Annotated in this window: 55 protein-coding genes; 31 read left to right on the top strand and 24 right to left on the bottom strand. The window is 68.2% G+C overall.

All coding sequences use genetic code 11. The features are described 5' to 3' along the window. Positions 1-113 precede the first annotated feature (113 nt). From MSZK_RS02795 to MSZK_RS02780, 4 genes are all read right to left on the bottom strand, one after another. On the bottom strand, positions 114-1,424 hold the full coding sequence (locus MSZK_RS02795) for an EAL domain-containing protein (RefSeq protein WP_158230537.1): 1,311 nt from the start codon (positions 1,422-1,424) through the stop codon (positions 114-116). Positions 1,425-1,520: 96 nt separating this feature from the next. Next, positions 1,521-2,174, bottom strand: coding sequence for a hypothetical protein (locus tag MSZK_RS02790; protein WP_099244611.1), 654 nt, complete (start codon positions 2,172-2,174; stop codon positions 1,521-1,523). Between the two features lie 20 nt (positions 2,175-2,194). Continuing rightward, positions 2,195-3,085 (bottom strand): oxidoreductase, encoded by an 891-nt coding sequence (locus MSZK_RS02785; RefSeq protein WP_099244609.1) that lies wholly within the window; start codon positions 3,083-3,085, stop codon positions 2,195-2,197. A 32-nt stretch (positions 3,086-3,117) separates the two neighbouring features. Next, entirely contained in the window at positions 3,118-3,555 is a 438-nt protein-coding gene (locus MSZK_RS02780; RefSeq protein ID WP_371411280.1) for a hypothetical protein, read from the bottom strand. A gap of 203 nt (positions 3,556-3,758) precedes the next feature. Between MSZK_RS02780 and urtA the strand changes: the two genes are divergently transcribed. The 8 genes from urtA to MSZK_RS02740 all read left to right on the top strand — a co-directional run bounded on the left by urtA (position 3,759) and on the right by MSZK_RS02740 (position 11,333). Continuing rightward, on the top strand, positions 3,759-5,021 hold the full coding sequence (gene urtA / locus MSZK_RS02775) for an urea ABC transporter substrate-binding protein (RefSeq protein ID WP_099244605.1): 1,263 nt from the start codon (positions 3,759-3,761) through the stop codon (positions 5,019-5,021). A 34-nt stretch (positions 5,022-5,055) separates the two neighbouring features. After that, positions 5,056-5,940, top strand: a complete 885-nt coding sequence (urtB, locus tag MSZK_RS02770; protein WP_099244603.1) for an urea ABC transporter permease subunit UrtB — start codon at positions 5,056-5,058, stop codon at positions 5,938-5,940. Further along, positions 5,937-7,049 carry an urea ABC transporter permease subunit UrtC gene (gene urtC / locus MSZK_RS02765; RefSeq protein WP_099244601.1) on the top strand — a complete coding sequence of 371 codons (1,113 nt, stop codon included), beginning with the start codon at positions 5,937-5,939 and terminating at the stop codon, positions 7,047-7,049. The genes urtB and urtC overlap by 4 nt, the downstream gene beginning before the upstream one ends. Next, positions 7,046-7,852: an urea ABC transporter ATP-binding protein UrtD gene (urtD, locus tag MSZK_RS02760; protein WP_099244599.1), complete on the top strand. Its 807-nt coding sequence runs from the start codon at positions 7,046-7,048 to the stop codon at positions 7,850-7,852. Before urtC ends, urtD begins: the two co-directional genes overlap by 4 nt. Then, positions 7,852-8,544 carry an urea ABC transporter ATP-binding subunit UrtE gene (gene urtE, locus MSZK_RS02755; protein ID WP_099244597.1) on the top strand — a complete coding sequence of 231 codons (693 nt, stop codon included), beginning with the start codon at positions 7,852-7,854 and terminating at the stop codon, positions 8,542-8,544. Before urtD ends, urtE begins: the two co-directional genes overlap by 1 nt. A gap of 64 nt (positions 8,545-8,608) precedes the next feature. Further along, complete coding sequence (locus tag MSZK_RS02750; protein WP_371411277.1) at positions 8,609-9,709, top strand: catalase family peroxidase; 1,101 nt, start codon at positions 8,609-8,611, stop codon at positions 9,707-9,709. Next, the gene (locus tag MSZK_RS02745; RefSeq protein WP_099244595.1) at positions 9,706-10,275 is read left to right on the top strand and encodes a cytochrome b; all 570 of its coding nucleotides are present in this window, start codon (positions 9,706-9,708) and stop codon (positions 10,273-10,275) included. The genes MSZK_RS02750 and MSZK_RS02745 overlap by 4 nt, the downstream gene beginning before the upstream one ends. Positions 10,276-10,310: 35 nt before the next feature. Then, on the top strand, positions 10,311-11,333 hold the full coding sequence (locus MSZK_RS02740; protein ID WP_099244593.1) for a DUF2330 domain-containing protein: 1,023 nt from the start codon (positions 10,311-10,313) through the stop codon (positions 11,331-11,333). A 3-nt stretch (positions 11,334-11,336) separates the two neighbouring features. Here the strand turns inward: MSZK_RS02740 and MSZK_RS02735 are convergent, their stop codons facing one another. After that, on the bottom strand, positions 11,337-11,783 hold the full coding sequence (locus MSZK_RS02735; protein ID WP_099244591.1) for a hypothetical protein: 447 nt from the start codon (positions 11,781-11,783) through the stop codon (positions 11,337-11,339). Positions 11,784-12,022: 239 nt separating this feature from the next. Between MSZK_RS02735 and MSZK_RS02730 the strand changes: the two genes are divergently transcribed. Then, entirely contained in the window at positions 12,023-12,325 is a 303-nt protein-coding gene (locus MSZK_RS02730; RefSeq protein WP_099244589.1) for a DUF732 domain-containing protein, read from the top strand. 40 nt (positions 12,326-12,365) lie between these two features. On the opposite strand, the gene hisS is transcribed toward MSZK_RS02730, so the two are convergent. Both hisS and MSZK_RS02720 read right to left on the bottom strand, forming a co-directional pair. Then, positions 12,366-13,625 carry a histidine--tRNA ligase gene (hisS, locus tag MSZK_RS02725; protein WP_099244587.1) on the bottom strand — a complete coding sequence of 420 codons (1,260 nt, stop codon included), beginning with the start codon at positions 13,623-13,625 and terminating at the stop codon, positions 12,366-12,368. Further along, positions 13,622-14,287 (bottom strand): MBL fold metallo-hydrolase, encoded by a 666-nt coding sequence (locus MSZK_RS02720; protein ID WP_099244585.1) that lies wholly within the window; start codon positions 14,285-14,287, stop codon positions 13,622-13,624. The genes hisS and MSZK_RS02720 overlap by 4 nt, the downstream gene beginning before the upstream one ends. A 113-nt stretch (positions 14,288-14,400) precedes the next feature. Here MSZK_RS02720 and MSZK_RS02715 point away from each other — a divergent pair, with 113 nt between their 5' ends. Together MSZK_RS02715 and MSZK_RS02710 are read left to right on the top strand one after the other, a co-directional pair. Beyond that, positions 14,401-15,291: a peptidylprolyl isomerase gene (locus MSZK_RS02715; RefSeq protein WP_099244583.1), complete on the top strand. Its 891-nt coding sequence runs from the start codon at positions 14,401-14,403 to the stop codon at positions 15,289-15,291. A 70-nt stretch (positions 15,292-15,361) separates the two neighbouring features. Continuing rightward, on the top strand, positions 15,362-16,360 hold the full coding sequence (locus MSZK_RS02710) for a peptidylprolyl isomerase (RefSeq protein WP_099244581.1): 999 nt from the start codon (positions 15,362-15,364) through the stop codon (positions 16,358-16,360). Positions 16,361-16,368: 8 nt separating this feature from the next. On the opposite strand, the gene MSZK_RS02705 is transcribed toward MSZK_RS02710, so the two are convergent. Next, positions 16,369-16,611, bottom strand: a complete 243-nt coding sequence (locus MSZK_RS02705; protein WP_142389842.1) for a hypothetical protein — start codon at positions 16,609-16,611, stop codon at positions 16,369-16,371. A 117-nt stretch (positions 16,612-16,728) separates the two neighbouring features. On the opposite strand from MSZK_RS02705, the gene MSZK_RS02700 reads away from it, so the two are divergent. Next, positions 16,729-17,007: a hypothetical protein gene (locus tag MSZK_RS02700; RefSeq protein WP_233211087.1), complete on the top strand. Its 279-nt coding sequence runs from the start codon at positions 16,729-16,731 to the stop codon at positions 17,005-17,007. A gap of 13 nt (positions 17,008-17,020) precedes the next feature. Here MSZK_RS02700 and MSZK_RS02695 read toward each other — a convergent pair whose 3' ends face one another. From MSZK_RS02695 to yajC, 6 genes are all read right to left on the bottom strand, one after another. After that, positions 17,021-19,360 (bottom strand): bifunctional (p)ppGpp synthetase/guanosine-3',5'-bis(diphosphate) 3'-pyrophosphohydrolase, encoded by a 2,340-nt coding sequence (locus MSZK_RS02695; RefSeq protein ID WP_099244577.1) that lies wholly within the window; start codon positions 19,358-19,360, stop codon positions 17,021-17,023. An 84-nt stretch (positions 19,361-19,444) separates the two neighbouring features. Beyond that, a complete protein-coding gene (locus MSZK_RS02690) occupies positions 19,445-19,990 on the bottom strand; it encodes an adenine phosphoribosyltransferase (RefSeq protein ID WP_099244575.1) in 546 nt (181 codons plus the stop codon). Beyond that, positions 19,972-21,624, bottom strand: coding sequence for an ABC transporter substrate-binding protein (locus MSZK_RS02685; protein ID WP_099244573.1), 1,653 nt, complete (start codon positions 21,622-21,624; stop codon positions 19,972-19,974). Before MSZK_RS02685 ends, MSZK_RS02690 begins: the two co-directional genes overlap by 19 nt. Positions 21,625-21,630: 6 nt before the next feature. Beyond that, positions 21,631-22,884 (bottom strand): protein translocase subunit SecF, encoded by a 1,254-nt coding sequence (secF, locus tag MSZK_RS02680; RefSeq protein ID WP_099244571.1) that lies wholly within the window; start codon positions 22,882-22,884, stop codon positions 21,631-21,633. A 4-nt stretch (positions 22,885-22,888) separates the two neighbouring features. Continuing rightward, positions 22,889-24,715, bottom strand: a complete 1,827-nt coding sequence (secD, locus tag MSZK_RS02675) for a protein translocase subunit SecD (protein WP_099244569.1) — start codon at positions 24,713-24,715, stop codon at positions 22,889-22,891. Between the two features lie 87 nt (positions 24,716-24,802). Continuing rightward, positions 24,803-25,138 carry a preprotein translocase subunit YajC gene (gene yajC, locus MSZK_RS02670; protein WP_099244567.1) on the bottom strand — a complete coding sequence of 112 codons (336 nt, stop codon included), beginning with the start codon at positions 25,136-25,138 and terminating at the stop codon, positions 24,803-24,805. A 127-nt stretch (positions 25,139-25,265) separates the two neighbouring features. On the opposite strand from yajC, the gene MSZK_RS02665 reads away from it, so the two are divergent. The 3 genes from MSZK_RS02665 (at position 25,266) to MSZK_RS02655 (ending at position 28,878) form a co-directional block, all read left to right on the top strand. Continuing rightward, positions 25,266-25,946 carry a nitroreductase family protein gene (locus tag MSZK_RS02665; protein WP_099244565.1) on the top strand — a complete coding sequence of 227 codons (681 nt, stop codon included), beginning with the start codon at positions 25,266-25,268 and terminating at the stop codon, positions 25,944-25,946. Positions 25,947-26,099: 153 nt separating this feature from the next. Further along, positions 26,100-27,440 (top strand): 4-aminobutyrate--2-oxoglutarate transaminase, encoded by a 1,341-nt coding sequence (gabT, locus tag MSZK_RS02660; RefSeq protein WP_099244563.1) that lies wholly within the window; start codon positions 26,100-26,102, stop codon positions 27,438-27,440. Between the two features lie 4 nt (positions 27,441-27,444). Beyond that, positions 27,445-28,878 carry a gamma-aminobutyraldehyde dehydrogenase gene (locus MSZK_RS02655; RefSeq protein ID WP_099244561.1) on the top strand — a complete coding sequence of 478 codons (1,434 nt, stop codon included), beginning with the start codon at positions 27,445-27,447 and terminating at the stop codon, positions 28,876-28,878. Between the two features lie 12 nt (positions 28,879-28,890). Here the strand turns inward: MSZK_RS02655 and MSZK_RS02650 are convergent, their stop codons facing one another. Then, the gene (locus MSZK_RS02650; protein WP_099244559.1) at positions 28,891-29,571 is read right to left on the bottom strand and encodes a hypothetical protein; all 681 of its coding nucleotides are present in this window, start codon (positions 29,569-29,571) and stop codon (positions 28,891-28,893) included. A gap of 229 nt (positions 29,572-29,800) precedes the next feature. Here MSZK_RS02650 and car point away from each other — a divergent pair, with 229 nt between their 5' ends. After that, on the top strand, positions 29,801-33,307 hold the full coding sequence (gene car / locus MSZK_RS33475) for a carboxylic acid reductase (RefSeq protein WP_099244557.1): 3,507 nt from the start codon (positions 29,801-29,803) through the stop codon (positions 33,305-33,307). 71 nt (positions 33,308-33,378) lie between these two features. Here the strand turns inward: car and MSZK_RS02640 are convergent, their stop codons facing one another. Next, the gene (locus MSZK_RS02640) at positions 33,379-34,296 is read right to left on the bottom strand and encodes an alpha/beta fold hydrolase (RefSeq protein ID WP_099244555.1); all 918 of its coding nucleotides are present in this window, start codon (positions 34,294-34,296) and stop codon (positions 33,379-33,381) included. A gap of 99 nt (positions 34,297-34,395) precedes the next feature. On the opposite strand from MSZK_RS02640, the gene MSZK_RS02635 reads away from it, so the two are divergent. Next, positions 34,396-35,496, top strand: coding sequence for a diguanylate cyclase (locus MSZK_RS02635; RefSeq protein WP_099244553.1), 1,101 nt, complete (start codon positions 34,396-34,398; stop codon positions 35,494-35,496). On the opposite strand, the gene MSZK_RS02630 is transcribed toward MSZK_RS02635, so the two are convergent. The 4 genes from MSZK_RS02630 to ruvC are packed head-to-tail and all read right to left on the bottom strand — an operon-like array spanning position 35,489 to position 38,092. Then, positions 35,489-35,872, bottom strand: a complete 384-nt coding sequence (locus tag MSZK_RS02630) for a DUF1304 domain-containing protein (protein ID WP_099244676.1) — start codon at positions 35,870-35,872, stop codon at positions 35,489-35,491. The genes MSZK_RS02635 and MSZK_RS02630 overlap by 8 nt on opposite strands. Positions 35,873-35,883: 11 nt before the next feature. Next, positions 35,884-36,951 (bottom strand): Holliday junction branch migration DNA helicase RuvB, encoded by a 1,068-nt coding sequence (ruvB, locus tag MSZK_RS02625; RefSeq protein WP_099244550.1) that lies wholly within the window; start codon positions 36,949-36,951, stop codon positions 35,884-35,886. Further along, a complete protein-coding gene (ruvA, locus tag MSZK_RS02620; RefSeq protein ID WP_099244548.1) occupies positions 36,948-37,538 on the bottom strand; it encodes a Holliday junction branch migration protein RuvA in 591 nt (196 codons plus the stop codon). The genes ruvB and ruvA overlap by 4 nt, the downstream gene beginning before the upstream one ends. Next, on the bottom strand, positions 37,535-38,092 hold the full coding sequence (gene ruvC, locus MSZK_RS02615) for a crossover junction endodeoxyribonuclease RuvC (RefSeq protein ID WP_099244545.1): 558 nt from the start codon (positions 38,090-38,092) through the stop codon (positions 37,535-37,537). Before ruvC ends, ruvA begins: the two co-directional genes overlap by 4 nt. 104 nt (positions 38,093-38,196) lie before the next feature. Between ruvC and MSZK_RS02610 the strand changes: the two genes are divergently transcribed. The 3 genes from MSZK_RS02610 (at position 38,197) to MSZK_RS02600 (ending at position 39,587) form a co-directional block, all read left to right on the top strand. Further along, on the top strand, positions 38,197-38,646 hold the full coding sequence (locus MSZK_RS02610) for a cupin domain-containing protein (RefSeq protein WP_099244543.1): 450 nt from the start codon (positions 38,197-38,199) through the stop codon (positions 38,644-38,646). Further along, a complete protein-coding gene (locus tag MSZK_RS02605; protein WP_099244541.1) occupies positions 38,643-39,236 on the top strand; it encodes a TetR/AcrR family transcriptional regulator in 594 nt (197 codons plus the stop codon). The genes MSZK_RS02610 and MSZK_RS02605 overlap by 4 nt, the downstream gene beginning before the upstream one ends. 90 nt (positions 39,237-39,326) lie before the next feature. Beyond that, positions 39,327-39,587: a hypothetical protein gene (locus tag MSZK_RS02600; RefSeq protein WP_099244539.1), complete on the top strand. Its 261-nt coding sequence runs from the start codon at positions 39,327-39,329 to the stop codon at positions 39,585-39,587. Here the strand turns inward: MSZK_RS02600 and MSZK_RS02595 are convergent, their stop codons facing one another. Next, positions 39,588-39,905 (bottom strand): hypothetical protein, encoded by a 318-nt coding sequence (locus MSZK_RS02595; protein ID WP_099244537.1) that lies wholly within the window; start codon positions 39,903-39,905, stop codon positions 39,588-39,590. A 23-nt stretch (positions 39,906-39,928) separates the two neighbouring features. On the opposite strand from MSZK_RS02595, the gene MSZK_RS02590 reads away from it, so the two are divergent. Then, positions 39,929-41,917, top strand: a complete 1,989-nt coding sequence (locus MSZK_RS02590) for a molybdopterin-dependent oxidoreductase (RefSeq protein WP_099244535.1) — start codon at positions 39,929-39,931, stop codon at positions 41,915-41,917. A 2-nt stretch (positions 41,918-41,919) separates the two neighbouring features. Here MSZK_RS02590 and MSZK_RS02585 read toward each other — a convergent pair whose 3' ends face one another. Then, entirely contained in the window at positions 41,920-42,672 is a 753-nt protein-coding gene (locus tag MSZK_RS02585) for a YebC/PmpR family DNA-binding transcriptional regulator (protein WP_099244533.1), read from the bottom strand. A gap of 83 nt (positions 42,673-42,755) precedes the next feature. Beyond that, positions 42,756-43,484 (bottom strand): IclR family transcriptional regulator, encoded by a 729-nt coding sequence (locus tag MSZK_RS02580; protein ID WP_158230536.1) that lies wholly within the window; start codon positions 43,482-43,484, stop codon positions 42,756-42,758. A gap of 221 nt (positions 43,485-43,705) precedes the next feature. Between MSZK_RS02580 and MSZK_RS02575 the strand changes: the two genes are divergently transcribed. The 9 genes from MSZK_RS02575 to MSZK_RS02535 all read left to right on the top strand — a co-directional run bounded on the left by MSZK_RS02575 (position 43,706) and on the right by MSZK_RS02535 (position 54,272). Next, complete coding sequence (locus tag MSZK_RS02575; protein WP_099244529.1) at positions 43,706-44,665, top strand: hypothetical protein; 960 nt, start codon at positions 43,706-43,708, stop codon at positions 44,663-44,665. Positions 44,666-44,674: 9 nt separating this feature from the next. Further along, positions 44,675-45,631, top strand: coding sequence for an acetaldehyde dehydrogenase (acetylating) (locus MSZK_RS02570; RefSeq protein ID WP_099244527.1), 957 nt, complete (start codon positions 44,675-44,677; stop codon positions 45,629-45,631). A gap of 2 nt (positions 45,632-45,633) precedes the next feature. Continuing rightward, entirely contained in the window at positions 45,634-46,632 is a 999-nt protein-coding gene (gene dmpG, locus MSZK_RS02565) for a 4-hydroxy-2-oxovalerate aldolase (RefSeq protein ID WP_371411279.1), read from the top strand. A gap of 107 nt (positions 46,633-46,739) precedes the next feature. Next, positions 46,740-48,287: an APC family permease gene (locus tag MSZK_RS02560; protein WP_099244523.1), complete on the top strand. Its 1,548-nt coding sequence runs from the start codon at positions 46,740-46,742 to the stop codon at positions 48,285-48,287. A gap of 79 nt (positions 48,288-48,366) precedes the next feature. Continuing rightward, complete coding sequence (locus MSZK_RS02555; RefSeq protein ID WP_099244521.1) at positions 48,367-49,023, top strand: TetR/AcrR family transcriptional regulator; 657 nt, start codon at positions 48,367-48,369, stop codon at positions 49,021-49,023. Then, on the top strand, positions 49,020-50,456 hold the full coding sequence (locus MSZK_RS02550; RefSeq protein ID WP_099244519.1) for an aminobutyraldehyde dehydrogenase: 1,437 nt from the start codon (positions 49,020-49,022) through the stop codon (positions 50,454-50,456). The genes MSZK_RS02555 and MSZK_RS02550 overlap by 4 nt, the downstream gene beginning before the upstream one ends. A gap of 1 nt (position 50,457) precedes the next feature. Further along, on the top strand, positions 50,458-50,787 hold the full coding sequence (locus tag MSZK_RS02545; RefSeq protein WP_099244517.1) for a hypothetical protein: 330 nt from the start codon (positions 50,458-50,460) through the stop codon (positions 50,785-50,787). A gap of 1 nt (position 50,788) precedes the next feature. Further along, complete coding sequence (locus tag MSZK_RS02540) at positions 50,789-52,510, top strand: NAD(P)/FAD-dependent oxidoreductase (protein WP_099244515.1); 1,722 nt, start codon at positions 50,789-50,791, stop codon at positions 52,508-52,510. A 10-nt stretch (positions 52,511-52,520) separates the two neighbouring features. Further along, entirely contained in the window at positions 52,521-54,272 is a 1,752-nt protein-coding gene (locus MSZK_RS02535; RefSeq protein WP_233211086.1) for a dihydroxy-acid dehydratase, read from the top strand. Positions 54,273-54,275: 3 nt separating this feature from the next. Here MSZK_RS02535 and MSZK_RS02530 read toward each other — a convergent pair whose 3' ends face one another. After that, positions 54,276-54,875 (bottom strand): TetR/AcrR family transcriptional regulator, encoded by a 600-nt coding sequence (locus tag MSZK_RS02530; protein WP_099244511.1) that lies wholly within the window; start codon positions 54,873-54,875, stop codon positions 54,276-54,278. Positions 54,876-54,968: 93 nt separating this feature from the next. Here MSZK_RS02530 and MSZK_RS02525 point away from each other — a divergent pair, with 93 nt between their 5' ends. Further along, positions 54,969-56,714, top strand: coding sequence for a CocE/NonD family hydrolase (locus MSZK_RS02525; RefSeq protein ID WP_233211085.1), 1,746 nt, complete (start codon positions 54,969-54,971; stop codon positions 56,712-56,714). The last annotated feature ends 188 nt before the right edge of the window (positions 56,715-56,902 follow it).

Below are 56,902 nucleotides of genomic sequence, written 5' to 3'. Positions count from 1 at the left end.
CAAGACCATGCCGCCGACGAGTTGACCATACGGATATTGAAAAGAGTATGGTCTAATTCTGGGCACGTCAATGCCCGAACGCGGCGGTGTATTGGGTGGTCGCAGAGTGCCGGTCAGCGCGGAAAGGCCGGAGCCTGGGCCCGGGACGCAGGGGCTCGGCCGGCCGAGCGCCCACCCCGGTACGGCCGCGCGGTGCGGTGCGGGCGTCCGAGATGGAAGCCCTGGCCGTATTCGACGCCGAGGCCGACCAGCGTCTGGAGCTGGCGGGGAGTCTCCACCGCCTCGGCCACCGCTGTCGCATTCAGCTCGGATGCCAGGGTGTGCAGCGCTGTCGTCAACGCACGCTTGGCGGGGTCGTCGTCGACGCCGGTGATCAACTCGCCGTCGATCTTGATGATGTCGGGGTGCAGCCGCAACAGCTGGGTGAAACTCGCATACCCGCCGCCGGCGTCGTCGACAGCCAAGAAGATCCCCCACGCGCGCAGACGGGCCAGATTGTCGGCGAGGTCGTCCGGAAACGGTTCGTGTTCCGTGATCTCCACGATCAGCGTGCGGTCCTGCGCGGCCAGCATCTCTTGAATTTCCGGCTCACCCACCGCACGCGGGCTCAGGTTGACCGCGACCGGACAATCGGCGGGAATCCGGCGAGCGGCGGCCAGGACCGCCGAGAGCGCGGCATGTTCGAGGTCGGTACCTCGGCCCACCCGCCGGGCGGCGCCGAACCACTGCAGCGGGGTGAACTCCGGTGACGCCGGAAACCGAGTCAGCCCTTCGTAAGCCACCGTCGCGCCGCTTGCCAGATGGACGATGGGCTGGAACACCGCGCTCAGTGCGTTGCGCTGCATCAGCAGGGCATCCAGTCGGTCCTGTAGCCCTTGGGCTTCGACGGCTTCCGGCAGCATCACCGAGGCGACGAATCTCGCTGTGATGGCGCGCTTTCCGGGCTCGTTGCGGTCTGCCATCGCATAGGTCAACGCCGACACGAACTCGCTGATCTCGAGCATCAGGGCGAGGTCGGTCTCGTCGAACGCTCCAGGGGCCCGCGCCACCAGCAGCAACGACCCGATGGCATCGTCACCGTGCAGCAGCGGAATCACCGCCCACGACCGGGTGCCCCACTGCTTGTTCATCGTCCGCACCCGTGGCGACAGCCGGAGGTCGGCGTTGGCGTCCGCCACCAGCATCGGCCGCTTCTCCCGCGCTGCCAGACCCTGGAAACTGCTGGACTTGGGGACGGCGAAGCCCGTCGTGGCAGCAATGACGCCGTAGCCGGACACGGTGACATAGGCGTCGTCGGAGGCGCGTAGCAGGGTGACGGCAGCTCCATCGGCCTTCGGCATCAGGACACACGCCTGCTCGGCAATGCGCCCCATGACCGACACCGGGTCCATCAATGTGGCCAGCGCCGGAGCCAACCTCTCCACGTCACCCCCTCGCCAAGGGCCACCTCGGGTGGACTTATCGCCGGCACCTGACGATACCGACGCCCAATGCATCGCGGGCGACGTTGCGCTACCTGCCTAGTCGTCCAACTCCCCCGCGATTCCCTGCTCAAGGGCGCCGCGGGTGCGGTCGGGCAACACGACAAGCCCGTCGAGCTCGCCGCGGGCCAGGTCGTAGGCGCGCTCCCGTTCCTGCGGAGTGGCACCGCGGTCGGCAGCCACCCGCAGCAGACTCTGGGCGCGGGCCAGTCGCTGCTGGTCCTCGCGACTGAACCCGCTGCGCCGGCGGCGCACCGCCTCGGTCTCGGCGGTGTCGAACGCGGTGACGTACGCCTCGACGGCGTCGAGATAAGCGCGCGCGGCCACCGGATCGTCGAGCAGGTCCTCGGCCTTGGCCGGGCGCAGCAACTCCGCACGCAACTTGGCCCGGTGAAACGCCACCGTCAGCGGCTCGCGCATATCGGTCATCACCGGAAAATCCAGCAGTTTGGCGGCGTCGAGTTCGTAGTCCAGCCAGCGCGCATCGGTGCGGCTGTGCTGATCGAGCACTCGGGTGATCGTGCGCCATTGGGCTGCTTGGCTTTTCGGCTCCTCACGGGGCACGGCGGGCGGCGACTCCCCCGGCTCGTTCTGCCTTCTGATCGCGGCGACGCCGCGCACGGCGGCGTAGATGGCACCGGCGACCGGCACGATCACGATCAGCAGCTCGAGCAGCCGGAAAATCAACCCCACCAGGCCAGGATGCCACCCGGCTAGCCCGGGCCGTCGCTGGCCGCGGCGAGCAACGCGACCACCACGTCACTGATCGGTGTGGTCAGCCCGTGCGCGGCGGCCTTGCGAACGATCACGCCGTTGCGGATATCCCACTCCAGCCTGCGGTGCGCCTCGGCGTCCGACAGCATCGACGTGGTGAGATCCTCGGGGGCCGCGGCGAACATCTCGACGATCTCGGCGATGACGGTGTCCGGCAACTCGGCACCCTCCGCGCGCGCCACCGCCAGGCATTCGGTGAGGTAGCGGCGCGCCAACGCGGCGATATCGGCGCGGCGGAACATCCCGGATCGCCGGCGCGCCAGCACCATGAACCCGGCCAGGGCGTTGAACAGCAGTTTGCGCCAGGCCGCGGTGTGAAAGTCGGGGTCCTGTTCGACAGCCAATCCGGCCCGGCGCAACACCGCCGCGAGGGCCTGCGCGTCTTCGCCCTCGGGCAGGACCAGCCGCACGTCCGTGCGCAGCCGCACCCAGCCGGCCGGCTGAGTCTCCGCCGAGAACCACACCACCGCCGGCACGACGTGGGACGACGGACTGATCCGACCGACCCGCTCGACCTGTTCCACCCCGTTCTGCAGCACGCACACCACGGTGCGTTCGTCGCACAGCTTCCGCAGCCAACCGGCCGCCCCGTCGTTGTGGGTGTCCTTGACCGCCAGCAGCACCACATCGACGGGACCGTCGACCTCATCGGGGTCGGTCGCCACCGGGCCGGGCACCACGATCGGGTCCCCGGCGTGATCAGGGCGCACCTCGATGCGCTCTCGCGGTGTGTGCCCACACAGGGTCACGCGATGACCGGCCGCGTAGAGCAGTGCGGCGACGGTGGAACCGATGGCCCCAGGTCCCACCAGCGCGATCGAGCTACTCACCGTTCCCAACAGGTGTTTTGTTCACCAAAGAGCTAGGACGTCCACTGCGCCAGGTAGCACTGCGGGCTGTACGGGGCGTCCTGGGCGACAGCCACCGCACCGTCGATGGTGACCTCACAGTGCGCGTTGGGGGCGGCCTGCCCGCCATGCGTGGTGCTGGCCACCTGCAGGAATGCCCACTGCGGATCGTCGAGGGTGGTCTGGAAAACCCACGGCGCATCCGGCGACACCGTGATGGTCTCGCGCTTCATGAATGCGTCGGAGTTGGCGTTGAACGCGTCCTTGCTCGGCGGCTGCGCGGTCAGGTAGGTGATGGTGAAGTCATAGGTCCCACCCGTGGCGAGCGTGTAGGTCACCTGATGTCCGGGCGCCGGTTCGGCACTGGACACCGCGTGCGTGGCGGCGACACCGGCGGACGCCATCACCAGCGCCGCTCCGACCCTTGCTGTCACTTTTCGCATACCGCGCATATCGGCCACGCTACCGATCGTGTTACCACCTCGGCGAAGGGGCGGTCTCAGCGAATGAATAGCAGGTTAACGAGTTCGTCACACACAGATATGTCACAGAAACTTATTCGCTCTAACGTCCGGGTCGACATAAACCGTGGGTGCGGGGGCCAGTCGATCTGTCGCGGCCCAATGCTTGTCGTTCCCAACATGAAAGGGCCTCTATGCAACTCCGGCGTTCCGCTCTGAATCGATCGGCATTGGCTGCGACAAGCGTGATGGTGACAGCCGGCCTGGTGCTGTCCGGCTGCGGCAGCAAGGCAAGCGAAACCGACACAGCAAAATCCGATTCATGCGTCGACACGTCCGGACCCACGATCAAGGTGGGTTCGCTGAACTCGCTGTCGGGCACCATGGCGATCTCCGAGGTCACCGTCCGTGACTCCATCAAGCTGGCTGTCGACGAGATCAACGGCAAGGGCGGCGTGCTGGGCAAGCAGATCCAGATCGTCGGCGAGGACGGCGCTTCCGATCCCGCGGTCTTCGCCCAGAAGGCCGAGAAGCTGATCAAGGACGACTGCGTGGCCGCGGTGTTCGGCGGCTGGACCAGCTCGAGCCGCAAGGCGATGCTGCCGGTCTTCGAGAGCAACAACTCGCTGCTCTACTACCCCGTGCAGTACGAGGGCCTCGAGTCGAGCAAGAACATCTTCTACACCGGCGCCACCACCAACCAGCAGATCGTGCCGGCCCTGGACTTCCTCAAGGAGAAGGGCATCACCTCGCTGTACCTGGTCGGCAGCGACTACGTGTTCCCGCAGACCGCCAACCGCATCATCAAGGCCTACGCCGCGGCCAACGGCATCGAGATCAAGGGCGAGGACTACACCCCGCTGGGATCGACCGACTTCTCCACGATCGTCAACAAGGTGCGCGCGTCCAACGCCGGCGCGGTGTTCAACACCCTCAACGGCGACTCGAACGTCGCATTCTTCAAGGAGTACACCAACGCCGGACTCACCCCGCAGAAGATGCCGGTGGTCTCGGTGTCGATCGCCGAGGAAGAGGTCCAGGGCATCGGCGCGCAGAACATCGCCGGCCAGCTGACCGCGTGGAACTACTACCAGACGCTGGACAATCCGGTGAACAAGGCGTTCGTGAAGGCGTTCAAGGACGCGTACGGGCAGAACCGGGTGACCTCGGATCCGATGGAAGCCGCCTACGTCTCGGTCTACCTGTGGAAGAACACCGTCGAGAAGGGGAAGTCCTTCGACGTCAAGGCGATCCAGGACAACGCGGGCGGCGTCACCTTCGACGCACCCGAAGGCCTGGTCACCATCGACGGCGAGAACCACCACATCACCAAGACCGCACGCATCGGTGAGATCCATCCCGACGGCCTGATCTACACGATCTGGGAGTCGCCCGGCCCGATCACGCCGGATCCCTACCTGAAGTCCTACCCCTGGGCCAAGGGCCTCTCGGGCTGACTGGGAGCGAGCGGAGCGACGGGGAACTAACACCGTGGATGTCCTTGTCGGACAGCTGGCAACAGGGTTGAGCCTCGGCTCAATCCTGTTGCTGGCGGCATTGGGGCTGGCCCTGACATTCGGCCAGATGGGCGTCATCAACATGGCGCACGGTGAATTCATCATGGTCGGCTGCTACACCGCGTTCGTGGTGCAAAAGCTGATCTCGAATGCCGGTGCATCGCTTCTGGTTTCGCTCGTCGTGGGGTTCGTGGTCGGTGGCCTGCTCGGGGTATTGCTGGAAGTCACGCTGATTCAACGGATGTACGACCGCCCGCTGGACACCCTGCTGGTGACGTTCGGCGTCGGGCTGATCCTGCAGCAGGCCGCCCGCAGCATCTTCGGCGCACCCGCGGTGAACGTCACCGCGCCCACCTGGCTGTCGGGTGGGGTGGAGATCCTCGGCGCGGTGGTGCCCAAGACCCGCATCTTCATCCTCGTCCTGGCACTGGTGTGCGTGATCGTGCTGGCGGCGGTGCTCAAGCTCAGCCCGATGGGCCGCCGGATCCGGGCGGTGGTCCAGAACCGCGACCTTGCTGAGACCAGCGGCATTTCGAGCCGGCGAACCGACATCACCACATTCTTCATCGGTTCGGGCCTGGCCAGCGTGGCCGGTGTGGCGCTGACCCTGATCGGATCCACCAGTTCGACCATCGGTCAGAGCTATCTCATCGACGCATTCCTGGTGGTCGTGGTGGGCGGCCTGGGGCAGATCAAGGGCACCGTCATCGCCGCGTTTGCACTCGGGCTGATGAACTCGTTCATCGAGTACAGCACGACGGCCTCGCTGGCCAAGGTGATCGTGTTCGTGGTCATCGTGATCTTCCTTCAAGTACGTCCACAAGGGTTGTTCACCGTGCGGACAAGGAGTTTGGTATGAGAGGCCTGATCGGACGCTGGCAGACGTGGGCCGGTTTCACGGTCGCGGCCATCGTGCTGTTCGGGGTGGCACCCGCGGTGCTGTCGAGCTTCCGGCTCGGCCTGCTCGGCCAATATCTGTGCTACGCGATCGTGGCCGCCGGAATCGGGCTGGCCTGGGGCCGCGGCGGCATGCTCACCCTGGGCCAGGGCGTGTTCTTCGGCCTGGGCGCCTACATGATGGGCATGCACCTCAAGATCGCCGACGCCGAGGTCCGCAAGCAGGCGGTGCCCGACTTCATGCAGATCGCCGGAATCCCTGCCCTGCCGTCCTATTGGGAACCATTCTCGTCGGCGGCGTTCACCCTGGCGGCGATCGTTGTTGTCCCGACCGGCATCGCAGCACTCCTCGGGCTCGGGGTGTTCAAGCGCCGCGTCAAGGGTGCCTATTTCGCCATCCTGTCGCAGGCGCTGGCGGCCGCGCTGGCCATCCTGCTGGTCGGCCAGTCGACGTTGGGTGGCAGCAACGGGCTCAACGGCTTTCGAACCTTCTTCGGCTTCAAGCTGTCCGACCCGGTGAATCGGCAGATGCTGTACTTCATCGCTGCGGGCACCTTGCTGGTCGTGGTCGCGGTGGTCCGCCAGCTCATGCAGAGCCGCTACGGCGAACTGCTGGTCGCGGTGCGAGACGGCGAGGAGCGGGTGAGATTCCTGGGTTACGACCCGGCCACCATCAAGGTGGTCGCGTACACCGCCGCCGCGCTGTTCGCCAGCGTCGCCGGGGCGCTGTTCGCCCCGATCATCGGATTCATCACTCCCGCCCAGGTGGGCGTCGTACCGTCGATCGCGTTCCTGATCGGCGTCGCGATCGGTGGCCGCACCACCCTGCTCGGCCCGATCCTGGGTGCGATCGGGGTGGCATGGGCGCAAACTGCGTTCTCCGAACGCTTCCCGTCGGGCTGGATCTACGCCCAGGGCCTGTTGTTCATCGTCGTCGTCGGCTTCTTCCCGGCCGGCCTCGCCGGCCTCGGCGCGCTGCTGCGGCGGCGCCGGCGCGGCAAGCCCGCCGCCGCGCCCAGCGGTGCACCCGATCCACAACCCGAGTCCGAACCCGTGGCGGCCGGCTCATGACCGAACTCGCCGAACCGGTCGCCGGCGGCAATGCCGGCATGGGCACCGAGTACCTCGAAGTCCAGGGCCTGACCGTCGACTTCGACGGATTCAAAGCCGTGAACGGCGTCGATCTGACGCTGTTCCAAGGCGACCTGCGGTTTCTGATCGGCCCCAACGGAGCCGGCAAGACCACTGTCATCGACGCGATCACCGGCCTGGTGCCGGCCACCGGCTCGGTCGACAAGTCCGGCGTCAACCTGCTGGGCAAGAAGGTCCACCAGATCGCCCGCCTCGGCGTCGGCCGAACCTTCCAGACCGCCAGTGTGTTCGAGCAGCTGTCCGTGCTGCAGAACCTCGACATCGCCGCCGGAGCGGGCCGGTCCTGGCTGACCCTGCTGCGCCGGCGCAAGGCCGTGCTGCCCGCCATCGAGGAGGCACTGGAGACGATCGGACTCACCGAGCTGGCGGACCGTCCGGCAGGGGTGCTGGCGCACGGCCAGAAGCAGTGGCTGGAGATCGGCATGCTGCTGGTACAGAACGCCGACGTGCTGCTGCTGGACGAACCGGTCGCCGGCATGAGCGGCGAGGAACGCGAGGAGACCGGAAACCTGTTGCGCCGCATCGGTGCGTCGCGCACCGTGGTGGTCGTCGAGCACGACATGGATTTCATGCGGGCGTTCGCCACGTCGGTGACCGTGCTCGCCCGCGGCCAGGTGATCGCCGAGGGGTCGGTAGCCGAAGTCCAGGCCAACCCCAAGGTGCAGGAGGTCTACCTGGGCACCGCCGCGGCGGGCACGTCCGACTTGGAGGCCGGCGAATAATGTTGCAGCTCATTGACGTCCGCACCGGGTACGGGCGATCCCAGGTCATCCACGGGGTCAGCATCGACGTCCCCGCCGACGGAGTCGCCGCAGTGATGGGGCACAACGGCGCCGGCAAGACCACCCTGCTGCGGGCCGCGGTGGGCCTGTTGAAGTGCACCGCGGGCACGGTGCTGCTGCACGGCGAGGACGTCACCCGGCTGCGGCCCAGCGCCCGGGTGGCGCGCGGGCTGGCCTACGTCCCGCAGGGCCAGCAGTCGTTCGGGCAGCTGACCACCGCCGAGAACCTCCAGGTCGTCGCCGACGGCCGCAAGGGCGGCAAGCAGCTGATCGACGAGCAACTCGACCTGTTCCCCGCGCTCAAAGAGCTGCTCACCCGGCGGGCCGGCCTGCTCTCCGGCGGACAGCGGCAACAGCTCGCGATCGCGCGGGCGCTGATCACCCGCCCGAAGATCCTCATCCTCGACGAACCCACCGAAGGCATCCAGCCGTCGGTGGTCGCCGAGATCGAGGCGGCGATCACCGCGCTGACCCGCCGCGGCGACCTCGGCGTGCTGCTGGTCGAACAACACATCGGGTTCGCGCTGGAATCGGCGCAGCAGTACTACATCCTGGAAGCCGGCCGAGTGACCTCGAGCGGAACGGGCGGCTCGGCCTCGGAGGCCGATGTGCGCGCGGCGATGGCCATCTAGACTCGATGCGGTGACCTGTGTCACGGCAGTGAACGAATTCCTCGTCCAGCGCGTCCTGGGTTAAGTGACCAACCGGCCGCGGCGCGAACGCGCCCAACGACACTGGGGAGTGCACACCGCCGTGAGCCGGCGGTCGATCCTGATGGGGCTCGGTGCGGTCGGCGCGTTCCTCGCCGTCGACCTCGGCACTGTGGCCTACGCCAACAAGTGGATCGGCTCCCCCGGCGCCCGCGCGACGTTCCTGGACGGATTCCTCGCCGTCTACGGCCGCCAGCTCGGCTTCCGCAAGAACCACGCCAAGGGTGTGGCCGTCAGCGGCTACTTCGACAGCAACGGCAACGGCCGCGAACTCAGCAGCGCCGCGGTCTTCCAGCCCGGCCGGATCCCGGTCGTCGGCCGGTTTTCCCTGGCCGGCGGCGACGCGCACGTGGCCGACGCCCCCGGCACGGCCAGGGGGCTCGGGCTGGCGTTCGGGTTCCCCGACGGCTGGCAATGGCGCACGGCGATGCTCAACCTTCCGGTCTTCCCCGACAATTCAGCTCGCGGGTTCTACGACCGGCTGCTGGCGTCCAAACCCGTCGCCGCTACCAAAGCGCCCGACCCGGCCGCGATGAAGGCTTTTCTGACCGCCCACCCCGAGACGGCCGCCGCGATGGCCATCATCAAGAAGCATCCACCGACCGCCGGCTTCGGTGACAGCACCTTCCGTGGCCTGAACACCTTCTACTTCGTGAACGACGATGGAGCCCGCACACCGGTGCGATGGTCGTTCGTACCGCAGCAGTCGGCACCGGCGCCGCCGTCCGGAGATGCGAACGGATTGTTCGACGCCCTGATCGGACAACTGCGGACCGGACCGCTGCGGTGGCGGATGCTGGTCACCATCGCCGAGCCCGGCGACCCGCTGACCGACCCCACCCTGGAGTGGCCCGAGGACCGGCGCAGTGTCGAGGTCGGGATGCTCACGCTGACCTCCGCGGCGACCGAGGCCGCGGGCAATGCTCGCGACATCAACTTCGACCCCCTGACGCTGCCCGACGGCATCGAAGCGTCCGACGACCCGCTGTTGTCCGCACGCTCGGATATCTACGCGGCGTCGTATCGACAGCGCACCGGCGAACCCAAAGCCGCACCGGCCGTGCAGGTGCCGGAGGCCCGGGCATGACACCGGTCGAGCGCTACCCGGTGCGCACCCGGATCCTGCACTGGCTGACCGCGGCCTTGGTGTTCACCGCGTTGTTCGTCGGGTTCGTGATGGTCAACTCGCTGGGCGGCTACGGCACTCTGGTCGGGTTGCACATGACCCTCGGGGTGATCATCCTGCTGGTCGTGGTCATTCGGGCGGCCAACCGATTCACCCACCGAACCCCGCCATTGCCGGAGACGGTCGGCTCGATCGAGCACGGGTTGGTGATCGGCTCCGAAATCGGGTTGTACGCGCTGATGCTGGCCCAGCCGTTGGTCGGGTGGGCGATGGTGTCGGCGGGCGGGCGGCCGGTGGTGGTGTTCGGATCCTTGGCACTCCCCCGGATCGCGCCGTTCGACGCCGATCTGTATTTCGTTCTGCGCCAAGCGCACTCCGTGCTCGCCTACCTGCTCGTGGCGGCGATCGCCGCGCACGTGTCGGCGGTGCTGCTCCATACCCTCACGCTGCGCGATCGGATGCTGAGCCGGATGCTGTTCGGGCGCCGCTCGGCGGCTGAGCCCAATACGGCGCGAGGCAAGGGCTGAGCCGGGCATCATGGCTGTGGATCGAAGGAGCCCCGATGCGCCAACTGCGGATGATGGGTGCGGTCGTCTTGGCCGCCGGCATGCTCGTGGTGGCTCCCGGAGGACCCGCGGGCGCCTGCGCCTGCGGGGGAATCGTGAGTCCCGACCTCGATGCCCGGGTGGCCGGTGAGCAGAGCCTGGTCGCGATCGACGGCAACCGCGAGACCATCGTCATGCGCCTGGATGTGCAGTCGATGGCCGACAACGCGGCACTGATCGTGCCCACCCCGACGCCCGCCACCGCCACTGCCGCCGACCCCGGACTGTTCTCGGAACTCGAGCGGTTGACCGCGCCGCGGATCGAGCGACAGGGAACCGGGCACAGCGGTCTCGACGAGGCCGGCGCCGTACCCGGTGCGGGCCCGACCGTCGTCGCGCAGGTGCAGCTCGGACCGCTGGAGGCGACCACCCTGACCGGCGGTGATCTCGCCGGCGTGCGGCAGTGGCTGGACACCCACGGGTACACGATGCGGCCGGACGTCACCGCGCAACTCGAGTCCTATCTCACTCGAGGCTGGTCGTTCGTCGCGATGCGGCTGACCGGCGAGCAGCCGCTGCGGGGTCAACTCGACCCCATCCGGCTGGACTTCATCTCCGACGACCTGGTGTACCCGATGCGGATGTCGGCCGCCGCGAAGGATCCTCAACGAGTGGTGGTCTACACCTTGGCGCAGCATCGGATGCAACGCGTCGACGCTGACGCGGCCCGACAGGACATCGATGTCGACTACGCCGGCTCAATCCAGGGACGCACCCGCAACGAGTCCTTGGCCAAACTGAGCTCCCGAAACCCCTACCTCACCAGGATTTCGACGACGATCGACGACCCATCCTCGATCACAGCAGATTTCGTCTTCGGGCCGGCACCCAGCGATGACCCATACCAGCGAGTGATCCGGCACGGCGGCGACAGCCGAAACCTCAGCGCGCTTCTCCTGGCGGTGGGCGCCTCGGCGGTCGTGGCCGTCGCGGCGGCGGCGGTCGGCATCATCTGGTTCCGCCGCCACCGGCGATCGTGAGCCTCAACCGGCGTCGAGCAGTCGCGCGTCGTCGGACGGCCATGCCGCGACCGTCCGCAACCGGCCGAACAGATCGATCGCGGACTGGACGGCCTGATCGACGAACGGGCCGAAGTCGGTGTCCGTGCCGGGATACCGACGCTCGGCCCGCACCCCGATCAGGCCCGGATCGCAGGACTCGACCACGGTCGCGGTGACCTGACCGTCGGTGGCGTTCCACTGTTGCACCAACGCCGCCACCCGGTCGCGCTGTTGCGCCGGATAGTAGCGCTGCGCGTTGATGCTGACGCGCACCGCCGCATCAGCGGGCCCGCACGGCTGCAGGTGCACGTGCACGCTGCCGTGGTATGCACCGACGACGAAGAAGAACTCGTCGTCGTGATGGCCGCGGAAATACCGCACCTGCCGAGTGCGCAGATAACTCTCGATGAGCTCGGCTCCGGTGTTCATACCGATAGAACGGCCCAGGCAAACGACACGGTTCCCAATCGAGCCAAGGTTGCGCCAAGAATCTCGTGAGAATTGATTAAATGGGACAGGCAATTTTCACAACTTCACAATGAGTCCCCCAGCCGATTGAGAAGCGCCCATTTGGTGCGCAGAAATTCTTTCGGCTTTTTCTGTATATCTGCTGAGAGCGTAGTAACTTCTGCCGCAGCAGTAACTCCAATGGACACAGGGGACGAACAATGATCAAAGGTTTGTTGACGGCGGCCGCTGCCGCCGGCGCCATCGCACTCGTCGGCGCGCCCGCCGCCTGGGCGATCACGAACGCCGAGGCGGACTACATCCAGGACCTCACCAGCGCCGGTATCGCCGGTGACCAGGCGGCTTTGATCGCCGACGGACACACCATCTGCGAAGCCCTGGCCCAGGGCGCGGACCCGAACGAGTTGTCGCAGACCTACTTCAACAACTCCGGTTCGATCAGCCATGCGCAGGCCGACGCGGCGATCAATTTCGCCAAGACCGATCTTTGCCCGGCCGGCTGATAACCAAAACTCTCCGCACCGATAACCCGGCGGCCGCGATTCAGGCCAGCCGGGCGATCACGTCGGCAACAACCGCGTCGGCCGGGATGTCGACCTGCGCACCGGTGGTCAGATCTTTGACGCCCACGGTGCCGGCCTCGATGTCCCGGTCGCCTGCGACCAGGGCGACGCGGGCGCCCGAACGATCGGCCGCGCGCATCGCGCCCTTCATTCCGCGGTCGCCGTAGGCCAGGTCGACCCGCACCCCCGCCGCCCGCAGGTCCGCCGCGAGCCTGGCGAGCACCAGCTTGGCCTCATCACCCAGCGGCACCCCGAAAACATCGCAGCGGGTTGGGTTTCCCGCGGTCTTGCCTTCGGCCCGCAGTGCCAGCACGGTGCGGTCCACCCCCAGCCCGAAGCCGATGCCGGACAGGTCCTGACCGCCGAGCTGGCGCATCAACCCGTCGTAACGCCCGCCGCCGCCGATACCGGACTGCGCACCGAGCCCGTCGTGGACGAACTCGAAGGTGGTCTTGGTGTAGTAATCCAGCCCGCGCACCATCCGCGGGTTGATCACATACGGCACGCCCAGCGCGTCGAGGTGCGCGAGCACGGTCTCGAAGTGCTGCTTGGCGACGTCGGAGAGGTGATCGAGCATCACCGGCGCGTCGGCGGTCATCTCCCGGATGTGCGGGCGCTTGTCGTCGAGCACCCGCAGCGGGTTGATCTCGGCCCGCCTGCGGGTGTCCTCGTCGAGGTCGAGCGCGAACAGGAAGTTCTGCAGGAGTTCCCGGTACTGCGGGCGGCAGGTGTCGTCGCCCAGCGAGGTGATCTCCAGGCGGAAACCATCGAGCCCCAGCGAGCGGTAGCCGGCGTCGGCGACGGCGATCACCTCGGCGTCCAGCGCCGGGTCGTCGATCCCGATGGCCTCCACCCCGACCTGCTGCAGCTGCCGGTACCGGCCGGCCTGCGGACGCTCATAGCGGAAGAACGGTCCGGCGTAGCAGAGCTTGACCGGCAGCGCACCGCGATCCAGTCCGTGCTCGATCACCGCGCGCATCACCCCGGCGGTGCCCTCGGGCCGCAGCGTCACCGAGCGGTCGCCGCGGTCGGCGAAGGTGTACATCTCCTTGGAGACCACATCGGTCGACTCCCCGACCCCACGGGCGAACAGCCCGGTGTCTTCGAAGATCGGTAGCTCGACATCGCCGTAGCCGGCCAGCCGGGCCGTCCGCAGCAGACCGTCGCGCACGGCGACGAACTCGGCGGACTCGGGCGGCAGGTAATCGGGGACGCCCTTGGGCGCCTGAAATTCAGTCACGTGGTCAGACCTTCGAGAAAGGGGTTGGTACGGCGTTCGAGACCGATGGTGGTGGACTCGCCGTGCCCCGGTAATACCAGGGTGTCGTCGTCGAGCACCAATAGTTTGTCGACGATCGACGACAAGAGGGCGTTGCCGCTGCCGCCCGGCAGGTCGGTGCGACCCACCGATTGTTTGAACAAGGTGTCGCCGGTGAAGGCGACCTGGTTCAGCCCGTCCGGCACCCGAAACACCACCGACCCGCGCGTGTGGCCCGGGGTGTGGTCGACGGTCACGCTGATCCCGCCGAGTTCGAGCTTGTCGCCGTCGCGGTCGAGTTCGACGACCTGCTTGGGCTCGCGGAACAGCGCACCGAACGCGATCTGGCCCAGGCGGGGTCCGAACCCGCGGATCGGGTCGGCGAGCAGGTAGCGGTCCTCGGGGTGGATGAACACCGGGCAGCCGAAGGTGTCGCCCACCTTCTGCGCCGACCAGATGTGGTCGATGTGGCCGTGGGTGAGCAGGACGGCGGCCGGGGTCAGCCGGTTCTCGTCGAGGATGCGCCGCAGGGTGCCGAAGGCACGCTGGCCCGGGTCGACGACGACAGCGTCGGCCCCGGCGTGTGGGGCCAGCACGTAGCAGTTGCATGCCAACATGCCGGCCGGGAACCCGGTGAGCAGCACGTCGTCCAGTTTCCCATCCCCAGTTGGCGAGGGTCGTGCCCCCTGGCCTCAGCTAGAACTGGCACACTCGGTGCCGACTCACCCGAACCGACACTGCACGGAGGACCACCACGGTGCCCACCAACGACCAGCGACGTGCGACGGCCAAGCGCAAACTCGAGCGGCAGCTGGAACGTCGCGCCCAACAGGAGAAGCGTCGCCGCCTGTTCGTGGTGATCGGCGGTGTCGTGGCGATCGTCGTGGCCGCCGCCCTGGTTGCGGTGTTCGTGCTGACCAACAAGGACACCGACAACAACAAGACCGCCTCGCCGGCCACCAGCACCGCGCCGGTGGACGCCGGTGATCCGTCGGCCGCTCCCCCGGCCGCCGGCGGCCTTCCGCCGTTCAAGGCCAGCGCGAACCTGGGCGCCAACTGCCAGTACCCGGCCTCGCCCGAGCCGGCCAGCCGCAAGGTCGAGCCGCCGCACAGCGGCAAGGTGCCCACCGACCCGGCGACCGTGAGCGCGAGCATGAGCACCAACCAGGGCAACCTCGGACTGGTGCTGGACAACGCCAAGGCCCCGTGCACGGTGAACAGCTTCGCCAGCCTGGCGCAGAAGGGCTTCTTCGACAACACCCCGTGCCACCGGCTGACCACCTCGCCGTCGCTGTCGGTGCTGCAGTGCGGTGACCCGACCGGCAGCGGTACCGGCGGCCCGGGCTACCAGTTCGCCAACGAGTACCCCACCGACCAGTACCCGCAGGGTGATCCGGGCCTGCAGCAGCCGGTGACCTATCCGCGCGGAACACTGGCGATGGCCAACGCCGGGCCCGGCACCAACGGCAGCCAGTTCTTCCTGGTCTACAAGGATTCGCAGCTGCCGCCGAACTACACCGCGTTCGGCACGATCGACGCGACCGGCCTGGCCACGCTGGACAAGATCGCGGCCGCGGGCGTGGCGGGCGGCGCGCAGGACGGCAAGCCGGCGAACGACGTGCAGATCAAGTCGGTGCTGCTGGACTAGCGGCCATGAGCGACGCCTGCGGAGCGAATCACAAACGAACATGCAGGACCCGAGCCTGCGAGGGGACGGCATGAGCCAACCGCCGCCGTACTACCCGCCGCCGCCGTACGGTTCGCCCTACGGGCCCGGGCCGTATGCCTATCCGGCGCCGCCCCCCACCAACGGGATGGCGATCGCCTCGCTGATCTGCGCGTTCCTGTTCGCACCGCTGGGCATCGTGTTCGGGCACATCTCGCTGTCCCAGATCAAGAAGTCCGGCGAGGAAGGCCGGGGGCTGGCGATCGCCGGGCTGGTGATCAGCTACCTGGTGACCGTGCTGAGCATCGTGGTGGTGCTGGCCGGCATCGTGTTCTTCTCCTGGATGGCGCGCGAGCTGGAACGCACCGGCGGCGCCGGCCTGCCGCCACGCACCATCACCGCCGGCCCGGGTAGCACCCAGCTGCCGCCGTTCGCCCCGCCGGCCAACCTCGGCGCCAACTGCCAATACCCCGCGACGGCCACCCCGGCCGACAAGCCGGCCAGAGCCCCGCGCACCGGGCGGGTGCCCACTTCACCGGCGACGGTCGACGCGACGCTGGTCACCAACGCCGGCCCGCTCGTCTTGCACCTGGACAACGCCAAGGCGCCGTGCACGGTGAACAGTTTCGTGAGCCTGGCCCAGCAGGGCTACTTCGACGGCACACCGTGCCATCGGCTCACCGACTCGCGGTCGTTGTCGGTGTTGCAGTGCGGCGACCCGACCGGCACGGGCAGCGGCGGGCCGGGCTACCGCTTCGCCAACGAATACCCGACCAACCAGTACCGCCCCTTCGATCCGGCGCTCAAGCAGCCCGTGATGTATCCGCGAGGCACGCTGGCGATGGCCAACGCCGGCCCGGACACCAACGGCAGCCAGTTCTTCATCGTCTACCGCGACTCGATGCTGCCGCCGACCTACACGGCGTTCGGCCAGGTCGACAAGACCGGGTTCGGGATCGTCGACGACATCGCCGCCACCGGCATCGCCGGCGGGGCCGACGACGGTAAGCCGGCCAAGCCGGTGACGGTCAAGTCGATCCGGTTGAACTGAGCCGCGGGTTACCCGGGCAGGCCCTGCTCTTCGGGCGGCAGCGGCGCGGGCCCCTTGATGGCCGGAACGGCGACCGGCAGGCCGGCCTTGCTCGGGCCGGGCGCCTGGGTGACGGTGACCCCGGTCGACATCTCCGAGCTCACCAACGAATCCGGACCCAGCGGCGGATGTGCCGCCGCCGCGGCCAATACGCCGAGCGAGACCAGGGCGCCGGTGCCGAGGGTGGCGGAAAACACGTGAAATCTGTTCATGGTCAATCTCTTTCCAAGAGGCATCACGGCCGCCAAGAACAAGATCATTGCCGCCCCGCCCTATTCCGGTGATGACGATGAAATAATCTGCGGCGCACCAGTGTTGGTGTAGTTGTTATGTCTCTTGGCCTGCACCGATTCGCCCTTGTCCTGCTCGGGGTGCTGGCGGCGATCACCGTCCTGGTGGTCCCTGGTGCCCTATCCGCCGCCGGCACACCCCGGCCCGTCGCACAGGGCTGCTACGACGGGGTGATCCCGTGGAACCCCTACCTGCAGAGCTGCAGTTTGCCGTCGGCCCAGCCGCGAGTGCGCGGCGCAGCACCCGACGCCGGTGCGATCATCGCCTGCCGGCATCATCCGGGCTGCCTGGCCTGGTACGTCAACGGCGGACCCTGATCACCCGCCGGGGTCAGGCCGCGCTGGTCACCCGGTAGACGTCGTACACACCCTCGACGTTACGAACCGCGTTGAGCACATGACCGAGGTGCTTGGGGTCGCCCATCTCAAAGGTGAAGCGGCTGATGGCCACTCGATCGTTGGACGTGGTCACCGAGGCCGACAGGATGTTGACCCGTTCGTCGGCCAGCACCCGGGTGACATCGGACAGCAGCCGGTGCCGGTCGAGGGCCTCGACCTGAATGGCCACCAGGAACACCGACGTGGGTGACGGCGCCCAGTGCACCTCGATGATGCGTTCGGACTGCTGTTGCAGCGACGCGGCATTGGTGCAATCGGTGCGGTGCACGCTGACACCGCCGCCGCGGGTGACGAATCCCATGATGTTGTCGCCGGGGACCGGTGTGCAGCACTTGGCCAGCTTGGTCAGCGTGCCTGGCGCGCCGGGCACGCTGACACCGGTGTCGTCGGTGCTGCGCTGCCGCACCGGCATGGTCGCCGGCGTCGAGCGTTCGGCCAGTTCGTCTTCCGCGCTCTCGGCACCGCCGAGCTGGGCCACCAGCCGCTGCACCACGTGCCGGGGCGAGACGTGCCCCTCACCGACCGCGGTGTACAGCGACGAGACGTCGGCGTAGCGCAACTCCTGCGCCAGGGCGCCCATCGCCTCGGCGTTGACCAGCTTCTGCAGCGGCAGACCCCCGCGGCGAACCTCGCGGGCGATCGAGTCCTTGCCCGCCTCCAACGCCTCCTCGCGGCGCTCCTTGGCGAACCACTGCCGGATCTTGGCTTTGGCGCGCGGTGACACCACAAAGCCCTGCCAGTCTCGCGACGGCCCGGCGTTGGGGGCTTTGGAGGTGAAAACCTCTACCACTTCCCCGTTTTCGAGTTTGCGTTCCAGCGCCACCAGGCGGCCGTTGACCCGGGCGCCGATGCAGCGGTGACCGACCTCGGTGTGCACCGCGTAGGCGAAGTCCACCGGGGTCGAGCCGGCCGGCAGGGTGATCACGTCGCCCTTCGGGGTGAACACGAAGATCTCTTGTACCGCAAGGTCGTAGCGCAGCGATTCGAGGAACTCGCCGGGGTCGGCGGCTTCCCGCTGCCAGTCGAGCAGCTGGCGCATCCAGGCCATGTCGTCGATCTCGGCGGCGGTGTGCGGGTGCGGAACACCGTTGCGGCCCTTGGCCTCCTTGTACCGCCAGTGCGCGGCGATGCCGTATTCGGCCGTGCGGTGCATGTCCCGGGTGCGGATCTGCACCTCCAGCGGCTTGCCCTCCGGCCCCACGACGGTGGTGTGCAGCGACTGGTAGACGCCGAACCTGGGTTGGGCGATGTAATCCTTGAACCGGCCGGGCATCGGCTGCCACAGCGAATGCACCACGCCCACAGCCGCATAACAGTCGCGGATCTCGTCGCACAGGATCCGCACCCCGACCAGGTCGTGGATGTCGTCGAAGTCACGGCCCTTGACGATCATCTTCTGATAGATCGACCAGTAGTGCTTGGGCCTGCCCTCGACGGTGGCGGTGATCTTCATCCCGGACAGCGCCGCGTTGATCTCGGCGCGGACCTTGGCCAGATAGGTGTCGCGTGACGGCGCCCGGTCGGCGACCAGGCGGACGATCTCCTCGTAGCGTTTCGGGTGCAGGATCGCGAACGACAGATCCTCCAGCTCCCACTTGACCGTGGCCATACCCAGCCGATGGGCAAGCGGGGCAATGACTTCCAGCGTCTCGCGGGCCTTGCGGGCCTGCTTCTCCGGCGGCAGGAACCGCATGGTCCGCATGTTGTGCAACCGGTCGGCGACCTTGATGACCAGCACCCGCGGGTCGCGCGCCATCGCGATGATCATCTTGCGGATCGTCTCGCCCTCGGCGGCGGTGCCCAGCGCGACCTTGTCCAGCTTGGTGACACCGTCGACCAGATGGGCCACCTCGTCGCCGAAGTCGGCGGTCAGCGCCTCCATCGCGTAGCCGGTGTCCTCGACAGTGTCGTGCAGCAGCGCGGCCACCAGCGTGGTGGTGTCCATGCCGAGTTCGGCCAGGATGTTGGCCACTGCCAGCGGATGGGTGATGTAGGGGTCGCCGGAGCGGCGCAGCTGATCGGCGTGCTTGGCCTCGGCCACCTCGTAGGCGCGCTGCAGGATCGCCAGGTCGGCCTTCGGGTAGATCTCCCGGTGCACCGCCACCAGCGGTTCGAGCACCGGGTTCACCGTGCTGCGCTGCGAGGTCATCCGCCGCGCCAGGCGGGCCCGCACGCGCCGGGACGCACTGCTGGTGGTCTTCGGGGTCTCCGCGCGCGGCTCCGGACTGTCGGAGACCGGCGCGGCGGTCAGCGCGCCGTTGTCGTCCACCACGCCGTCACCTCCTCGCCACCAGACCGACTTCGAGGATATCGCTCCGCGAGAATCGCAGTGGCAGGCGTGGCCAGTCAGGCGAGCTCAGATGGTCTGCAGGCTCTCCACCGGCAACGGGGCGATCTTGTCGCGCCCGCCGAGGCCGGTCAGTTCGAGTACCACCGCCGCCACCGGGACCTGCGCGCCGCCGGCCGCCAGCAGGGCGGCCGCCGCGGCCAGCGTCCCCCCGGTGGCCAGCACGTCGTCGATGATCACCACCCGGCGCCCGGCCAGCGCAACCCCGTCTGCCGGGATCTCCAGCGTCGCCGTGCCGTACTCCAGCGCGTAGGACTGGCTGTGCACCGGCGGGGGCAGCTTGCCACCCTTGCGGATCGCCAGCACCCCGATTCCCAGCCGGTGCGCCACCGCGCCGCCCAACAGGAAGCCGCGCGCATCGATGCCGGCCACCAGGTCGGCGCCCGACGCGATCTCGGCCAGCGCCTCGGTGACCACCGCCAGCCCGTTCGGGTCGGCCAGCACCGGGGTGAGGTCCTTGAACTGGATGCCCGGCTCGGGGAAGTCGGCCACCTCCCGAGTCAGCGACGCGATGACGTCGGCCACCGAAGCCCCGGTCACTTCTCGAAGACCCATCGGTCCATATTCCAGCCCGCGCCCCACTTGGTCGGATTGCCTTCCACGGCATACATCTTCTTCGACGCCAGCACCGTGCGCTGCTGACGGTACAGCGGCAGGGTCGGCATGTCGCCCCACAGGATCGGCGAACTGTCGCCGAGCAGCCGCGCCTGTTCCTTCGCGTCGGCGGTGATCGCCAGCGCGGAGATGATGCCGTCGATCTGCGGGTTGGCGTAGCGCGGCAGGTTGTTGCCGTTGCCGGAGAACAGCGTGTACGCGTCCAGCGCCGACGAGCCGGTCGACCCACTGCCCGCCGCCCCGCCGGTGCTGGCCAGCAGCGCGTCGAGCCCGCCGTCGCGCAGCGTCTGCGGCCCGGTGGTGTCTGAGGTCGTGTCGACCACGGTGATACCGGCCGCCGCACAGGACTTGGTGATCGCGCCGACGGTGGCGGCCAGGCGCGGGTTGGGCGCCTGATAGCCGATGCGCACGATCAGCGGCTGCCCGCCCAGGGCGTCGCGGGCGGCGTCGGGGTTGGCCGGCCCGAACTGGCCGGCGATCGCGACGCCTTCGATGGCACTGAATGCATCGTCGGCGGCCGAGTTGAGCCGGACGTTGGAGATCGGGGTCTCGGCGTTGAGCGCGATCAGGTCGCGCGGGGTGCACAGCGCCACCGCCCGGCGGGCCGGCGTCGCGGCCAGCGGGCCGGTCGGGGCGAAGATCAGCTGCTCGATCCCGCCGGAGGCGAACTCGTGTCGGTCGTAGCCGTCCGGTGTGGTCAGGGTGCCCGACGACCCGGTCGCGACGTCCACGACCTGGAAGGTGCCGTTGTTGACCCGATCCTGCACATCGACACCGCGCGGCCACACCGTGATCCGCTTGGTGATCGGTTTGGCGCCCCACCAGCGGTCGTTGGCGGTCAGCACCACCGCCCCCTCGGGCAGCACCGAGTCGATCTTGTACGGACCCGAGGACGGGAACCGTTTCAGGTCGACGCCGGGCTTGAGGTCCCAGACCGTGTTCCAGGCGGCCGCGATTCGGTCGACGGCGGCCGGATCACCGCTCTGGATGGCCCGGGTGACATCGAGTCCGAGCACGTCGCCGAGCACGTGCGACGGCATCATCGACGTCGCGGTGAACAGTTGCAGGTAGTCGATGACCGCACGACCCGGCAGATAGGTCACCCGGGCTTTTTTCTGGCCAGGCTGGCAGTCGATGGTGTCGATGTCGAGGTATCCGGCGCGGCTGGCGGCGTCGAAGGCCGGGAACCGCCCGGACTGCGCGGCCCAGGTCAGCACCATGTCGTCGCACGTCACCGGTTTGCCGTCGGAATAGACCGCCTTGTCGGAGATCTGGTAGTCCAGCACCAGCGGATCCCGGCCGACCACCGACACCGACCCGAAGTCGTGGTCGGCCAGCACCTGTCCGTCGGGTCCGTGGAAGGTGAACCCGGTGAGCGCCCGGGCGAACGCCTGCGGACCGGCCGAGGCCGCGCCGGTGACCGTGTTGGTGTTGTAGCTGATCAGCATGCCGTCCACGGCGTAGTTGATCTGGTCGGCCGGGCTGCCCGAACACGACGCCAGGACGGTCGACGCGACCACTCCCACGACGGCCGCCACTGCGACAGCGGCGGCGCGGCGGCGCCTGACTGCCATGGCTCGCTAACGCCCGCGAGTGCTGCGTTTGCCGGACGGGCGGGCGGGACGAGCGCCCGGCGCGGGCTTGTTGCCCACCGCGGGCGTGCCGCCGATCGCCGCCTCGACCGGCACCGCCTCGGCGGCCTCGCCGAGGTCGGCCGCGCCGCCGGTGACGACATCGCCGGCCTTGGCCGGCTTGCGCCGGTTGAGCACCCGACGGGTGTGCGTGCGCACCAGGTCGGTGCGTTCGCGCAGCGACACCAGCAGCGGGGTGGCGAAGAAGATCGACGAGTAGGTGCCGACGATGACGCCGACCAGCTGCACCAGCGCCAGGTCCATCAGCGTGCCGACGCCGAGCAGCCAGACTGCCACCACCATCAGCGCCACGATCGGCAGCACCGAGATCAGGCTGGTGTTGATCGACCGCATGAACGTCTGGTTGACGGCGAGGTTGGCCTGTTCGGCGAACGTCCGGCGAGTGGTGTGCTCGAAGCCGTGGGTGTTCTCCTCCACCTTGTCGAACACGATGACCGTGTCGTAGAGCGAGAAGCCCAGAATCGTGAGCAGACCGATGACCGTGGCGGGGGTCACCTCGAAGCCGACGATCGAGTACACCCCGGCAGTCACCAGCAGGTCGAACACCAGCGTCAGCAGCGCCGAGATCGCCATGTACCGCTCGTAGCGGAAAGTGATGTAGATGGCGGCCAGGACAAGGAACACCCCGAGCGCGATCAGCGCTTTCTGGGTGATCTGGCCGCCCCAGGTCTCCGAGACATCCGACTGACTGATGGCCTGTTCACTGGGCTTGCCGTCGGCGCCCTTCGGTTGCAGCTCCTCGAACAACGCCGAACTCAGTTTCGCGGACTCGTCGTTGCTCAGTTTCTCCGAGCGGATCTGCAACGTCGCCGAGGGCCCGCTGCCGACCACGACCACCGATTCGGGGTCCTTGCCCATCACCTTGCTGTACACGTCCTCCACCTGCTGGGTGGTGATCGTGCCGTTCTGACCTGCGGTGGGCACCGCGATTTTGGTGCCGCCCTCGAAGTCGATGCCCAGGGTGAACCCCTTGAGCGCAATGCTGGCGATGCAGACCGCGACGATCACGCCGCTGATCGCGTACCACATCTTCCGCCTGCCGATGACCTCGAAGGCGCCGGTGCCGGTGTAGAGGCGGACGAAGAAGCCGTGCTTGGGCGCGGCGGCCCCGGCGGCTTCCAGATCGGGCGCCTCGACGGCGGTGGATGCGGTGTCGTCTGCGGTGTCTTTGTCCTTGGCCATGCCGTTACCCCCGTCCTGTCGCTGTGGCGGCCGCTCGGCGTTCCCTGGCGATCTGCTGAACCGCCCCGAGGCCGTTGAGGGCCGGTTTGGCCATGGTCGGCGACTTCGACGCCAGGTACACCAGCGGCCAGGTGACCAGGAACACGACGAGGACGTCGAGGATGGTGGTCAGGCCCAACGTGAACGCGAAGCCCTTCACCTGGCCGACAGCCAGGAAGTACAGCACCGCGGCGGCCAGGAACGTCACCGCGTTACCGGACAGGATCGTCTTGCGGGCGCGAGCCCAACCGCGCGGCACCGCCGAACGGAACGAACGACCTTCGCGGATCTCGTCCTTGATGCGTTCGAAGAACACCACGAACGAGTCGGCCGTCGTGCCGATGCCGATGATCAGACCGGCAATACCCGCCAGGTCCAGGGTGTAGTTGATGTAGCGGCCCAGCAGCACCAGGATGCCGAACGCCATGGCGCCGGACGCCACCAGCGACAGCGCCGTCAGCAAGCCCAGCACGCGGTAATAGAGCAGTGAGTACACCAACACCAGCGCCAAGCCGACAGCGCCCGCGATCAGGCCGGCTCGAAGCGAGGCCAATCCCAGGGTTGCCGACACGGTTTCGGCCTCCGAGGATTCGAAGGACAGCGGCAGCGAACCGTACTTGAGGACGTTGGCCAACTGCTTGGCGCTGTCAGCCGTGAACGGCGGGTTGCCGCCGCTGATCTGCGTGCGGCCACCGGGGATGGCCTCCCGGATCTGCGGGGCGCTGACCACCTGCGAGTCCAGCGTGAACGCCGTCTGGGTGCCGATGTTGGCGGCCGTGAAGTCGGCCCAGGTGGTCGCGGCCTGGTCCTTGAAGGTCAGGTCGACGACGTAGGCGCCGCTCTGGTTGTCCAGGCCGGATGTGGCGTCCTTGATCTGATCACCACTGATGATGGATTTGTCCAGCACGTAGATGTACTTGTGGTCCTGCGAGCAGGCCACCAGCGGCAGGTTCGGGTCGTCGTTACCGGCCAGGATGTCGGGCTGGTCGCACTTGCCGGCCATGTACTGGACCGCAATCAGCAGCAGGTTCTGATTGGTGCTCTGGCGCAGTTCCTTCTCGAACTTGATGCGCGCGGTGCGGTCCTTGGCCTCGTCCGGCGGGCCGGGCGGTCCCGGCGGCGCGGGTGCGGGCGCCCCGGGTGCGGGGGCTGCGGCCGGCGGCGCGGGCTGCCCGGGAGCAGGTGGGGGCGCCGGTGACGGTGACGGGGCCGGCTCGGCCGGGTACGGACGCGGCTGCGGTGCGGGAGCCGCCGGGTTGGCCGGTTCGGGGGCCGCGGGCGGCGCGGCGGGCGCGGGAGCTCCCCCTGGTGCCGGCGCGCCGGGTGGGGGCGCGCCGCCGGGCGCGGGTGCCCCAGGCGGGGCTGCGCCACCGGGCGCCTGGGCCTGCATCTGCTGCTTGATGGCCTCGATCGGGATCGGCTGGCCGATCACCGGGCGGATGAACAGCCGGGCGGTCTGGCCGAGGTTGCGGGCCTCGTTGCCGTCGTTACCGGGCACCGTGATGACCAGGTTGTCACCGTCGATCACGACCTCCGAGCCGGCCACACCGAGGCCGTTCACGCGGTCGTTGATGATCTGCTGCGCCTGGTCGAGGGCGTCCTTGGTCGGCTTGGATCCGTCCGGGGTGCGCGCGGTCAGCGTGACCCGGGTGCCGCCCTGCAGGTCGATGCCCAGCTTGGGGCTGGCCTTTTTGTCCCCGGTGAGGAACACAAGCAGGTAGACGCCGATGAGCAAGACCAGGAACAGCGCCAGCCAGCGGTAAGGATGCACCGGCGCCGAAGACGATGCCACGTTGTTGTCTCTCCTAGGTTTGTGCCGCGCGTCCCGCGTCGCGGTTCTCCGACGGTCCCGCTAGAGGGTACGTGGCGTGCCTGGCGATCAGTCTTTGGTGAGCCGGTCCGCGTCGTTGCCGGTGATCTCGGTGGCACCGGACTCGACATCGTCGGCCTCGGGCGCCTCGTCTTCAATGCGATCGCGGATCGCCAGCTTCATCCAGGTGGTCACCACGCCGGGAGCGATCTCGAGGTCGACGTTGTCGTCGGTGATGCCGGTGATGGTGGCCTGCAGGCCGGAGGTGGTGTGCACCCGGTCGCCGATCCGCAGTGATTCGTGCAGGTCGATGGTGGCCTGCATGGCTTTGCGCTGGCGCCGCGATGCGAAGTACATGAAAGCGCCCATGATGATGATCAGGGGCAGGAACACGAGCAAGTCCATGGCGGAATGATTCTTTCGTATTGCTGGGTCAATGCTCCGCAACCGTCCGGTCGCGGGCTTCATAGCTGCCCAGTCTGCCATTGTGCCGGTCCGGCCCCGACCGGCACCGTCGTTGGAAGATGGTCGGATGGACCTGATCGACACGCTGCGCAGCACCGGCGCGGTACGCGAATTCACCGATGAGCCGGTCGACGACGCCGCCGTGGCCCGCATTCTGGATACCGCGCGATTCGCCCCGAGCGGCGCCAATGCGCAGGCCTGGCGGGTGGTCGTGGTCAAGGACCCGGCCGTTCGCGCCCGCCTGCGCGACCTCTATCTCCCACCGTGGGCCGACTACCTCACGTTGACGGCGGCCGGCCTGCGGCCGTGGTCGCCGGTCAACGACCGCGATGCGGAGGCCGCCGCGCTGGCCGCGGGGACCGGGGCGGCGGCCGGGGGCATGGCCGCCCACCTCGACGAGGTCCCGGTGCTGCTGGCGGTGTTCGCCGACCTGTCGCAGTTGGCCGCCGTCGACCGTGACCTCGACCGCTATTCCCTGGCCGGCGGCGCGTCGGTGTATCCGTTCGCCTGGAGCATCCTGCTGGCCGCTCGCGCCGAAGGCCTGGGCGGCGTCCTGACGACGATGCTCATCCGGGCCGAAGACGAGGTCAAGCGGCTGCTGGGCGCGCAGGACCCGCTGGTACTGGCGGCCGTGATCGCACTGGGGCACCCGGTCCGCCGGCCGCGCCGGCTGACCCGCCAGCCGGTGGCGGCGTTCACCACCGTCGACCGGATCGACGGGCCACCGCTGTCCCCCGGCACCGACTAGACACCAACCGATTACGTCGAATTCGTCGCCTGTGACGACGTAATCCACCGGCAATCGTGGGTTCAAACCGGGTTTTCAGTTGCGCGATGCCGCCACGGGACTAGGCTCGGATCGCCCGCCCCGCGTAGTGCGATCGTCGTCAGGAGAACAGAAGTGCCGTCCCTCGAGCAGAGCCGCAAACTCGTCACCGATATCCCCGGCCCCGGGTCCATCGAGCTGGCCAAGCGCCGGGTCGCCGCGGTCTCGCACGGCGTCGGCGTCACGATGCCGATCTATGCCGCACGCGCCGGTGGCGGGATCATCGAGGACGTCGACGGCAACCGGCTGATCGACCTGGGTTCCGGGATCGCGGTGACCACGATCGGAAACTCCTCGCCCCGGGTGGTCGACGCGGTGCGCGCGCAGGTCGCCGACTTCACCCACACCTGCTTCATGGTGACGCCCTACGAGGAGTACATCGCCGTCGCCGAGCACCTCAACCGGCTGACCCCCGGCTCCTACGAGAAGCGTTCGGCCCTGTTCAACTCCGGCGCCGAGGCGGTCGAAAACGCCATCAAGATCGCCCGCGCCTACACCCGCAAGACCGCCGTGGTGGCTTTCGATCACGCCTACCACGGCCGCACCAACCTGACGATGGCGCTGACCGCCAAGTCGATGCCGTACAAGAGCGGATTCGGCCCGTTCGCGCCGGAGGTCTATCGCGCCCCGCTGTCCTACCCCTACCGCGACGGGCTGATCGACAAGGAGTGGGCCACCGACGGCGAGTTGGCCGCCGAGCGCGCGCTGACGGTGATCGACAAGCAGATCGGCGCGGCAAATCTGGCCGCGGTCATCATCGAGCCGATCCAGGGCGAGGGCGGCTTCATCGTGCCCGCCCCGGGCTTCCTGCCCACCCTGCGGGCCTGGTGCGCCGACAACAACGTGGTGTTCATCGCCGACGAGGTGCAGACCGGGTTCGCCCGCACCGGGTCGATGTTCGCCTGTGACGACGAGGGTATCGAGCCGGACCTGATCGTGACCGCCAAGGGAATCGCCGACGGTCTGCCGCTGGCCGCGGTGACCGGTCGGGCCGAGGTGATGGACGCCCCGCATGTCAGCGGTCTGGGCGGCACCTACGGCGGCAATCCGGTGGCCTGCGCGGCAGCGCTGGCCACCATCGAGACCATCGAACTCGACGGTCTGGTCGACCGGGCCAAGCAGATCGAAAAGGTGATGAAGGACAAGCTCGGCCGGATGCAGGCCGACGACGACCGCATCGGCGACGTTCGCGGCCGCGGCGCCATGATCGCCGTCGAGCTGGTGAAAACCGGCACCGCAGAACCGGATCCGGAACTCACCAAGACGCTGGCCGCCAAGGCGCACGCCCAGGGTGTGCTGGTGCTGACCTGCGGCACGTACGGCAACGTGCTGCGGTTCCTGCCGCCCCTGACGATCAGCGACGAGTTGCTGCTCGAGGGCCTCGGCGTACTGGCCGCCATCCTGGCCGAAATCTAGCGCCGTGACCACCGTCCGAAACTTCATCAACGGTGAGCTCGTCGACTCGGTCAGCGGCGCCACCATGCCGATCGTGGACCCGTCCACCGGTGAAAAGTACGGCACCGCACCGGTTTCCAACGAGCAGGACATCGACAGCGCGTACGCCGCGGCCAGCGCGGCATTCGCGGACTGGAAGCGCACCACCCCGTCGCATCGGCAGAAGGCGCTGCTGAGCTTTGCCGACGACGTCGAGAAGGCGGCCGCCGAGCTGGTCGCCGCCGAGGGACGCAACACCGGTAAGCCCAACCATGTCACGGCGGCCGAGGAGATCCCTCCGATGGTCGACCAGATCCGGTTCTTCGCCGGTGCAGCACGGATTCTGGAGGGCAAGTCGGCCGGTGAGTACCTGGCCGACCACACGTCCTGGATCCGTCGCGAGCCGGTCGGGGTGATCGGCCAGGTCGCCCCGTGGAACTACCCGATGATGATGGCGATCTGGAAGTTCGCTCCGGCCATCGCCGCGGGCAACACCGTCGTGCTCAAGCCCAGCGACACCACCCCGGTGACCACCGTGATGCTGGCGGAGATCGCCGCCAAGCACTTCGGGCCGGGCGTGCTCAACGTCGTGTGTGGCGACCGGGTCACCGGCGCGGCTGTCGTCGCCCATCCGACCCCGCAGATGGTGTCCATCACCGGATCGGTCGCTGCGGGCCGCGCGGTGGCGGTCAGCGCCGGCGGCCACCTCAAGCGCACGCACCTCGAACTGGGTGGGAAGGCGCCGGTGATCGTGTTCGATGACGCCGACATCGCCACCGCCGCAGAGGGAATCGCGACGGCCGGCTACTTCAACGCCGGCCAGGATTGCACCGCCGCCACCCGGGTGCTGGCCCAGGCCGGGGTCGCCGAGGACCTGACCGCCGCGCTGGCCGAGCAGGCCAGGGGCGCAGCGACCACGTTCGGGCGTGCACCCGGCGACGAGGATGCCTGGGTGCCGCCGGTCAACAACCCCAACCAGCTCGAGCGGGTGCTCGGGTTCCTGTCCGACGTGCCCTCGCACGCCACCGTCGCCGCCGGCGGAAACCGGCAGGGCGACAAGGGCTTCTACGTCGAGCCGACCGTGATCGGCGGGTTGCGCCAGGACGACCGGCAGGTCCAGGAGGAGATCTTCGGCCCGGTGATCACCGTGCAGTCGTTCACCGACGAGGACGAGGCAATCCGCTGGGCCAACGGCACCGAGTACGGCCTCGCGTCCTCGGTGTGGACCAAGGACGTCTCACGCGCGATCCGGGTGTCCAATGCGCTGGACTTCGGCTGCGTGTGGATCAACACCCACATCCCGCTGGTCGCCGAGATGCCGCATGGCGGCTACAAATCTTCAGGGCACGGCAAGGATCTGTCGATGTACGGTTTCGAGGATTACACCCGCATCAAGCACGTGATGGCCTACACGGGCTGAGCCACACCGGTGTCAGTGCGCGACAGGCGTGCGCCGCGACCGGCCGAACATGTCGCGCCAGCTGCGATGCCGAGGCTCCTCGTGGACCTCGTCGGCCTCGTCGGCCACGTGGTGACGGCTGCGCGCCATCACCGGTCCGGTGGCCGGGGCGGCTACCGGTTCGGCCGCGACGGGCTCGGCGACGACGGCACGCTGCGCACGCCGGAGGTCGCGCAGGCTGCGCACCGACACCCGGCCCAGGGCCATCGCACCGAAGAAGACGATCAGCGCGCCCAGCCCACTGAAGTAGGCCAGTTCGATCGCCACCTGTCCGGTGACCGTGTCGGCCACCGGCGACCCGAAGTCGCCGAGCTGCAAGGGGCTGGCGAACATGCGGCCGACCACGAACCACGCGCCGGCGACCACCGCGAGCCAGCCGCCGAACATCGCGGTGGCCCGATTGCGCGACATCAGCAACAGCGCGCCGCCCAGGACCGTCACCGCGCCGGGCAGCACCTCCAGCCAGCCGCGCCCGGCGGTCCAGGTCCACGGCGTGTCGGGGTCGTAGGCGAAGTCGAAGTAGGGCCCGACGAAGGGAATCAGCGCGCCCCACGCGCCGAGCAGGATCAACAGGAAACCACTTGCCGCGCCGCGGCTGCGCGCGATCTCCATCCGGCCGACACCGGTGTCGATGCGGGTGTCCACGTCTTTCATGACGCCTCCTCGAGTCAGGGGATGTCCCCACGATGCAGCCGGGGTACCCCTGTCGCGCGGGGCTCTAACGACACGTCACCGACACGATCGAGAGCAAGTTCACAGGGCCCTTTGCTGGTCTGCGGGCACTCCCCGGGAATAACGTTAGTTTTGCTAACGTAGTTTCTCTTGAGCGCAACGAAGCGCCCACCCATTCTTTCTTGTGCACGCTCGTCAATGGAGTCTTGTCATGTCCACTGATACTCGCGAATCCCGGTTCGACCAGCGCGTCGCCGCCTTGTATTCCACCGATCCACAATTCGCCGCAGCCGCTCCTGATCCCGCCGTCACCGCCGCCGCCGGCCGACCGGGTCTGCGCCTGCCCGAGGTGATCGCCACAATTTTCGACGGCTATGCCGATCGGCCTGCGCTGGGCCAGCGCGCGGTGCGATTCGTCGAGGACCCGCAGACACGGCGCACCACCGCCGAACTGGAAGACCGCTTCGACACCATCACGTACCGGCAGCTGGCCGACCGTGTCCAGTCCGTCGCCGCCGCCTGGTCCGGCCAGGTCGTGCGGGCCGGCGATCGGGTGGCGGTGCTGGGCTTCACCAGCATCGACTACACCATCGTGGACCTCGCCCTGGTGCAACTCGGCGCGGTATCCGTGCCGCTGCAGACCAGCTCCGTGGTCACCGCACTCCACCCGATCCTGGCCGAGACCGAACCGGTGGTGCTTGCCACGAGCATCGACTATCTCGACGATGCGGTCGACCTGGTGATCGCGGGTCCCGCACCGAAACGGCTGGCGGTCTTCGACTTCCGGCCCGAAGTCGACGACCAGCGCGATGCACTTGCCGCCGCCCGCAAGCGGCTGGCGGGCACCGCAGTCACCGTGGTCACGCTGGCCGACGAGATCACCGCGGGCGCAGGACGTGTCGTCGACGCCGACGCAGCGACCGAAGACGACCCGCTGGCCCTGCTGATCTACACCTCCGGCAGCACCGGCGCCCCGAAGGGGGCGATGTACCCGGCCAGCAAGGTGGCCGACATGTGGCTGGCCGCCGCAGCGCACTGGGACGACAAACAGGGCGCCTACCCCGCGATCGTGCTCAGCTTCATGCCAATGAGCCACGTGATGGGCCGCGGCGCCCTCTACGGCGCGCTGAGTGCCGGCGGCACCGTATTTTTCGCGGCCCGGGCAGATCTGTCGACCTTCCTCGACGACCTGGCCCTGACCCGCCCCACCCAGCTCAACCTGGTGCCGCGGGTGTGGGACATGATCCATCAGGAGGTCGAAAGCGAAGTCGACCGGCGCGCCGGTGGGCAGGACCGCGCGGCGGTGGAAGCACAGGTCTTGTCGGAGAAGCGCAGCACCCTGCTGGGCGGCCGGTTCGTCTCGGTGATGACGGGCTCGGCCCCGATCGCCCCGGAGCTGAAGGCCTGGGTCGAGACGTTCCTGGACATGCACCTGGTCGAGGGTTACGGCTCGACCGAAGCCGGCGCGGTGTTCGTCGACGGTGTGGTGCGTCGTCCCCCGGTCATCGACTACAAGCTGGTGGATGTGCCCGAACTGGGTTACTTCGGAACCGATCTCCCGCATCCGCGCGGCGAACTGCTGGTCAAGTCGACACAGTTGTTCCCCGGCTACTACCGACGACCCGAGGTCACCGCGACGATGTTCGACGAGGATGGCTTCTATCGCACCGGTGACATCGTCGCCGAGACCGCCCCCGATCACCTGCAGTACGTGGATCGCCGCAACAACGTGCTCAAGCTGTCCCAAGGTGAGTTCGTCACGGTTTCCAAGCTGGAGGCGGCCTTCGGTCGCAGCCCTCTGGTCGCGCAGATCTACTTGTACGGCAACAGTTCTCGGCCCTACCTGCTGGCCGTCGTGGTGCCCACCGCCGAGGCGTCAAGCCACCACGACGCCGCGGAACTGAAGGCGCTGATCGGTGAGTCGCTGCAGGAGGTCGCCCGCTCCGCGGGGTTGCAGTCCTATGAGATACCGCGCGACTTCCTCATCGAGACAACGCCGTTCACGTTGGAGAACGGTCTGCTGACCGGCATTCGCAAGCTGGCCTGGCCGCGCCTGAAGGAGCGCTACGGCCCGGCCCTGGAGCAACTCTACGTCGATCTCGCCGAGGGCCAGGCCGACGAATTGCGCGCGCTGCGACGCAGCGGTGCCGACGCTCCCACCCTCGACACCGTCACCCGCGCGGCCGGGGCACTGCTAGGTGCCGCGACCGCCGACCTGGCGCCCGACGCGCACTTCACCGACCTCGGTGGCGACTCGCTGTCGGCGTTGACCTTCGCCAACCTGTTGCAGGAGATCTTCGGCGTCGAGGTCCCGGTCGGGGTGATCGTCAGCCCGGCCAACGATCTGGCGGCCATCGCCGGCTATGTCGACACGCAGCGGACCTCCGCCAGCAAGCGGCCGACGTTCGCCACCGTGCACGGCGCCGGTGCCACCGAAGCCCACGCCGCCGATCTCACGCTGGATGCGTTCATCGACGAGGCCACGCTGGCGGGTGCGCCGGCACTGCCCGGCCCGAGTGCCGAGATCCGCACCGTGCTGCTCACCGGCGCAACCGGATTCCTGGGCCGCTACCTGGCGCTGGACTGGCTGGAGCGGATGAGCCTGGTCGGCGGCACGGTCGTCTGCCTGGTCCGCGCTCGCTCCGACGAGGAGGCCCGCCAACGCCTGGACGCCACCTTCGACAGCGGTGACCCCACGCTGCTGGCGCACTACCGGAAACTGGCCGCCGGCCACCTGGAGGTGATCGCCGGTGACAAGGGCGAGCAAAACCTCGGGCTGGACCCGGCCACGTGGCAGCGACTGGCCGATACCGTCGATCTCATCGTCGATCCCGCCGCGCTCGTCAACCACGTGTTGCCGTATCGAGAGTTGTTCGGTCCCAACGTTGTCGGGACCGCTGAGCTGATCCGGATCGCGCTGACCACCAAGCGCAAGCCGTTCGTCTACGTCTCCACGATCGGCGTCGGTGCCGGCATCGCGCCGGGACAGTTCGCCGAGGACGGCGACATCCGCCGGATCAGCCCGACTCGGGCGGTGGACGACTCGTACGCCAACGGTTACAGCAACAGCAAGTGGGCCGGTGAAGTGCTGCTGCGCGAGGCCAACGAACGGTGCGGCCTGCCGGTCTCGGTGTTCCGCTGCGACATGATCCTGGCCGACACCACCTACGGCGGGCAGCTCAACCTGCCCGACATGTTCACCCGGATGATGCTGAGCCTGGTGGCCACCGGTGTCGCGCCGGCCTCGTTCTACGAACTCGACGCCGGCGGGAACCGCCAGCGCGCCCACTACGACGGCCTGCCGGTGGAATTCATCGCGGAGGCGATCTCCACGCTGGGCGCGCAGGTGACCGAAGGATTCGAGACCTATCACGTGATGAACCCGTACGACGACGGCATCGGGCTCGACGAGTTCGTCGACTGGCTGGTCGGCGCCGGCCATCCGATCCAGCGGATTGCCGACTACGGCGGCTGGCTGCAGCGGTTCGAGACCGCGATGCGGGCGCTGCCCGACCGGCAGCGGCAGTACTCGCTGCTGCCGCTGCTGCATAACTATCAGCAGCCGGAGCGGCCGGTGCACGGATCGATCGCGCCGACCGACCGATTCCGCGCCGCGGTCCAGGAAGCCAAGATCGGACCCGACAAGGACATTCCGCACGTGACGCCGGAGGTCATCGTCAAATACGTCACCGACCTGCAGCTTCTGGGTCTGCTGTAGTTGGCGCGAGATCGACACCAGGGTTGCGATCAGGACGGATCGACAGCCCTGGTGTCGATCTCGGCTTGCCTCTAGCCGGCCCGCCGGACTTGGTCGACGACACCGATGATCGTATCGGCGACGAACTTCGGCTGATACAGCATCACGTTGTGGCCGCTGCCGGTCGCGATGACGTTTGTCGCGCCCAGTGCCGCCGCCAGCAGATCGTTGGCTTCGTGAATCTGGCCCAGGGTGTAGTTCTGCGGCGTCAGCGCTTCGGGGGGCGCGAACGTGTCGGCGCTGAGGACGATCGCGGGCACGTGCGGCAGCGGCGGCGCCTCTTTGATGGCGGCAATCGCTTCGAGGATGAGCACGCCCTCTGCCCCGGGCTCCGGCAACGTCATGCTGTCGCGCTCCCAGGCGGCGTTCTGCTCCGGGGTGCCCAGACTCGGAAGGAATTCCGACACCCCGTCGACCATGACCATGCCCGCCACCAGATCCGGGTGCGTGCGTGCGAGCAGGTCGAGGATGAGGCCGCCGTAGGAGTGTGCGGCGAAGACGAACGGACCCCGAAGGTGGGCGGCCTTGATGAGCGCGACGACGTCGTCGACATCCTGCTGCACGGTGTGCGGCTGCGGCACGGGAGTGGACCGGTCGCTACCGTCCGGCCGGGTGTTCGGCCGGTCGTAGGCGCACACCTGAGTAGTTCTCGCGACGGTGGGCTGCACGGCCTCGGAGCTGGGCTCCAACTGCGCCTCGGCGATGATGTCGTAGGGCGAGGACCGGATCGGATCGTCGGGCGGCACGACGTAGTTCCACGCCTGCGCGTAGCTGCCCTTGCCCGGGATGATGAAGACCGTCGGCGGGCCGGTTCCCTGACACTGCAGGTATAGCTGCCGATCGCCACCGATGCCGACCAAGCCCGGCGACCCGCCTGCCGGATCTGCGGCACTGCGTGCGCACCCCGCTGCGACGACGAGCACGGACAGCAGTGCCAGCGATCGCCTCACACCGTGACGCTACCGCGGGCAGCGGGAACACCCGAGCAGTATCATTGCGGCTCAGACTTGCAGCTTTCGGGGGCCGGCTGTAGGCGGTTTCGGGAGCAGATGCACAACGACGTGGGCATGGCGGCGTGGGTCCGCCAGTGGTGGCACCAGCCCGATCAATACGACTGGGTATCCGAATACCTCGCTTCGCGGCAGTTACAGCGCTTCAGCCGATTCCTGATCGCGGCGGTCGTCATCACCCTGGGCGTGGTGCCGCTGGTGATGCTGTTCAGCCCGTCGGGTCCACAGGGCGAGGTGCAGCGCACCATCGCGATCGTCATGTCGATCCTGTCGTTCGCCGGGGCGGGCAGCTGGTTGGCGGGCTGGCCGAGCCGACGCCTGTCCGTGCTGTTCGCCGTCGGCGCCAACGCCGGCGTGACCGTCGCCTGCGTGATCGCCGGGACGCCGGCCACCGGGTTGTTGGCGTGCGCCACCTTTGCCCCCATCGCCGGTTACGTCAGCCTGTACCACTCCAGCCGGCTGCTGGCGGTGACGTTGGTCAACGCCATCGTGACGATCGTGTACGCCGGCGTGCGGATCGCTGCGGCGGGCGACACCGCGATGGCGGTGGGACATGTCGTCGGAATGCTGATCGCGGTGCTCGCGGTCCCGTTCGGAACCCAGTTGTTCATGCATCTGCTCAGCCTCGACGCGCGGATGTCGGACACCGATCCGCTCACCGGATTGCGCAACCGGCGCGGTTACGACCAGTCGGTGCTGCAGCTGGTCGCTGCGGCGGACACCTCGCAAGAGCAGTGGCTGGCCGTGGTGCTGGTCGATCTGGACAGGTTCAAGCAGATCAACGACGTGCACGGCCACGGGTTCGGCGACACGGTCCTGCTGGCAGTCGCCGACAACCTGATTCGCTGCAGTGCGATGGATTCGGTCGTGGCTCGCTTGGGTGGCGAAGAATTCCTGGTCGCCGAACTGACCCAACCGGGCGCTGCCGTGGACTGTGCCGAGCGGCTCCGGGCGGCTGTCGCAGAAATGCCGTACGGCGTGACCGCCAGCGTCGGGGTGGCGGCGGTGCCGATCACCGACATCGACGGCACCGCGGTGGCGGCAGTCATCAAGCAGCTCGGCGAATCCGCCGACGTGGCGATGTACGAGGCGAAGCGCGCCGGCGGTAATCAGGTGCGCGATCGCACCGGCGTCAGATGACGGCCATCACCAACAGCACCACGGCCACCAGCGGGAATGCCCCCTGAATGACGGCTGCCCGCGCCTTGTCCGGCGCGGAGGCCAGCAGCACCACCGCCGCGGCGAGCATGGATCCGACGCCGGCAAACACCAGCGCGGCGCCGATCCCGGTGTGCCCCATGGCAATCGCGATGATGCCGAGGACACTCACGATCGCCAGGAACAGGTTGTAGAAGCCCTGGTTGAGAGCCATCAGTTTGGTGGTCTCGGCTTCCTCGGCGGTGGTGCCGAACACCGCGCGGGTCCGAGGGGTGGTCCAGGTCAGCGACTCCATCGTGAAGATGTAGACGTGCAACAGCGCAGCCAGGCCGGCGAAAACCATTGCGGCGGTGACCATCGGGGCTCCCATCACTCGAAAAGGCCCGGCTGCCCGAGCCCGCTGGCTCGCGGCGGTGCAACCATGCCGAGGTGGGTCCAGGCTAGCGGCGTGGCGACCCGGCCGCGGGGAGTCCGCGCGATCATGCCGGCCCGCACCAGGAACGGCTCGCACACCTCCTCGACGGTGGTGGCTTCCTCCCCCACCGCGACGGCCAGGGTGGACACCCCGACCGGGCCGCCGCCGAAGCTGCGGGTCAGCGCCGAGAGCACCGCCCGGTCCAGCCGGTCCAGACCGAGCTCGTCGACGTCGTAGACGGCCAGCGCCGCCTTGGCGATGTCGCGGGTGATCACCCCGTCGGCGCGTACTTCGGCGTAGTCGCGCACCCGTCGCAACAATCGGTTGGCGATGCGCGGTGTGCCGCGCGACCGGCGGGCGATCTCGGATCCGGCCTCGGCGCCCAGCTCGATGCCGAGGATGCCGGCCGAGCGCGCCAGCACCCGTTCCAGCTCGGGCGGCTCGTAGAAATCCATGTGCGCGGTGAACCCGAACCGGTCGCGCAGCGGCCCGGTGAGCGCGCCGGACCGGGTGGTGGCGCCGACCAGGGTGAACGGCGCGACCTCCAGCGGAATCGACGTGGCCCCTGGGCCTTTGCCGACGACGACGTCGACCCGGAAGTCCTCCATGGCCAGGTACAGCATCTCCTCGGCGGGCCGGGCGATGCGATGGATCTCGTCGATGAACAACACGTCGCCCTCGACGAGGTTGGACAGCATCGCGGCCAGGTCGCCGGCGCGTTCCAGCGCCGGACCGGACGTGACCCGCAGCGACGAGCCGAGTTCGGCGGCGATGATCATCGCCAGCGACGTCTTACCCAGACCGGGTGGGCCCGACAGCAGGATGTGATCCGGTGTGCCACCGCGGTTCTTGGCGCCTTCGAGCACCAGCTGCAGCTGCTCGCGCACCCGCGGCTGGCCGATGAACTCGCGCAGCGACCGGGGCCGCAGGCTCGCGTCGATATCGCCTTCCCCGACGGTCAGCGCAGGCGAGACATCCCGGTCGAATGCCTCGTCCTCGTCGTCGGTGTCGAACCGGCTCATTTCTTACCCAGCATCGACAACGCCGCCCGCAGCGCGCTCTGGGTGCTCGCGTCCGGGTCGGCGGCCAGCACCTTGTCGCATGCCTCCTCCGCCTGCTTGGCCGCGAAGCCAAGTCCGACAAGGGCTTCCACCACCGGGGCGCGCACCGCATGCCCGGTCGCGGAGACTGCTCCGGAGCCCCCGGCAACCGCGCCGATCTTGTCCCGCAGTTCGAGCACCATGCGTTCGGCACCACGTTTGCCGATGCCGGGCACCCGCGTCAGGGCGGTTACGTCGCCGTCGGCCAGCGCCTGGCGCAGCGCGGTCGCGTCGTAGACGGCCAGCGTCGCCAGCGCGATCTTGGGCCCGACGCCGGACACCCCGAGCAGTGTCGAAAACAGGTCGCGGGCATCGGAATCGGCAAAGCCGTAGAGCGTCTGGGAGTCTTCGCGCACGATCATCGCGGTGATCAGCCGGGCCTCGGTACCCCGCCGCAGCGTGGCCAGTGTGGCGGGGGTGGTCATGATCTTGTAGCCGACACCGGCGGCTTCGATGACGACGTGGTCCAGCGCGATGTCGAGGACTTCCCCGCGTACCGACGCGATCACGCGCGGGCCGCCTTCAGCCGCGCCTGATACGCCCGCTTCTGCTCGGCCGCCATCGCCTCGGCGTGCGCCATCCGGGCGATCATCGGCGCCCGCCAGCAGTGGCAGATCGCCAGGGCCAGCGCGTCGGCGGCGTCGGCCGGTGTGGGCTTCTGCTGCAGCTGCAGGATGCGGGTGACCATCGCGGTGACCTGAGCCTTGTCGGCCCGGCCGTTGCCGGTGACTGCCGCCTTCACCTCACTGGGAGTGTGGAAGTGCACGTCGATGCCCCGGCGGGCGGCGGCCAGCGCGATCACCCCGCCGGCCTGCGCGGTGCCCATCGCGGTGTTGGCGTTGTGGTTGGCGAACACCCGCTCGATCGCGATCACGTCGGGCAGGTGGGTGTCCATCCAGTGATCGACGGTGTCGCTGATGGTCAGCAGCCGATGCTGCAGCGGCTGGTCGGACGGGGTGCGCACCACGTCGACATCGAGGGCGATCACGTGCCGGCCGCGGCCACTCTCGATCACCGAGAGCCCGCAACGCGTCAACCCAGGGTCGACTCCCATCACCCGCACGGATCGCCTTCCGAGAAACGAACAGCTGTTCGATCACAGTAGCGGGCCGGGCGGACAGGATCGGACAGGACACGCGGTCCGCCACACGTGGTTATCGTCGGGACATGGGCGGCCCCGACGCATTCCATCCCGACCTGTCCGGAACTGAGCCGGCGCGCCATCGCGTGCGTCACATCCGGGCCGCCGACCTCGACACCGACACTTCCCAGACCGGCGGCATGCGGCGGTTCGCCGCGATCAGCGGGCAGTCGGTCGGCTCGGAGAAACTGTGGATGGGCGAGACCCACGTCGAGCCGGGAGTGGCGTCGGCCAACCACCACCACGGCGAATCGGAGACGGCCATCTTCGTGCGCAGCGGCCACCCGGAATTCGTCTTTCACGACGGTGTCCGGGAGGTGCGGATCCGCACCGAGCCGGGCGACTACATCTTCGTGCCGCCGCATCTGCCCCACCGGGAGGAGAATCCCGATCCCGACGAGCGGGCGGTCGTCGTCATCGCACGCAGCACCCAGGAAGCCATCGTGGTCAATCTCGAGCAGCTGTATCCGCTGTGAGCGTCCAGGACTCCGCCACCCGCGCCAAACCCGGCCGGCCGCGCAGCGAGCAGTCCCGGTCCGCGGTGGTCCGGGCAACCTCGGAGCTGTTGGGCGAGATCGGGTTACGGGCGATGACCGTCGAGCAGATCGCCGCCCGCAGCGGATCCAGCAAGGCGACGATCTACAAGTGGTGGCCGAACAAGTACGCGGTTGCCGTCGATGCCTTCTTCTCCGAACTGCAAGCCGACTCCCCCGAGCCCGATACCGGTTCGGCCCGCCAAGATTTCGCGATCTGGTTGCGCGGGTTGTGCCACTTCTACACCGGACCCAGCGGCCGGGTGTTCGCACAGTTGGTCGGCGAGGCGCAGTTCGATCCCGCGGTGGCCGACGAACTGCGCGACCGACTGGTGCGGTCCCGGCGCGCGGTGCTGGAGACGATCTGGGAGCGCGGGGTGGCCCGTGGCGAACTGCGCCCTGACACCGGCCGTGACGTTGCGATCGACCTGGTCGTCGGGCCGGCGCTGTACCGGCTGATGACCGGCGGCACCCTGGACGATGCCGCCGCCGACGCGATCGTCGACGCGGCCATCGGCGGCCTGGGGCGGTGAGTCAGGTCACCGCCGGCGCCGGGATTACCGGCGGGCTCCAGGACGCTGCACATTTCGAAACTGTACGTTCAGTTTCGAAGGAGAATCATCATGAGGACGAACCTTCGTCTGGCCGCCGGCCTGGTGGCCGCCGGGATCGCGGCCGCCGTCGTGGCCGCGCCGATCGCCGCGGCAGCCGACGACCCGCACATGGTCTGTACCGCAGTCAGTGCAGGCAACAGCCAATGCGAAACCCCCGGTAACGCGCAGCTTTCGGCCACCCCGCCGGATGTCCCCTACCCGACGCTGTATCCGTTCCTGCTGGGCGGCGGCCTGATCTTCCACGACGCGCCCGGCCACGGGATGCGCTGATCAGGCTTCGGGCGCCGGGAATTGCGTCAGGGTGCCCTCCTGCGCCGACTGCGCGATCTCGGCCACCCGCTGACCCGACCGCGACCAGCCTTTGACCCGCTCGCGGCCGACCTCGGTGCCGTCGCGCCTGATGATGATCGTCCACGGCACACCACACCATTTGGCCAGCAGCCAGAACGGCCACATGAGCATGAACGGCAGGACGATCAGGAAGATCAGGGCGTCCAGCGTGGCAAAGCCGGACTCCCACGGGATGGTCCGCCACCACCAGCGACGCACCGACCAGCTGACACCGTCGGGGTCGGTAACCTCGGTCATCCCCGCAGCGTACGGTTCTGGGCATGGTCACGGGCGGAACCCGCGTGGTGAAAAGCTTCTGCCGGGTGTGCACCTCGGTGTGCGGAATTCTGGTCGAGCTCGACGGCGAGCGCGTACTGGCCGTGCACGGCGATGGTGAGCACCCGTTCTCCGGCGGCTACACATGCCCGAAAGGCCGCGCCCTGCCCCAGATTCACCACCATCCCGACCGCCTCGAGCAGCCGCTGCTGCGCGTCGACGGACAGTTGACCGCAACCAGCTGGGAGACCTGCCTGGACGACCTCGGCTCCCGGTTGCGCGCAATCATCGACGAACACGGGCCCGCGGCGGTCGCCATCAACTTCGGCACCGGCGTCGGGATGGACGCCGCCGGCTACCGCATCGCCGAGGCGCTGCACCGGGCGATCGGCACCCCGGCCAAGTTCAGTCCGCTGACCATCGACGGCACCGCGAAGGTGTTGGTGGCGGAGTTGATGGGCGGCTCGGCGGGGCTGACCGGCCGGCCCGACTATGCCGGTGCCGAGCTGGTCATCGTGATCGGCAGCAACCCCGTTGTCTCCCATGGCCATACCCTCGGCATGCCCAATCCACGCGGGGTGTTTCGCGAGCTGGCCAAGCGCGCCGAGGTGTGGGTGGTCGATCCCCGCCACACCGAGACCGCGCGACTGGCGACCCGCCACCTGGCGCCGCGACCGGGCACCGACTATGCGGTGCTGGGGTTCCTGGTCCGCGAGATCCTGCGTGACGGGGCCGACGGCAGCGTCCCGGTGCAGGACCTCGATGTGCTGGCCGACGCCGTCGAGCCGTTCACCGCGGCGCACGCCGCCATGCTCGCCGACGTCGAACAGGCCGATCTCGAGAACCTGCTCGCCGCGGTCCGCCGCGTCGGGCGCATCGCGATCGACACCGGAACCGGTGTCACCATGTCGGCGAGTGCCAATGTGACGCAGTGGTTTTCGTGGGCGCTACTGATCCTGACCGGGTCGATGAACACCCCCGGCGGCGTGTGGTTCCACCCCGGCTTCGGCTATCAGCTCGAACTGTTCGACCTGCCGATCGCTCCGCCGGAGGGCAAGTCGAGGCCAGGGCCACGCAGTCGCCCCGAGACGCGCGCGTTCATGCGGGAATGGCCCTGCGCCACCCTGCCCGACGAGATCGAGGCCGGCAACATCCGCGCGCTGATCAACCTCGGCGGCAACCTGCTGACCGGTTTTCCCGCGGTCGACACGCTGCGCCCGGCGCTGGCCAAGCTCGAGGTGCTGGCCACCGCCGACATCTTGCCCAACGACACGACGCGGGCGTCGACGCATGTGCTGCCGACCACGGGCCAGCTCGAACGCCCGGACGTCACGCTGTGGGACTTCATGAGCACCCGGATCTCCGCCCAGCACACGCCGGCGATCACCGGGCCCGTCGGCGCGCGCCGCTCGATGTGGTGGGTGCTGGCCGAGATCGGCACACGGCTCGGCCACGACATCGCCGACACCACGGCCACCGACGAGCAGATGCTGGCCACGCTCAACGCGGGCGGCCGGACCGGTTATGACGAGCTGGTCGCCACCGGCTGGACCCAGGCGCAGCGGGAACTGCCCGCGGCGTGGGTGCAGCGCCACGTCGAGCGTCTCGGCGGCTGGCGGCTGGCACCGCAGGTGCTCGTCGACCAGTTGCACGGCCTGCGCCACACCACCGGCCCGATGCTGGTCCCCCGGCGCCAATTACGAAGGCTCAACACTCAATTGGAGTTCCTCGGCGAACCGGCCGACATCATCGTGAACCCGGCGGATGCGGCGGCCGCCGGGATCACCGACGAGCAGAAGATCGTGGTCCGCACCGAATACGGCGAACTGACCGGTGTCGCGCGGCTGGACCCGTCGGTGCGTTCGGGTGTGGTCTCGGTGCCGCACGGTCACGCCGGCACCAACGTCAACGTGTTGACGTCCAAGGACGATCTGGACCCGCCGACCGGGATGACGCGCTACGGCGCGGTGCCGGTCAGTCTGCACCCGGCCTGAGCTCACTCGTCGAGCTGGGCGAGCACCTCGTCGGGGATGTCGGCGTTGGTGTACACGTCCTGCACGTCATCGCTGTCTTCCAGCGCGTCGACGAGCTTCATGATCTTGCGGGCGCCGTCGGCGTCCAGCGGAACGGTCACCGACGGCTGGAAGCCGGCCTCGGCGGAGTCATAGTCGATGCCGGCGTCCTGCAGCGCGGTGCGGACGGCGACCAGGTCGGTGGGCTCGGAGATGATCTCGAAGCTGTCGCCGAGGTCGTTGACCTCTTCGGCACCGGCGTCGAGCACCGCCATCAGTACGTCGTCCTCGGACAGGTCGTTCTTCTCCAGGGTCACCACACCCTTGCGGGAGAACAGGTAGGACACCGAACCGGGGTCGGCCATGTTGCCGCCGTTGCGGGTCATCGCGACCCGCACCTCACCGGCGGCGCGGTTGCGGTTGTCGGTGAGACACTCGATCAGCACGGCCACCCCGTTGGGCCCGTAGCCCTCGTAGGTGATGTTCTGCCAGTCGGCGCCGCCGGCTTCCTCGCCGCCGCCGCGCTTGCGGGCCCGTTCGATGTTGTCGTTGGGCACCGAGGACTTCTTGGCCTTCTGGATGGCGTCGTACAGGGTCGGGTTACCCGCCGGGTCGCCGCCGCCGACGCGCGCCGCGACCTCGATGTTCTTGATGAGCTTGGCGAACATCTTGCCGCGCTTGGCGTCGATGACGGCCTTCTTGTGCTTGGTGGTAGCCCACTTGGAATGGCCGCTCATCGGGTTCTTCTCCGTATTTTCGTCCTGCCGTAACCCGACGAGTCTACTGGTCGGCGCGGGTCGCCCGTGCGCTCGTCAGGACATCACGGCAGTTTCGCCGCGATCTCCGCCGCCGCCTCGACCACCTGCTTGCCCGCATGCTCGAGGCTTTCCGGCGTCAACCGGTGGGTCAGGAAGCTCACGCTCAGCGCGTACTGCGACGGCTTGCCCGACGCGGTCGGGATCGCGGCGGCCACACAGGTGAGCTCGTCCTCGGCCTCTTCCCGGTCGATCGCGAAGCCGCGCGCCCGGATGTCCTTGATCTCGGCGGCCATCTGTTTCATCGACGTGATCGTGTGCGGGGTGAGCGGCGTCAGGCCGGCCGCCGACACGAGCTCGCGCCACTCTTTGTCGGGCATCGACGCGAGCAGGGCCTTCCCCAGCGCCGAGGCATGCCAGGGGTCGACCTGGCCGACTTCGGTGACCTTCTTGAGCGCGCGCCGGCCTTCGACGGCTTCGACGATCACCACTGAGCGGTCCTTGCGGACGGCGAAGTTCACCGTCTCGTTGAACTCGAGCAGCAGCCGCTCCATCGTCGGCAGGACAGCTTCCGAGGGCACTTGGCCGGCATACGCACGCCGCCCTAGCCGAAAGATCTGCCAGCCCAAGCGGTATTGCGTCGCATCGAATCGCTCGATGTACCCAAGGGCGGTCAGCGTGTTCAGGTAGCGCAGCACGGTCGCCTCGTTAAGCCCTGTGCCCTTTGCGATTTCGGTGAGGTTGGCGGATTCGGCCTCGGCCACCGCCTCGAGAATCCGGACCGTGCGCTCCACGCCGATCAGATTCGAACCCTTGTCGGACGCCTCCTGGTTTTTCACTCAGTGAATGTTACCAGTGCCCAGTGAAGTCACCCGGCGACACCGACCGGTCCGCGCGGATATCGGCGCACCGGTTGACAGCACACCCCCGCAGCCCTAGATTTTCATTTGTCGAAATCAGTAATTCACTCAGTGAAATTTTGGTCGTCTCCGGACGGCAATCAGAAGGAGACGTCATGTCCACCGCAGCAGCAGGTAACGGTTCGAAGGTCGACGGGGCGGCCATCCTGGCGGCACAGGGGCTCCTGCCTGCCGACGACTACGCCCTGACCCCGTCGCCGAAGAGGTTCGAGGACGGCGGGAGCTACCGCCTCGAGGTGTCCGGCGTCGAGCGACTCTCGACGCTCGAGGCACTGCTGGACGAATCGGACAAACAGGGCGTGTTCATCAACCGGATCGTCGCCTTCGGTGGCGGTTCGACCCTGCTGACAACCAGCGAATTACGCGACGTGGCAACGCTGTCCGCGGAGAACGGGATCGAGCTGATCGCCGTCCCCGGACCGCGCACGGGATGGGATCTGGGCCGCCAGGCGCTCAGCTCCGAAGGCCAGGCCGGCGGCCGCCGGGTGCGCGGGCTGGACAACATCCGGTACCTGCTCGACGACTACCTGCGGATGTTCTCGGCCGGCATCAGGGGTGTACTGGTGTGGGACGAAGGTGTCCTCGACATCCTCAACAAGGCCCGCGACGCCGGCCACATCCCCGCCGACGTCAAGTTCAAGATCTCGGTCTACGCCGGACACGCGAACCCGGCGTCCATCAAGATCCTGCAGGAGCTGGGCGCCGACAGTGTGAATCCGGTGGGTGACCTGACCCGCCCGATGCTCGCCGCGATCCGTCGCCACGTCGACATCCCGCTGGACGTGTGGGCCGAGACCTTCGAGTCGTTCGGCGGAATGAACCGGCTGTGGGAGACCGGCGCCATCGCGGCGGTGGCGGGACCGGTGTACTTCAAGATCGAGCCGGGCGAGTCCGAAGCCGTGATGTACAACGGCTGGATCGAGCCCGAGTACCACGAGCGCCTCGTGCGGCACAAGGTCAGGCACGCCGCCATCATCAACGAACTGGTCGCCACCACCACCCCCGAGGTGACGGTCTCGCCTCGGCCCGCGCCGTTTTCGGTTCTGGCGAACTGAGCCGGTGCCGTGGCGACACGATTGAAGGCGGCGATCATCGGATCGGGCAACATCGGCACCGATCTGATGATCAAGCTGCGGCGCCGATCCGATGTTCTCGACCCCGTGGTGATGGTCGGAATCGACCCGGCCAGTGACGGATTGGCGCGCGCCGCCGCGCTCGACGTGGCGGTGACCGCCGGCGGTGTGGACGGGCTGCTGGCGATGGACGTCGTCGACGACCTCGCGGTCGTCTTCGACGCCACCAGCGCGAAGGCGCACGCGGCCAACGATGCCCGGCTCCGGCCGACCGGTGTCCGCATCGTCGACCTGACCCCCGCAGCGCTCGGCCCGTTCGTCGTGCCCGCGGTCAACCTCGCCGGCCTCAGCGACCGGCGCAACGTCAACATGGTGACATGTGGCGGGCAGGCCACCATCCCGGTCGTGGCGGCGCTGTCGCGGATCACCGAGGTGCACTACGCCGAAATCGTCGCCTCGATCGCGTCGCGGTCAGCGGGGCCGGGCACTCGGGCCAACATCGACGAATTCACCGTGACCACCGCCCGGGCCATCGAGGAAGTGGGCGGGGCGGCCAACGGCAAGGCCATCATCGTGCTGAATCCCGCCGAGCCGGCGATGATCATGCGCGACACCGTCACCGCACTGGTCTCGGCCGCCGACGAGCAGCAGATCAGCGACTCCGTCACCGCCATGGTCGACACCGTGAGCCGGTACGTACCCGGCTACCGGCTCAAGCAGGACGTCCGGATCACGGCCGTGCCCCGCGGCGACCTGCGCCGGCGCCTGGCCGGCTCCGCGCACCCGACCGCGGATCTGCAGCACGTCACGGTCTTTCTCGAGGTCGAAGGCGCGGCCGACTATCTGCCGGCCTACGCGGGCAACCTCGACATCATGACCTCGGCCGCGGTGCGGGTCGGCGAACGGCTCGCACTGCACTCGGTGGCGCTGCAGGAGGCGGTGCGGTGAACGTGCCGATCTACCTCCAGGACGTCACGCTGCGCGACGGAATGCATGCCGTCGGGCATGAATTCGGGCTGGCCGATGTGCGCCGGATCGCACAGGCCCTGGACCGGGCAGGAGTGGCGGCCATCGAGGTGGCCCACGGTGACGGGCTCGCGGGCGGCAGCCTCACCTACGGGGCCGGCGCCCACACCGACGCCGAATGGATCGCCGCCGCAGCCGATGTCGTGACCACCGCGCGGTTGACCACCCTGCTGCTCCCGGGCATCGGAACAACCGACGACCTGCGCGCGGCGGTCGATCTCGGGGTGACCTCGGTGCGGGTCGCCACCCACTGCACCGAGGCGGATATCGGCGTCGCGCACATCGCGGCCGCTCGCGACCTCGGCATCGACGTGGCCGGCTTCCTGATGATGTCGCACATGGTCGGCCCCGAACACCTTGCTGCGCAAGCGAAGATCATGCAGGACGCCGGCGCGATGTGTGTCTACGTGACCGACTCCGGTGGTCGGCTGACCATGCCGGGGGTCACCGAGCGCGTGCGCGCCTACCGAGACGTGCTGGACCCGGACACCGAGATCGGCATCCACGCCCACCACAATCTTGCGCTCGGCGTGGCGAATTCACTGGTCGCGGTCGAGGCGGGGGTCCGCCGCGTCGACGCCTCCCTGACCGGGCTGGGTGCCGGTGCCGGTAACTGTCCGCTGGAAGTCTTCGTCGCGGTCGCCGACCTGCAGGGTTGGCAGCACGGTTGCGATCTGTTCGCGCTGATGGACGCCGCCGACGACATCGTCCGGCCGCTGCACCGGCGGCCGGTACGGGTCGACCGCGAGACCCTCACCCTCGGCTATGCGGGCGTGTACTCCAGTTTTCTGCTGCATGCCGAGCGTATCGGCGCCGAAGTGAACGTCGAACCTCGCGCACTTCTGGTCGAGGCGGGCCGGCGGGCGATGGTCGGCGGTCAAGAAGACCTGCTCACCGATCTCGCCCTCGAGATGAGGGGGTGAGCGGGGCAATCGCCGAACCGGCTCAATTCACCGTTCCCGCAGAGCAGCTGAACGGAAGGTCACCACACCCGTACCATCAACCCACTTTGCACAAGGGATGAACGATCATGACCAACATAACCCAATCACTCGAACCGCCGGAGGGACGCGTTCCCGGCCAGCGTCCGCCGGACGCGGCCGGGCCGCCCGGCGGCCGGCGCAACCACGGCTTGAAGAAGGACACCCTCGGGGTCCCCAGCATTTTCTTCTACATCATCGCGGCCGCTTCCCCGCTGACCGTCGTCATCGCCTTGTACCCCATCATCATTGGATCGGGTAACGGTATCGGGATGCCCGGCGCATTCGTCATCGCCGCGGTGGTGCTGATGATCTTCGCCGTCGGCTACGTGGCGATGAGCAAACACGTGACCAACGCGGGGGCGTTCTATGCCTACGTCACCCTCGGCCTGGGACGGATTCCCGGACTGGGTTCGGCGTTCCTGGCCATCTTCGCCTACAACGCGATCCAGGCCGGCCTCTACGGCGGATTCGGTTACTACGCAGGCGAACTGTTCAACAACCGGTTCGGCACGGACCTGCCCTGGTGGCTGTTCGCCGGCATCGCCCTGCTGTTGTGTCTGGGACTGGGCATCCAGGGCGTCCACTCGGGCGCCAGGGTCCTGGGGGTCTTCATGACCCTCGAGGTCACCATGATCACCGTGCTCAGCGTCTGCAGCCTGTTCGGCGGGACGGTGCCGGTGTCGAAGTTCTCCTTCGAACCGTTCAGCCCGACGGTGGTCCTGGCCGGATCGCTCGGTGTGGCACTGATGTTCGCCCATGCCTCGTTCATCGGATTCGAAGGCTCGGCAATCTACGGCGAGGAGGCGCGCGACCCGGCCCGCACCATCCCCCGGGCCACCTACCTGTCGATCGCGTTCATGGGCACGCTCTATGCGGTGTCGGGCTGGCTCATCATGAACGCGCTCGGCCTGGACCGTGTCGTGGGCATCGCGCAGGCATCCGGGGGCGATTTCATCTTCGTGGCCAGTGACACGATCATCGGGCACAACATCTCGCTGGTGTTCCAGATCCTGATCATCACCGCGCTGTTCGCCGCCATCGTCACCTTCCACAACAACGTGGCGCGGTACACGTTCTCGCTCGGCCGTCAGGGTCTGATCTGGAAGCCGCTGGGCTGGACGCTGCCGCGCCGGCAGACGCCCTGGGTGGCTTCGGTGGCCCAAAGCGTCACCATCGCCATCGTGGTGGCGTTGTTCGCCGCCTTCAACCAGGACCCGTTCGCCGGGCTGTTCACCTGGGCCACCGGTATCGGGACCATCGGTGTGATCCTGTCCCAGCTGGTGGCGGCGATCGCGATCTTCGTCTTCTTCCGCAGATCGACGGTCGACAAGCGGCGGTGGAACACATTCGTCGCGCCGATCCTGGCGGTGATCGGGCTCGGCGGCTTCTTCGCCCTCACCCTCGACAGCCTGGACATCCTGCTCGGCGCCCAGGGCGGCATGGCCGTGCTGATGCTCTCGCTGGTGTTCGTGGCACTCGGCGGCGGGATGCTCTACGGCCTCTACCTGCGGTTGGCCGCACCCGACCGGTACGCCCGGCTCGGCCACGCGCTCAACGAACGCGAGCTGGCCGATCCCGCGCCCGAGGCGATGTAGCCACCACCATGCCGATACCCGGATTCACCGCTACATTTGTACCCGCAGATAAGTACAAATGTTCTTATAGCGAGGAAGCATGGCTACTGCAGCCCGCCGTACCCGTCGCCACGACCCCAACCGGCGGCAACGCATCATCGACGCGGCACTGGACGTCCTGGCCACCGACGGCGTCGCCGGCATCACCCACCGCGCCATCGGCACCGCCGCCGATGTCCCGCTCGGGTCCATCACCTATCACTTCGCCAACCTCGCCGACATCGTCGACGTCGCCTTCGACACCCACGTGGCGAAGCTGGCGGACCGATTCGCGGCGCGCCTGGCCCAGTGCGACTCGGCCGAGGACGCCATCGAGTGCATCGTCACCGCGGTCACCGACGACCTGGCGGCGCACCCCAACGAACTCGCCGTCACCTACGAGCTCTACGGCGACGCGGTGCGCCGGGCCGCCACCAAACGGGTCACCCAACGCTGGATGGGCCTGGCCGAGGAGGCGCTGGCCCAACACTTCCCCCGCCCGACCGCTCGACTGCTCGACGTCGTCGTCGAAGGGCTGATGGTCCACATGTCCATTGCGCAGCAACAAATTTCGAAAGGCGAGGTCCGAGCCCTGTTGACCATCGCCGCACATGCCGGACAGGCAGCCTACGAATCGGGCACCGCGCTGGGCGTCGACGTGGACGCCGACCACAAGTTCGTCAAACACAACCCGCAGAGATCTCAGGAGACGACATGACTTTCAACTCTCAGATGTTCATCAACGGCGGCTGGACCGACGCCTCGGACGGCGCCGTCGACCCGGTGCCCGCCCCCGCGACAGGTGAGACGTTCGCCGAGACCGCGCACGGCACGGCCGCCGATGTGGACCGTGCGGTCGCCGCCGCCGACGCCGCCTTCCCCGGCTGGGCGGCGACCCCGGTCGGGGAACGCGCCCGCGCCTTCCTCACCCTGGCCGACCGGGTCGAGGCCGACCTGACCAACCTGGCCGAGATCGAGTCACGCAACGTCGGCAAGCCCATCGGGCTGGCACTCGAGGAGATGGGCATGATCGCCGACCATCTCCGGTTCTTCGCCGGCGCCGCCCGCTCCATGGAGGGCCGGGCTGCCACCGAGTATGTCCGCGGCAAGACCAGCATCATCCGCCGTGATCCGCTCGGCGTCGTCGGGTCGGTGGCGCCCTGGAACTACCCGTTGCTGATGGCGATCTGGAAGATCTCCCCCGCCCTGATGACCGGGAACACGTTGGTGCTCAAGCCCTCCGAACACACTCCGTTCTCGGTGCTGCGACTGGCCGAGTTGGCGCAGGATCTGTTCCCCGCCGGCGTGCTGAATGTCGTGACCGGTCACGGCACGGACGTCGGGGCGAGTCTGGTGTCCCATCCGCGGGTACGGATGTCCTCGCTGACCGGTTCGGTCGAGACCGGCCGTGCACTGATGCGCGCGTCGGCCGACTCCAATCTCAAGCGGCTGCATCTCGAACTCGGCGGCAAGGCCCCGGTCCTGGTGCTCGCCGATGCCGACGTGGCGCTGGCCGTGGACAAGATCATGGAGGGTGCGTTCTGCAACTCCGGCCAGGACTGTATGGCCGCATCCCGGGTGTATGTGCACGAATCCCTGCACGACGATCTCGTCGCGGGCTTGGACAAAGCGGTGCGCGCGCTGGATCTCGGGGATCTGGCCGACGAGAACACCGCGATGGGACCGGTCATCACCGCTGCTCACCGGGACCGGGTCGAGGGCTTCGTCGCACGCGCGAAGGCGACCGGGCACACCGAACTGATCCAGGGCACCAATCCGGGTGTCGGGTTCTACACCGCCCCGACCGTGGTGGTCGGGGCACGGCAGGGTGACGAGATCGTCACCAAGGAGGTCTTCGGTCCGGTCACCTCGGTGACGACGTTCACCGACACCGACGACGTCGTGGCGTGGGCCAACGACACCGAATACGGTTTGGCCGCATCGGTGTTCACCAACGATCTCGGACGGGCCATGGCGATCACCGGCGATCTGCAGTTCGGCACGGTCTGGGTCAACGACCATCTGCCGGTCACCCCGGAGATGCCACACGGTGGATTCAAGCAATCGGGCAACGGCAAGGACATGTCGATCTATGCGCTCGAGGAGTACACCGAGATCAAGCACGTGATGATCAGCGCAGGGGTGGCCTGAGATGGGTGCGGTCAGCGCCGTCAACATGTTCTCCCTGCGCCCGGGAGTCACGGCCGCCGAGTTCGAGGCATTCTCCGCCGATCTCGACCGACCCACCTGCCTGGCATTCGACGTCGTCGAGAGCTTCGAGGTGTACCTGGTCGAGGGCGACCACCCGTCCCGGGTCGATGTCGTGGAGATCATGACCGTGCGGTCGTGGCCGGAGTGGGAATACGTGCGCGACAACGCGCCCGAATTCGTCCCGGTGCTCCGACGGTTCGGCGAACTCGTCGACACCGACAGCATCTCCACGCTGTTCACCCGCCACCTCACCGCGACCGAGGAGAACTGACATGCCGACATCACCGGACTACGACGCCATCGTCATCGGCGCCGGCCACAACGGTCTCGTCACGGCGAATTACCTCGCCCGGGCGGGCAAACGGGTGCTCGTGCTCGAGGCCCGGGACGTGGTCGGCGGCGCGTGCGTCACCGAGGAGCTGATCCCGGGCTCGAAGTGGTCGTCGTGTGCCTTCATCGCCGGTCTGCTCCGCCCCGAGATCATCAGCGAGCTCGAACTGGCCCGCTTCGGCCTGGAGCTCTATCAGGGGGACGCGTTGTCGTTCAGCCTGTTCCGCGACGGCACCTCGCTCACCATGTGGAAGGAGACCGACCGCACGCTGCGAGAGATCGAGAAGCTGAACCGGCGCGACGCACAGGCGTTCATCGACTTCGGGCTCCGGTTGCAGAAGTTCGCCGGGCTGGTCACGCCGTGGCTGCTGACCTCGCCGCCCGAACGCTCGGAGGTCCTCGCCGCGTTCGAGGCGGCCGGCGAGCAGAAGCTGTTCGACGAGTTCACCCTGATCTCGGTGCGCGACCTGCTCGACCGGTACTTCGAGGACGAACGCCTCAAGAGCATGCTGACCTTCTTCGGCATGGTCTCGATCTACGGCGGACCGTCCTCGCCCGGCACCGCCTACACCTACGGCCACCACTCCTGGGGCGAATTCGAGGGCAACTTCGGTCAATTCGGGATGGCCCGAGGCGGAATGGGCGCGATCAGCGAGGCGCTCGCCGCCGGCGCCCGCCACTACGGCGCGACGATCCGCACGTCGACCCCGGTGGATCAGGTGCTCGTCGACAAGGGGGTGGCCACCGGTGTGCGGCTGCTGGACGGCTCCGTTGTCACCGGCACCCAGATTTTCTCGAACGCCGACCCCAAACGGTCACTGTTACGGCTGCTCGAGCCCGGGGTGCTGCCATCGGCACTGGTGGCAGAGATCGAGAACATCGACACTCGCGGCTCGATGGCCCGCATCCACCTGCTGATCGACGAACTGCCGCAGTATCTTCCGTTCCCCGACGCCGGCGAAGGTCCCCAGCACCACGGACACCAGCTACTCGGACCCAGCCGTGAGGCGTTCGAGGAGGCCTTCGAGGCGCAGCGCCGCGGAACCTTCCCGAGCACCTTCGTGATCGAGGCCGTCATCCAGTCGGTCACCGACGACTCGTTGGCCCCGGACGGCCTGCACACGATGACCCTGGGCATCCAGCAGCTGCCGTCGGAACTGTCCGGCACCACCTGGGCTGCGGAGAAGGAACGCTGGGCCGACCTGGTTCTGGAGGATCTGTTCACCTACGCGCCGAATCTGCGCGGCCACATCCGTGATCGGGTGATCATCACGCCCGACGACCTGGACCACGAGTATCTGATCACCGACGGCAACATCTTCCACGGGAGCATGATGCTCGACCAACTCTTCGGCGCGCGGCCCCTTCCCGAGCTGGCCGACTACCGCACGCCGGTCCGGAACTACTACCTGTGCGGCGTGGGCACGCACCCCGGCGGTGGGGTGATGGGTGCCAGCGGACACAACGCCGCCAAGGTCGCGCTGGCCGACGCCGGCGGTGTGGCACCCACAGCCCGAGTACGGGCCAACGGGCACAAGGCGCCCTGGCAGCAGCGACTGGTGGGCGGGCTGATGGCGACCAAGTCCGGTCGCTGGCTCAGCTACCAGGCCGCACGGCAGCCGGCGATGCGCAAGCTCACCGCCTATGCCGCGCGGGTCCGGTAGGAGCCGGCCGGTGAGCAGCCCGCCCCACCAGCTCAAGAGCGCCCGATGGTTCTCCGGCCGCAACGTCCCCGGCTTCGTGCACCGGTCCGCGATGCGGGCTTCCGGGTTTTCCCGGATGGCGGTCGACGGCCGGCCGATCGTGGGCATCTGCAACTCGTGGTCGGAAGTCGTGAACTGCAACATGCACTTTCGCGGTATGGCCGATGCGGTTCGGCGCGGTGTGCTCGCGGCGGGCGGCTTTCCGCTGGAATTCCCCACCATCTCACTCGGCGAGCAGCTCATGAAGCCGACGACGATGTTGTTCCGCAACCTGATGGCGATGGACGTCGAGGAGTCGATCCGCGCCTACCCCTTCGACGCGGTCGTGTTGCTGGGCGGCTGCGACAAGACGGTGCCCGCGCAACTCATGGGTGCCGCCAGTGCCGACGTCCCCGCGATCGTGTTGACGGGCGGGCCGGCCTCTCCCGCGGTCTTCAACGGCAGGCAACTCGGGGTGGGTACCGATCTGTGGAAGTACATCGACGACGTGCGGGCCGGCCGAATGTCCTTGACGGAGTACGACCGTCTGGAATCGGCGGCCGGACCGTCACAGGGACACTGCCCGGAAATGGGCACCGCGTCGACGATGGCCACCCTGGTCGAAGGCCTCGGCATGACCCTGCCCGGAGCGGCGGCGGTGCCGGCCATGGACTCTCGGCGGCTCCAGGTGGCCGAGATGGTGGGCGCGCGCGCGGTGGGCCTGGCCACCGAGGGGCTGCGTCCGTCACAGGTGCTCACCGCCGAGGCATTCGACAACGCCATCACGCTGATGCTCGCGGTCGGCGGCTCGACGAACGCGGTCGTGCACCTGTTGGCCATTGCCGGGCGAGCCGGGGTGGAGTTGTCGCTGGACCGGTTCCATGAACTGTCGGCCCGTACCCCGCTGGTGGTCAACGTTCGTCCGGCCGGCCGGCATCTCGTGGAACAGGTTTTCCACGCCGGTGGCATTCCCGCGGTGATGAAGGCGATCGAGCCCCTGCTGCACACCCAGGCGGTGACGGTCACCGGCAAGACGGTCGCCGACAACCTGCCCGATCGACCCGGCACCGACCCGACGGTGATCGCGGACTTGAGTGCGCCGTTCCAGCCGCCCCAAGGACTTTCGGTGCTGCGCGGCAATCTCGCGCCCAACGGCGCGGTGATCAAGTCCAGCGCGGCCACCCCGGGGCTGCTGGTGCATCGCGGGCCGGCGGTCGTCTTCGAGAACATGGCCGACCTGATGCGCCGCTTCGACGATCCCGATCTCGAGGTGACCGCGGATTCGGTTCTGGTGCTGCGCAGCGCCGGCCCCCGGGGTGCGCCCGGGATGCCGGAGTGGGGGCAGCTGCCCATCCCCAGCAAGCTGCTCGGCCAGGGCGTCACCGACATGGTGCGGATCTCCGATGCGCGGATGAGCGGAACCGCTTACGGCACGTGCGTTCTGCACATCAGCCCGGAATCCGCGGTCGGCGGCCCACTGGCCCTGGTCCGAGACGGCGACCTGATCACGCTCGACGCGCCCGCCGGCCGACTCGACGTCGCGCTCACCGATGCCGAACTGGCTCAGCGGCGTCGCGAACTGCCGGCTGCCGCGGCGGCATCCCGCCGTGGATACACGGCCCTCTACGTCGAGCGGGTACTGCAGGCCGACCGGGGATGCGATTTCGACTTCCTCGTCGGCCGGTCCACCGCGCCGGAGGACGAGCCGGACGCCGTCTTCGATGGCTGGGTGGGCGGCTGGTAGTGCCTAGTCCAAGTCCCCGTCGACGTAGCGTTGCAGGTTCGGCGCGACCGCCGCGAGCAGTTCGTCCTCGCTCATCGACGCGACGGGTTCGATCCGCCAGACGTAGCGCATCATTGCCAGACCCATGATCTGGGATGAGATCAGGCCGCTGCGCTTGAGGCGGTCGGCCTCGTCGGCGCCCAGCTGCGATACCCCGATCAGCTGACCCTCGACGACCCTGCGCAGCTTCTCGCGGGTGCTGGGCTCGTGGGCGGCCGTCTGCAGTACGGCGCGCAGGACCGGGCCGATCTCGTCGTCGGCCCAGGCGCGCAGCATCAGCCGCAGCAGCGCACCGCCGAGCTCGGGCACCGGGGCCGTCCACGTGGCCGCAACCGACTCCAGCCAGCGCTGCGGGGGATTCGTCGCCGCGTCGAGCAGCCCGTCCTTGGACCCGAAGTAGTGGTAGACCAGGGCCGGGTCGACGTCGGCGAGGCGGGCCACCGCCCGGATCGTGGTTCCCGCCGAGCCGTGCTGGGCGAACTCGCCGCGGGCGGCCTCCAGAATCCGGGCCGCCAGGACGCCCTTTTCGTCACGCGGTCCCGGTGTCGTCGACCTCTTCGCCATGAGCTCACCTCAGCTACGAATTTCATATTGCGTTGAGACTAGTTTCATCGTAGCGTGAAATTAGTCTCAACAGCACGTGAAAAAGGAGCCATGATGGCGTCGCACACCGTGTCCGGCATCGAGGCCGGTCAGCGCCGGCTCAACGGACCACAGACCACCGGCCGGGAGTACCGCAACCTCAGCACCCCCGACCATGGCATCACCACCGACGTCAACGTCGCGGTCCCCATGCGGGACGGCATCACACTGTTGGCGGACGTGCATCGCCCCGATACCGCTGGCCGCTTCCCCGCCCTGATCGCGGCCTCCCCCTACCCACGGCAGATCCAGGATCTCGGCGCCCCGGCCGGGTTCATCGAGGCCGGCGCGACCGACTTCTGGGTACCCCGCGGTTATGCCCATGTGATCGCCAACCTGCGCGGCACCGGCGGCTCCGGCGGCACGTTCGGCTTCTTCGATGCCCAGGAACGCCGCGACCTGTACGACCTCGTGGAATGGGCGGCCGCCCAGCCGTGGTGCGACGGCACCGTCGGGATGATCGGCATCAGCTATTTCGCGATGACCCAACTCGAGGCCGCCGTCGAACGCCCGCCCCATCTCAAGGCCATCTTCCCGGTCGCTGTCACGGCCGACCTGTACGAGGCCGCGATGCATCACGGTCTGTTCAGCTCCTCCTTCGTGACGCCGTTCCTGTCGATGCTGGGCCTGACCGCGGCCCGCACCGACACGTTCTGGCGCAGCCGCCCACTGGGTCTGGCGCGCTGGGCACTCAACACCGAGCCGCTGCATCACAGGTTCGCGACGATGAACGGCGAGGCTGCGGTGACGATGATGCGTGGACTGCTCAAGCTGCCGCACGACCCGCACCCGTGGGACGAGCTCTGGCTCGACGCCGCGGTGCGCCATCCGGTCCGCGATGCCTGGTGGGATGAGCGCAACCTGCTACCACTGCTCGAAAACGTAGACATCCCAGTGTATTTGGGTTGCGACTGGCAGAACGTCCCGTTGCACCTGCCGTCGACGTTCCCCACCTTCGCCGGGCTGACCAACAGCCCGTGCGTGCGGATGGGCATGCTCGGCGAGTACGGCCTGACCTGGCCGTGGGAGAGCCTGCACATCGAGGCGCTGGCGTGGTACGACCATTGGCTCAAGAACGTCGACACCGGCATCCTCGACGGGCCCGCCATCCGCTATGTGCTGCCCGGCGCCGAGGGCGCCTGGCGCACCGCCGAGTCGTGGCCGCCGGCAGGCACCCACCGGGAACTGGCGCTCCGCGCCGACGGCGGGCTGGACGCCGACGAAGGCGCCTCGGGTGGAAGGGAATTCATGGCGCTCGGCGCCGGCCTGGGCCGGGCCAAGCCCAGTGCGATCGATCCCCCGTCGTCGCTGACCTGGACCAGCCCGCCGCTCACCGAGGCGGTCGACGTCGTCGGCGACGTCGAAGTGCGCCTGGTGGCCCGTTCCACCGCCGCCGACACCGCGTGGATCGCCACGCTGTCCGACGTCGCCCCCGACGGCAGCGCCGAAGCGGTCACCGCGGGGTGGCTGCGCGCCGGCCTGCGCGAGGTCGACGAAGCGGCCAGCCGAACCGGCGCGCCCGTGCTGCCCTGCCGCCGATCCGTCGCACTGCCCGTCGGTGAGGACGTCGAGTACCGAATTCCGTTGGTGCCCAACGCCCGCCGTTTCGAGGTGGGGCATCGAATCCAGCTCACGATCACCGGCGACGACCAGAACCCGGACACTTCCGCGATCATGAACTTCCGGCATGCGAGTGTGGGAACCAGCAGCATCAACACGGTGCGATCGTCGTCGCGACTGGTGCTGCCCGTACTGAATTGAGCGGTTTCGGCGCGTTTTCGTTCGCCCAGCGGCGTGTGGTGTCTCGGGACATCGCTGACACTTATGTCTTGGGACATCGCTGACACTCATGATGGCGGTTTGGGTTCGCGGGTGCGGTAGGTCCGGGTGGTTTTGTCGCCGCGCTGGTAGCTGCGGGTGGGGGCGGCGGTGAAGGACCGGACCAGAGT

The sequence above is a fragment of the Mycobacterium sp. shizuoka-1 genome (genome assembly GCF_002723835.1).
GTDB lineage: Bacteria > Actinomycetota > Actinomycetes > Mycobacteriales > Mycobacteriaceae > Mycobacterium.
Note: the sequence above shows the minus strand (reverse complement) of the source record. Positions and strands in the feature narration are given on the sequence as shown.

What these genes read in the sequence shown, in the direction of transcription:
- MSZK_RS02780 (WP_371411280.1), bottom strand. Translation starts at nt 3,555, where the DNA reads ATGCGCGGTATGCGAAAAGTGACAGCAAGGGTCGGAGCGGCGCTGGTG.
- urtA (WP_099244605.1), top strand. Translation starts at nt 3,759, where the DNA reads ATGCAACTCCGGCGTTCCGCTCTGAATCGATCGGCATTGGCTGCGACA.
- urtC (WP_099244601.1), top strand. Translation starts at nt 5,937, where the DNA reads ATGAGAGGCCTGATCGGACGCTGGCAGACGTGGGCCGGTTTCACGGTC.
- urtD (WP_099244599.1), top strand. Translation starts at nt 7,046, where the DNA reads ATGACCGAACTCGCCGAACCGGTCGCCGGCGGCAATGCCGGCATGGGC.
- urtE (WP_099244597.1), top strand. Translation starts at nt 7,852, where the DNA reads ATGTTGCAGCTCATTGACGTCCGCACCGGGTACGGGCGATCCCAGGTC.
- MSZK_RS02745 (WP_099244595.1), top strand. Translation starts at nt 9,706, where the DNA reads ATGACACCGGTCGAGCGCTACCCGGTGCGCACCCGGATCCTGCACTGG.
- MSZK_RS02740 (WP_099244593.1), top strand. Translation starts at nt 10,311, where the DNA reads ATGCGCCAACTGCGGATGATGGGTGCGGTCGTCTTGGCCGCCGGCATG.
- MSZK_RS02735 (WP_099244591.1), bottom strand. Translation starts at nt 11,783, where the DNA reads ATGAACACCGGAGCCGAGCTCATCGAGAGTTATCTGCGCACTCGGCAG.
- MSZK_RS02730 (WP_099244589.1), top strand. Translation starts at nt 12,023, where the DNA reads ATGATCAAAGGTTTGTTGACGGCGGCCGCTGCCGCCGGCGCCATCGCA.
- MSZK_RS02710 (WP_099244581.1), top strand. Translation starts at nt 15,362, where the DNA reads ATGAGCCAACCGCCGCCGTACTACCCGCCGCCGCCGTACGGTTCGCCC.
- MSZK_RS02705 (WP_142389842.1), bottom strand. Translation starts at nt 16,611, where the DNA reads ATGAACAGATTTCACGTGTTTTCCGCCACCCTCGGCACCGGCGCCCTG.
- MSZK_RS02700 (WP_233211087.1), top strand. Translation starts at nt 16,729, where the DNA reads ATGTCTCTTGGCCTGCACCGATTCGCCCTTGTCCTGCTCGGGGTGCTG.
- MSZK_RS02690 (WP_099244575.1), bottom strand. Translation starts at nt 19,990, where the DNA reads ATGGGTCTTCGAGAAGTGACCGGGGCTTCGGTGGCCGACGTCATCGCG.
- MSZK_RS02685 (WP_099244573.1), bottom strand. Translation starts at nt 21,624, where the DNA reads ATGGCAGTCAGGCGCCGCCGCGCCGCCGCTGTCGCAGTGGCGGCCGTC.
- secF (WP_099244571.1), bottom strand. Translation starts at nt 22,884, where the DNA reads ATGGCCAAGGACAAAGACACCGCAGACGACACCGCATCCACCGCCGTC.
- yajC (WP_099244567.1), bottom strand. Translation starts at nt 25,138, where the DNA reads ATGGACTTGCTCGTGTTCCTGCCCCTGATCATCATCATGGGCGCTTTC.
- MSZK_RS02665 (WP_099244565.1), top strand. Translation starts at nt 25,266, where the DNA reads ATGGACCTGATCGACACGCTGCGCAGCACCGGCGCGGTACGCGAATTC.
- MSZK_RS02650 (WP_099244559.1), bottom strand. Translation starts at nt 29,571, where the DNA reads ATGAAAGACGTGGACACCCGCATCGACACCGGTGTCGGCCGGATGGAG.
- car (WP_099244557.1), top strand. Translation starts at nt 29,801, where the DNA reads ATGTCCACTGATACTCGCGAATCCCGGTTCGACCAGCGCGTCGCCGCC.
- MSZK_RS02635 (WP_099244553.1), top strand. Translation starts at nt 34,396, where the DNA reads ATGCACAACGACGTGGGCATGGCGGCGTGGGTCCGCCAGTGGTGGCAC.
- MSZK_RS02630 (WP_099244676.1), bottom strand. Translation starts at nt 35,872, where the DNA reads ATGGTCACCGCCGCAATGGTTTTCGCCGGCCTGGCTGCGCTGTTGCAC.
- ruvB (WP_099244550.1), bottom strand. Translation starts at nt 36,951, where the DNA reads ATGAGCCGGTTCGACACCGACGACGAGGACGAGGCATTCGACCGGGAT.
- MSZK_RS02610 (WP_099244543.1), top strand. Translation starts at nt 38,197, where the DNA reads ATGGGCGGCCCCGACGCATTCCATCCCGACCTGTCCGGAACTGAGCCG.
- MSZK_RS02600 (WP_099244539.1), top strand. Translation starts at nt 39,327, where the DNA reads ATGAGGACGAACCTTCGTCTGGCCGCCGGCCTGGTGGCCGCCGGGATC.
- MSZK_RS02595 (WP_099244537.1), bottom strand. Translation starts at nt 39,905, where the DNA reads ATGACCGAGGTTACCGACCCCGACGGTGTCAGCTGGTCGGTGCGTCGC.
- MSZK_RS02590 (WP_099244535.1), top strand. Translation starts at nt 39,929, where the DNA reads ATGGTCACGGGCGGAACCCGCGTGGTGAAAAGCTTCTGCCGGGTGTGC.
- MSZK_RS02585 (WP_099244533.1), bottom strand. Translation starts at nt 42,672, where the DNA reads ATGAGCGGCCATTCCAAGTGGGCTACCACCAAGCACAAGAAGGCCGTC.
- MSZK_RS02575 (WP_099244529.1), top strand. Translation starts at nt 43,706, where the DNA reads ATGTCCACCGCAGCAGCAGGTAACGGTTCGAAGGTCGACGGGGCGGCC.
- MSZK_RS02560 (WP_099244523.1), top strand. Translation starts at nt 46,740, where the DNA reads ATGACCAACATAACCCAATCACTCGAACCGCCGGAGGGACGCGTTCCC.
- MSZK_RS02555 (WP_099244521.1), top strand. Translation starts at nt 48,367, where the DNA reads ATGGCTACTGCAGCCCGCCGTACCCGTCGCCACGACCCCAACCGGCGG.
- MSZK_RS02550 (WP_099244519.1), top strand. Translation starts at nt 49,020, where the DNA reads ATGACTTTCAACTCTCAGATGTTCATCAACGGCGGCTGGACCGACGCC.
- MSZK_RS02545 (WP_099244517.1), top strand. Translation starts at nt 50,458, where the DNA reads ATGGGTGCGGTCAGCGCCGTCAACATGTTCTCCCTGCGCCCGGGAGTC.
- MSZK_RS02540 (WP_099244515.1), top strand. Translation starts at nt 50,789, where the DNA reads ATGCCGACATCACCGGACTACGACGCCATCGTCATCGGCGCCGGCCAC.
- MSZK_RS02530 (WP_099244511.1), bottom strand. Translation starts at nt 54,875, where the DNA reads ATGGCGAAGAGGTCGACGACACCGGGACCGCGTGACGAAAAGGGCGTC.
- MSZK_RS02525 (WP_233211085.1), top strand. Translation starts at nt 54,969, where the DNA reads ATGGCGTCGCACACCGTGTCCGGCATCGAGGCCGGTCAGCGCCGGCTC.